Here is a 43,511-nt window from a genome sequence, read left to right on the forward strand (position 1 = left end):
TCGCTGACCAGCAACGACTCAGAACCGATCACACTCGCGTGCCTACGAACTGCGGAACTCGGGGGCCGGCGCGGCCCGCTTTGCGAGCCGCCTTGATACAGCAAGAGAAGAATTTGGCAATAAGCCGCACTGGCCGCACTGGCCGCTGAAGCTTGACCGACAGTCAAGGCGCGCTATCCGCCGCGAACTTGACCGATCTTGGTCCCCAGGACACAAAGGGCCGATCCGAGATCGGATCAACCCTCTGGCCTGCGTCGGGACGGCCAGATTCGAACCGACGACCCCTTGACCCCCAGGGTAGTCCAGTGCGCCAGCGACATGCTCAGGCACGTTTGCCCAGGTCGCCTGAAGTATAAACCGGTCGAGTAAAGGAGTCGGAGCGCTCGCCCAACCGCGAGGGGACTTACGCAGGACGCGGGGCAATCAGATCATCAATGGCAAGGTCCGTAGCGGTGTACGGGACGGGAATGCGCTCCCCGTGAAGGTATTCGACGCGCGTCCGGTACCCGGTGGCGATGGGACCGGTGTGCTCGTAGATCGCCTCTTGGGTGATTACCCAGTACACCCGGTAACCCGCCTGTCCATACAGCCTGGCCTTCACATTGAGATCCTGGATCAGGGCCTCGTCGGCAACTTCGACCACGAGCAGCACATCGGAAGCGTCCCAGATCGACAGCCTTGACCCCACGGTGCCGATTGGATCCGCATCCGCCCGACGCACCCAACAGTCGGGGTCAGGAAGCGACTCCCCCGTCGGCAGGGTCGCGGTCGTCACCCGCACCCCGGACCGCGGCAGCAGCGCCAGAAGCTGACCGACCGTATCACCGTGCCAGGAACCGATCACCACTGGCCAGATCTCTCCTTCAACGAGCTCCACCCGGTGGTCAAAGGCTCCGGCTTCCGATGCGCGCACGAACTCGCTCTGGCTCCATCGGTAGGCGAGCACGGGCTGAGTCATGGTTCCGAGCCTACCAACCAGCCCCACTACGAACGGTGTTAGACGGCGTACCGTCGAACAACAGGGCCCGGGGCTGCTGCCCGCCGCGCCGCACCACCGCGACGGTGTGCGTGGGTGCCCAGGTCGACGGCCAGCCGTACGGGTTCGTCCACCGGCGCATGGTACTGACCGCCGCCCACCCCGATGTGCGAAGGTTGGCCGTGCTCTTCAAAGGCCTGGTCTACGCGATGCTGCTCTTCATCCTCATCGGCGCCGTCGGTATCTGGCTCCGCCGCCACCGCGGCCGCTAACCCGCCCCGTGCGCCGCGCTCCTCCCTGATCACGGGCGGCTTCGGCGGGCATCGTCGGGAGTCAGTGGCGAAGGCGAGAGCGTAAGCGGTCGGCGTCCACGTGGCCCAGGTCGTCGAGGATGGCGAGCGCACGGCCGTGGGCATGCCACGCCGCACCCGCGTCCGCCGCCAACTCGTGCGCGTCCGCCAACCGCACCAGCGTCTGCGCGCTGTAGTACCGGCTGCCTAACTCCTCGTAGATGTCCAACGCCCGCCGGTAACAGTCGATCGCCCGCTCATACCGCCCCAGGCTGTGGTGCGCGTACCCCAGGCTGTCCAGGGCAATCGCCGCGTTGTGCCGGTTGCCGTGCCGCTCATGCAACCCCAGCGCCCGCTCACAGTGCCGCAACGCGCGCTCGTACTCCCCCACTTGCGCCAGGCTCCACCCGACCGAGTTCAACGCCAACGCCTCACCCACAACGTGCCCCGCACCGCGAAACAACGCCAGCGCACGCTCCGCGCGCCCTAACGCCTCGGCATGCCACTCCCGCTCCCCCAGCAGGATCGCCACATTCAGGTGCGTATACGCGGCACCCGCCGCGTGGCCGGCCCTCTCATACCGCTCCAGCGCCGCCGAAAAGTGCGGCTCCGCCTCCTCGTACCGGTGCAGCAGCGTATACACCCGGCCCAGCGCCCGGTGCGCGAAAGCCTGCCACACCACATCACCGGACCGCCGCGCCGACGCCAACGCCATGCCCTGCGTGGCAATCCAGTCCTGCCAGCGTCCACCACGATCCAGGAAGCTCACCATCAACCACGCCAGCGGCGCCACATGGCCGTCGAACCCGGCCTCGGCGGCCGCCCCCACCGCCGCCACCAGCACTGCCCGCTCCGCCGCGAACCAGGCCATCGCGTCCGCGTACCCATCGAACGCCACCACCACGGCGCCTGGCGCCGCCGCAGCCACCGTAACCGAGTCACGCAGCGGCGACACCAGCCGATCCCCGGCCCCTGCCGCGTACACGTAGTAATCCAGCATCCGGCGAGCCGCCCCCCGCCGCGCCGGCGCCTCCTCCACCTCCCGCACCAACTCCGCCGCGTATGCGCGCAGCAGATCATGGAACGCGAACCGCCCCGCCCGCGCCGTCAACAGGCTCGCCGCCACCAGCTCCGCCAGCAGCGGCCCCGCCTCAGCAACCGGCGCGCCCGCCAAGCTCGCCGCCGCCCGCACATCCAGATCCGGCCCTGGATGCAGGCCCAGCAGCCGGAACAGCCGAGCCGCCGCCGGCGACAGGATCCGGTACGACCACGAGAACACCGCCCGCACGTCCGTCGCCGGGTCATCACCGGCGAACGCACCCAGCCCGGCCCGTGCCTCCCGCAGGTCCGCCGCCAACTCCGCCAGCGGTACCAACGGCCGGGTGATCGCCCGCGCCGCCACCACCGCCAGAGCCAGCGGCAGCCGCCCACACGCCGCCACTACCTGTGCCGCCGCCTCCGGCTCCGCCGCCACCCGCTCCACGCCCACCCGACGGCCCAGCAGCCGCCCCGCCTCGTCCGCGCGGGGCAGGTCCAGCACCACCGGATACGCCCCGTCCGCCGCCACCAAACCGGTCAGCTCGCAGCGGCTCGTCACCAGCGCCATACACCCCGGTGCCCCCGGCAGCAACGGCCGCACCTGCTCCGCGTCCCGGGCGTTGTCCAGCACCACCAGCACCCGCTTGCCCGCCAACACGCTGCGATACAGGTTCACCTGCGCCGCAACGCTCGCCGGGATCCGCTGCGCAGGCACCTCGAACGCGTCCAGCAACACCCGGACCGCCTCCGCCGTCGACACCGCCTCACCGCTCGGATCGAACCCGCGCAGGTTCACGTACACCTGGCCGTCCGGGAATCGGTCCGCCATCCGGTGCGCCCAGTGCACGGCGAGGGCCGTCTTGCCCACACCCGCCGGCCCTGCCACCACCACCGTCACCATCGCGCCCGGCGCCCACCGGGAGTCCACAGTGGCCAACTCCGCCGCCCGGCCCGTGAAGTACGGCAGGTCTGCCGGCAGCTGCGCCGGCCGCGGACCCGCCGCGGGCTCCCCGATCAGGACCATCCGCTCCAGGCGCCGCAGCTCCGCGCCCGGTTCCAACCCCAACTGGTCACGCAGCAACGCCCGCGTCCGCCGGTACGCCGCCAGGGCCTCACCCTGCCGACCTTGCCCGTACAGGGCTCGCATCAACTGGCCAGTCAGCCGCTCCCGGTACGGGTGCCGCTCCACCAACTCCACCAGCTCACCGATCAGGCCACCCGGTGGCCCCAGCGACAGGTCCGCCTCCACGCGCTGCTCGATCGCCGCCAGCCGCAGCTCCTCCAGCCGCGCCACCTCGATCGCCACCGCCGGCTCGTCCGCCAGATCCTCGTACGGCCGGCCGCGCCACCCCTCCAACGCTGCCCGTAGCCGGCCGGTCGCCGACGCCGGGTCACCCGCTGCCAGGGCGGCCTCACCGGCCTGCAGGGCGTCGGCGAACCGGGCCGCATCCAGCTCACCCCGGTCCAACAGCAGGCTGTACCCGGTGCGGCGCCGCCCTGGCAGCCGCTCGCCGCCGAGCACGGCGCGCAGCCGGTGCACGTACAGGTAGACGTTGTCGACCGCCGACCGGGGCGGCCGCGGCCACAGCGCGTCAACGAGCGCCTCGACGGTGACGGCTTCGCCGGCGCGGCCGAGCAGCACGGCCAGCAGCAGCCGTTGCCGTGGCGGGCCTAGCGGCAGCGACCGACCATCGTCGATCACCGCAACCGGGCCGAGCACCCGAAAGTCCACAGACACCACCCCCGTTGATGGCGTGCAAGAAACCATATAGGCGCCGCGTCCAAGCTGGGTAGCGCTCACGCAACTCCCAGATAGGAGGCGACAGTGAAGGTCCTGACAACCCCGAGACGGCTGCTGACGGCCATCGTGATGGCGGCCCTGATGTCCGGGCTGGTGGTCGTGGCACAGCCCGCACCGCAGACCGCGTTAGCGGCGGCGTGCCCGACGCCGGGCTGCGGCGGCAAGCTCAACAACCAGGTCAGCCGTGACATCTTCGTCACCAACTGCTGGCACGACGTGTCCGACTCGTGGGCGGGTGCCACGCCGCCATGTGTGCAGAGCTACTCGCAGAACCGGTATAACGCCGCCTGGTACGTCAGCCCAGGGGGCCTGTCGACGAACCTCGGCCGGTACTACTACGACGTGGACGCCTTCCAGGCACCGGCCGGCTGCGTTACGGCCGGCTACTTCAGCGGGCCGAGCCAGTTCACGATCGACCGCCGTGGCCGCAGCGCGTTGTGGAAGCGCGTCTACGGCACGGGCACCGCTTTCATCACCGGCATCCAGTGCTGACCTGAGGCGCTGGGCTCTTCGGTGCCAGGGCTCACCTTTGTGTGGGCCCTGGCACGTGGCGGCCAACGGTGTGATGGCTTGGGCGGCCGCCGATACGACGGTGGCAGTGAGATGGCGATCGGCGCGATCGCTGTCGTGGCCGTTGTCCGTGCCGTTCGATCGAGCGCGCGTGGGACGATCTCCTCCCGAATGATCTGGCTGGTGAAAAGGGCGGCGGTGGAGTCGCATCTCCGTCGACCATACCGTCCCAAAGCCAGGCGCCAATCAGTCAGTCGCCTACACCGACGCCGAGCAGGACATCCCCGAAAAGGCCACCGCTGACCACCGCCGGCCCTTCGGGTGGATCGTCGTACCAGGTCCACTGGAACGGTCCGTTCCTGCTCCATCGGGCGGCAGGCGTCGAGCTCGACTCGTCGCCGCCAAGCCAGGTGTCCGGACCGGCAGGAAATATCGGCACTGCGGATATCCTGCTGGACAACAGCAGATACGGGACTGAGTACCGCTTGACCGCTCAGGGTTCGGCATTCGCTGATCTGACCGGCAGCGGCACACCCACGGCTGACAAATGCGAGCAAAGCCTACAGACGATTCCGGTTAACGACGCACCGGCCGAGCATGGCACAACCCTCTGTGTCTGGACGAACGGCAGCAATCTAACGATGATCAAGGTCACGGACAAGCGGAACGACGGCCTCATGCTCACCGTCACTCAATGGACCTAATCGCTACGCCAATGTCCGCGCTTGGGGCGCTGCGCATGAGGTCTTGACCCATTCGCCGGCCACACCTGCCGCCGGTTAGCGGCGGTTGGCCGCGCGGCCCCTGCGTCTCTTTGGAGCCAGAGCATCGCCAGCTCGCGCCATCAGGTTCCAGGCCGGGTCCAGGTCGCGGAAGAGCACGCGGACGGCGGCGGCCGGGTGGTGGGGTGCGTTGTCGACCACGCCGCTGAGGCGGCCCATCCGATGTCCGGGCAGCGGCGAAGCCGAGTCCGCCGCATCGGGCACAGCGGACCTGGTGTGCGGGATCGTGTCGGTAGCAGCGCAGGCACAGCGGTCCCTCGCTGGTGCGTTTGTTCACCGGCCGTACCCGCAGACATCGGGCGCACGCCTCAGCCCGCAGGTTGGCGTAACAGGCGTTGCAGACACCGGCCGCCGAGCCGGGCCGTAGCCGTTTACCGTCACGGCCGCAGTCCTCGCAGCGGCCGACTGGGCGGACCACAGTGGACGTCAGCTGTTGTCGGGACGGCGGATCTTGGCCCGGACCGGTCGAAGATCACCCACGCCGGACTTGGCGGTCTCGCCGCCCGCGACCGTCTTGCGGACCTGCTGTGGTGCCGCGACGACTTCAACAAGATCCTGCGGCCCGCAGCCAAGGACGTCGCACAGCGCGGCGAAGACGTCCATGTTGAGCCGCTGCGGGGCCTGGGTGACCAGGCGGTAGACCTGCTCACGGGACAGGTGCACACCACGTTCGGCCAGCAGCGGCTCAACTCGCTGGTCTGGAACATCCCGCGGGTGGCCATGACCTGTCGCAGATGCCATTGGAAGGTCATCTTCTTCATCGCGGATCGCCTTCCTGCGGTGCGTACACCCGGGCGAGGGCTCGTCCCAGGACCCGGTTCTTGAAGTCGTTGCTAACGGATGTGTATATCGCTGTCGTTGACGCGTACCGGTGCCCGCCCTGCTCCTCCAGTTGTGGAGTCGGGCGTGGACGCTCGACGCGTTTGTGGGAACCTCCCGCCTGTCGGTTATCCGCCCCCGCGATGCTTTCCGTGCGGGTGGGCTGAAGTGTCGTCCGGAGGGGCATTGGGCATGAATATCGACCTTGGAGCGCTGTGGGCTGCCGCTGGAGTCCTCGCTGGCCTCCAAATCACCGCGTTCGCCCTTCGGATCAACAGGGAGATCGCGGTGGGCCGTGAACGCGGAATCACCTGGCTTCCCCTCGCTGACATGCTCAACCTCCTTTCGCTCCTGACGCTGGTTCCAGACCAGTGTCCAATCCAGACACTCGGCTCGTGCCGTGCGCACCCAGCGTTCCACGAACGCGTTCGCACGCGGCGCCCACGGTGGAATCCTCACCACCTCAACACCCGCAGCACCGAAGACCGCGTCGAACGCGCCGGTAAACCTCGCATCCCGATCCCGGATCAAATACCGGAACCGTCGCCCATGCTCTTCCAAGTCCATCAGCAGGTTGCGTGCCTACTCGTCCTGTGCCGCCATGGTCTTGGGCAGGCACCGCGCATCCTACCGAGATTGCCGACACCCGCACCCCAAGGTTGCGGCACTCCCCCACGATCCGCAGGTATCCCCAGCGGAGGTTCTCCCATGCCAACCAAAGGACCAACACCACAACCCGTTCCTCCAGGCCGCACGAGTCACGCCCCTTCCCACGATAGATCCACCGCCGGGCGATCAACTCCCGACGCCACCGCAGCAGCGTCGCGGGCGTGACCAGGAAGACCGCCCACCGCTCGCGAGGCAACACCTTCGCCAACCCGGCCAGCAGCACCCGATCCATCCGCGTATACCGCAGACGCGGAACCTAACCGCGCAGCACCGCCAACTGGTGCCGCAACACCGCGATCTCCACCACGTCCGCCTCCGGTGCCGGACCGCACCCCAGAACTCCCAGAAACCGGCGAACGATCATCAAGGCGACCGTTTGAACTACCACACCATCGACCCTGCCCGGCCGCATCCAACCAGGCCAGAGGCGTCACCCTGACGTGGCAGCCCACAGGGCACCCGCTCAACCTTGGCTGCGACGCTCGATCCTGGCGCGGCGTGGGTTACCTGGCCCAGACGCGAACACGCAGCTCGGGGCCGGGATCAGGACGTGCTGATGTCCAGCACCGCGGTGTTTCCGCGTAGCCCAAGGACCTTGAGCTTGACCGTCTTGTCGCGGTTGCCGAAGGACCCCTCACCCCCCGATCCCAGCGTCAGTAGGCCGGAGTCGTGTGACACGTTCACGCGCGACGGGGTCACCGAGATCTTGAACTTGAAGCCGCTCACGGCCACGTCAGCCGAACCGTTCACCTGGATCTGGCATTTGCCGGACCGGCACGCCGCCACGTTCGTGCCGTCGGCTGCCTTCGGCAGCTCGGTCGAGGCGGGCGTGGGCGGTTCGCAGGCCGGGGCAAGGTTGTATGCGGCGAGCAGGCCCGGGTCGGTCGCCACGGCGGATGGCAGATCCGACTCCTTGGGTTTGATCGACTTGAGCGTCTTGGCCACCTCGGCGGCCTCCGCCTTCAGCTCCCCGATCGGCCGTGAGCCCCGCATGTGGAGGTCCCCTTCGTGCTTCGGCAGCTTCTGCGTGGCCGCCTGTACGGCGGTGAGGAGGCGCGACTGGTACTCGTCCGCACCTGCGACCCCGGTCGGAGGTAGCGAGCCCAGATGCTCGGCGATCTGGTTCACCGAACGGGCCGCCGACGAGATGTAGTTCGCCAGCGTGTGTCCAGCGAACTGGGCGAACCGCGGATCGGTAAACTCTGGGCTGGCCAACGGATCAGTGTCCAGCGCGAGCAGTGATTCCGTGGTGTCACACATCGCGGTCGACCACGCCACCAGCGTCCGCACCCGTTCATCGTGCTGCTTCAGCGGCGTGCAACTGGGCGCCAGGTTGTAGGAGGAGATAAGCGCCGGCGTGCCTTCGACCAGTGCCACGAGCTTTGGTCTCTGCGGCTCGATCTTGGCGATGACCGCGCCTATCCGCTTCGCTTCGGCGATCTGCTCCTCGTCAGGCACTGACGTCCGCGGGGCCTCTTCCTTGGGCGGCAGCTGCGCGCGGACCTTGCCCACCTGCTCCACCAGTCCGGCGACATGTGCCTCCGCCGCCGGGACTCCGCTGGGCGTCAACTCGTTCAATGTCTTGTTCACCGAGTCGACCGACCTGACCACGGTGTCTACATAGATCTCGGCTCGAGAGCCGAGTACTGGGTCCACGCCCGGGCTCGCGCCGGGCGATGGGGCCAGCTCCTTCTCCAGCTCGGCGAACTCTCCGCGCAGTTGGTCGATCTGCTGCACCTGCGTGCAGATCGTTTCGGACCATATGACCAGCGCGCGGGTGGCGGGTGGCGGCGGTGTGGGCGGCGTGGGCCGTTCCTCGGCTGACGAACACCCTGCGAGCAGCAGCACGAGTACCAGCAAGGGCGTCAGCCATGAGGCCTTGGCGAGCGAATGTTCCATCGTGGACTCTCCTCTTCCTTCGACCTTCGGTGCTATCGAGGACCTGGCTCGGTTGGGGTGAGGATCAGGCTGGCCGTACGGTTGCGGGCGGCCTGTTCGAACGGACCCTCCCGCTGGTCGGCGGTGCGAATGGTGAACGCGGTCAGCGGCAGGTGCGCGGCGTCGGCGAGCCGTCGGGCGGCGATATGTGCCCGGTCCAGCGCCGTTCCGCTGCCGCCGCTGGTCCGGCCGCCCGGCACGGCCACGCTGTGCCCCACGACCGTGATGGACGCGTCCAGCTTCGCCAGTTGGCGACCCACGTCGGTGAGCAGGTCGGCGCCGGTGCTGGTCAACCGGAGCTCGCTGCTGAACAGCCCATCGCGGAAGTAGATCTCGACCGCCTCCGGCCGGCGTTTGACGATGACTCCCGGCATGGCCAGCGCCTTGCTGATGGCGTCCAGCTGGGCGGTCCGGCGTCGCGTGGCGGCGGTCTGGTCCGCTTCGATCCGGTCGAGTTGGCGGCGCAGGTCTTCGGCGCGGCGTCGCTCGGCGAGCACCGGGTCGGCCGACGGGGCGGAGGCTGGCGGGGCAGAGGCTGGCGGGGCAGAGGCTGGCGGGGCAGAGGCTGGATGCGCTCTGGGCGTGGGCTCGCCGGGTAGGACGACCACGCCGGCGGCGAGCAGGACGGCGAGCGTGCTGCCGGCCGTGGCGAGCACCACGGCCTGCCCGATGGGCCGCTGCCGGCGCTTCCCGGCCAGGATCGCGGCGATCACGGCCCGGCCCCGGGCCGCCGTCGCGTTTGCGGGGTCGAGTTCGAGCACCCGGGCCCAGTGCTGGTCGGCCTCGGGCCATCGGCCCTGCTGGCCGCGGATACGGGCGAGCAGGTCCAGCACCGCAGGGTCGTCGTCGGGCAGGTCGGTGAGGAGCACGGCGGCGGCGTCCAGGTCGCCACGGCGCGCGATCGCGGCGGCACGGCTGACCGCCAGTCCCGTCCGCAAGGCGGTCGTGCTCACAGCTCGTCCACCCAGACGACCTGCGACCGCTCCTGCTGCGGCAGCAGCCGGGCCAGGCGAGCGTTCACCGACGCCACTGCCCGCTCGTCGCCCGCGGCCACCGCGCGCCGGCCCTCCTGGACCAGGGCGGCGGCCTGCCCGGTGGGCCGCATCTGTCCCTCCATCTCGCACAGCGCGTGGAAGAGCCCGATCGCCCAGCCGGGCTGCCGCCGTTCCACCGACATGACCAGGCCGGTGACCGCCTCGGTCGCCGTCGTGACGCGGGCCAGGTAGCCGCTGGCAATCGCGTCCTCGGCCCGCCGTTCCAGCTCGGCCAACTGCTGACGGTCCTGGTGTTGGCCGGCACTGGACACGACCTGCCGGGCCTCCGCCAGGCAGTCGCGGAGGTCGGCGACAGCGGCCGGCAGCTGCGCCGCCTCCTCGATCTGGTCCAGCCGCGCGTGTGCCTCCCGCAGCCGGTCTTCCGCAGCGGCAGCGGACCCGGGGTCGGTTTCCGCGGTACGGATCTCACCCTCCGCGATCTGCACCAGGGACTCCCGGTCCAGCTGGTCGAGAAGGTCCCGGGCCTTCGACGACTGCGGTTCGTCCGCGCGTACCTCCCGCAGGCGGCGCTTCGCCTCGTCGAGCTCCGCCTTCAGGGCCTCGATCGGCGGCGTCCGCACGTCGTCGAGGTTGATCTCCGCCTCGACCTGGACGTCGGCGATCTCCACCTCGGCCATCACGGTGACCATGTTGGAGACGTCCGCCTCGAAGGTCACCTCCACCGGGGTACCGGCTGGCAGGTCGAACCGGACGTCGGTCGAGCGGATCTCCAGCATCCCGACCTGGCGGTTCCGGTCGGCCCGAGCGTGTTCGCCCTGCACGACGGGGATCCGCACCACGGCATCGGCGTCTGACCGGTCCAGCCTGCCGGTGGTCGCATACCGCCCGTGACCCTTCGTCGGCAGGGCAACACCCTTCCTCAGTACCGGTGAGAACACCCGGTCCGCGAGCTGGATACCGAGGGAGTGGCCCAGGCCGGCGCCGCCGAACTCGACGCTGCGGTGCGTGATCGCCAATGTGTACGGCGCCAACCGCTGCGGTACGCCGGTCGAGTCGGTCACCTCGACCGTGAACCGGGATGTCCTGTGTGGATCGATCGAGACTTCGGTGGCGAAGGCGCCTTCGGCGTTCAGCGCGATGCGGCTCGACCGGAACGGCGGCTGGCCCTCCGGGTTGGCCAGCACCACCCCGTACCCGGTCCAGTTCACCGGTTCGGCGGCGTGCAGCTTTCCGGCGACCGTCGGGCCGGTGGTGGAGACGCTCGGCTCGTACTCCAGCTGCAGTGCGAACTCGCCGACAGCCGGCTGGAATGACCGCTGGGGACGGCGCACGGTGCTGGCGAAGATCGCCGCTCCGCGTGCCACCACGGTGGTCGGGTCGAGGCTCGTGTCCAGCGGGATGCCGATACCGTCGGTGCGGTCGGCAAGCCGTTCCCGAAGGCCGGGAGCGAGGGTGGTGCCGCCGACCAGTACGAGCCGGTCGATGTCGTCCGGTCCCAGACCGCTTTCGGCCAGCGCCTTGCGGCACAGGTTCATCGCCCGCACGTAGAACGGCTCCGCGACCCGGTCGAAGTCGCCGCGGCGAAGCGTGTAGCTGAAGTCCGCCCGGCTGCGGTCCGGGAGAAGTAGCTCGATCTCCACCGTCTCCAGATCCCGGCCGGTGAGCTGTATCTTCGCCTGCTCGGCCGCCTCCTTCAGGTTCGCGAAGTTGCCCAGCCAGACCGGATTCTCCCGGTGGAACTCCGGCAGGCCCAGCTCCTGCGCGGCCGCGGGAGCGAGGATCTGCTCCACCACGGCCCAGTCGATGTCCTTTCCGCCGAGCCGGCGGTCACCGGCGTGGTTCAGCACCCGCAGGTCGCCGTCGCGTTTGGACACCACCGCCGCGTCGAAGGTGCCACCGCCGAAGTCGAATACCATCCAGTACCCGCGGTCCTGGGCCTCGTTGAACCCGTACGCGAAGGCCGCGGCGGTCGGCTCCTGGACGAGCGGACATCCCTCGCCGAAGCCCGCGAGGGCGGCCGCGTCCAGCGTGGCCTTGTTCTGGTTCAACGAGAACGCGGCCGGCACCGTGACCACCGCCAGGTCCGGTGCGGTGCCGGTGGCACGCGTCGCATCCGCCCGCAGAGACTTGAGCACTTCCGCGGACAGCTGCGGTGGGGTCATGCTCACGCGACCCTTCACGAACTCCTTGCGGATGTCGGCAAGCCCCATGTCCAGCTTGAACTCGGCCGTGGCGTTGTCCGGATCGCTCGCCGCCTTCGCCCGCGCCCGCCGGCCCACCCGGACCTCGCCCGGCCCCGGGATCCACACCGCCGATGGTGTGATGTCCCAGCCCTCGACGTCTTTGATCACGACCGCGGTGCCGTCCTGCCCTACGACCGCGATCGCGCTGTTGGTGGTACCGAGGTCGATACCGAAGTCGATGGTGTCACGCATGGTCACTCCTCGCCTCATGGTCCTTGCCGGGGGTGCCGACGACTACCTGCTCCACCTGGATCAGGCGTCGGTGCAGATAGACCGCCGGGCGTACGGTCTGGATGACGGTCTCGACCCGCAGCGCCATCTCCTCCTGGTACGCCAGCACTTCGACCGTCCAACCTGGATTGAACTCGGCACCTTCGTGGTCCTGGATCCGCAGGCCGGCGTCGTCGAGAGCTTCGGCACACTTGTCCAACAGCCGTCCGGTCTGCTTGTCCCGGGCGGTGGACGGCTCGCCGTTCCGGTTGAACCGCCGCCGCGCCCGCCACAGTTCGCTGGCGGCCTTCACCAACGCCGCTTCATCCGTCGCGGCCGGCGGATGGCTGGGTTCGGGCTGCCCGGCGGCCGTAGGCGTCTCGGGCTCGATGTCGCCTCGCGCGTGGGCCAGGGCCTCGCTCAGCAGCGTCTCCAGCTGGCTCAGCTGAGGTCCGGTCCATGCCGGCGGCTCGATCCGGAACGCCCGGTGGTGCCGGCGCTGCCGCATGCCCTCCAGCAGCCTGGTCACAGACCTCATGCCGTCACCCCGCGTCGCCAGAGCAGCACTGTGGACAGGTACCGGACCCGCAGGTCCGGGGACTGGTTGACCGCCTCTTCGAGCAGGTCGGCCGCCCGGTCCAGCTGGCCGGCCTGCCGGGACAGACCCAACGCCTGCTCGGCCAGTCGCAGCGCCCGTGGGCTCGGTGGCGGTAGGGGACCAGCGGCATCGGCGGCATCAGACCCCGGAGCATTGCTCGCCAGAGCGGGGTTGGCCGTACCCGCGAGCAGCCGCCGCCGGGTCCGCAGCTGGTCGGCGAGGACGCCCGCCGACCCGGTCCGCCTGGCCGGATCGACCTCGAGCATGGCCAGCACGATCCGGTCCAGGTGCTCGTCCACCTCCGGGCTGTACCGGCTGGGCGGCAGCGGCGGCCGTGCGAACCGGGCCGGCGAGTACGACGACAGCCGCGACCCGTCGTCGTACGGCAGGCAGTCGGTCAGCAGCAGGTACACGATCGTGCCAACCGACCACATGTCACCGGCCCGGGAGTAGGCGTGCCCACGTAGCACCTCCGGCGCCATGAACGCGAAGGTGCCCTGTGCGCCGGCCAGCTTGGTGACCGGGTCGGCACGCCGGGCCAGACCGAAGTCACTGATCCGCAGCCGCATACCGGTGCCGTCGTACCCGATCAGGATGTTCGCCAGGGTGAGGTCGCGGTGCAGCACCGGCGGGTCCTGCCGGTGCGCGGCGTCCAACCCGCTGGCGAGCTGCTCAGCCACCTCCACGGCCAGCTCCACGCGCAGCGTCGGCGGGTACGCGTGTACCAGACGCTCCAGGCTGCCGCCGGCGACGTACTCCATGGTGAAGTAGCCGCGGGAGCCCTCCGGCGTGTGCACCGCACCGGCATCGAACACCCGCACGATGTTCGGATGCCCGAGGGTGGACAGCAGCCGCGCCTCCCCCAGCAGCGTCCTTGTCTGGTCCAATGTAGACCGCTGTTTGAAGACTTTCATCGCCTGCCAGCCCAGGAACTCGTGGCGCACCCGGTACACCTCGGCGAAGGCACCCTCGCCGAGCAGCCGGTCGACGACGAGCGTGTCGGTGACCTGGTGACCGGTCTCCAGCAGGCTCACCGGTCCCCCTGCAGGAGGAAACAGAAGACCAGCATCGCGACAACCACCACCGCCACGGCGATCACCGCGCATCCCACCCGGACGGTCGTGTCGTCGCCCGTACGGGTATCCCCGGTCGCGCCGCCGCCCAGGTCGGCAAGCATCCGCTGGACCGCACCGCGCGGATCGTCGTCGGACATGTCGTCGAGGATCCGCCGCAGAAACTGCTCGGCAGCCCACCTGCCCCTGAGCCGTTGCAGCTTGAGCGCCAACGCCCAGACGTCGTTGAGCTCTCGCTCCGCCCTCCGCATCCCTTGGCGGTTGGTGTCGATCGTCTCCTCGGTCATCGGGTCGGTGGCCAGCGCGTCGGCCTGCCACAACCACGCCTGGACCGTGTTGTCGTACTTGCCGTCGTCGAGGAAGCGGCGAAAGGCGCAGTTGTTCAGCACGACCGCCGTGCGGTTGCACAGCACCGCCGTGCGCCGGCTCCCGTCGCGGGGGATGAGCCCTTCCAGCCTGGCCAGGGCCGGATTGACCGCCTCTCGCACCATCGCCACGACCTCGTCGGGATCATCGGAGTCCGCGCGAGCGTGCAAGTCACCGACCAGGGACTCGAGCTCCTCGTACAGCGGTTCGGCGGCCTCCTCGAGCAGCCAGTCCGCATCCGCTCGCGACACCGGCCAGTCGTCGATGCCCTTGCGGAGCGGAGCCGGGTACCGCGCCGAGGCCGCCAGTGCCAGAAGCGGCTTCACCAGCAGCTTCGGCAGCTCGCCTTTCAACACGTCCACAGCGGACACGTCCAGTTGCCGGTCGTCCAGTCGCTCGACGCGGTGGCGTAGATGCCGCCAGAACGACGCCGACCGCACCGTCCTGGACCACGATCCGGCCGCCAGGTCCCACGCAGCCGGCAGCTCGCCGGCCATCGTCGCGGCCAGCAGCTCGTCGGGGTCGATGTCGATCGCCTCCGCGTGCGCGGTCACCGCGGTGTCGTGCTGCTGGTGTACGAGCGCCGGGCACTCGCAGCCGTCGGGTTCCCCCCACGCGGCGAACACCTCGTGCACGAGCCGGCGACGCGGGTCCCCGAGCAGCACGTCGAAGGCGGCCCGGACCGCGTCCGGATCCCGCGAGGAGCCCAGCTCGTCGACGTCCGCGCCCAGCTTCAACGCGGCCACCAACTGCTGCTGCCGTCGCCGCGCGCCGGTACGGTCCACAGTGGCTGGCAGGCCGGTCAGCCGGAACGCGTTCTGCCGGTACAGGTGCGGCCCGGCCAGCTCGCGCATACCCGCCCGCACGACCTCACCCGGGTCACGCCCCCGGGCGAACGCCGTCCCATCGCGCTGGCTCATGCGTCGGACGGTAGGTGCGCGGGATCGGGACCTCTCCCGGGTGGCGCGCGCGGGTACGATGTCGCAAGGTGTATTCGGGACATTGACCTCGTGTGGGCACGTCCGAGGACCAATGTCAAAGTAGGGCAGGAAACGCTTCCCAGGTCAGGGGGTCACGGGTGGCGCCGGACGAGGGCGACGAGACTCCGCAGGGGCCATCCCGCACGGCCGGCGGGGAGCTCCTCGCCGGCCGTTTCCGGGCGGCCGGCGGCCGACCCGTCCGCGAGGGCCGCGGCGAGGTCCTCTACGCCCACGACGAAAAGCTGGGCCGGGAGGTCGTCCTCAAGCGGACCAGCCCGGGTGAGGCGCGGGCCTTCGCGCGGGTACGGCACCGGCACATCGTCACGGTCTACGACGTTCTGGAGATCGACGACGAAACCTACCGCGGCACGTGGCTGGTCATGGAACGGCTATCCGGCGGCAGCCTGGCCGGCCAGCGGTTCGACCACCAGCAGGCGGCCAGGATCGGCGAGCAGATCGCCGATGCGCTGACCGCCCTGCACAGCGCCGGTCTGGTCCACTGTGACGTGAAGCCGGCAAACGTGGTTCGCGACCGGGACGGCACGGTGAAGCTGGCGGACTTCGACGCCGCGCAGAGGATCGGCGGGGCGGACACGATCTCGCCCGAGACCCCGATCGCGTATACCACCAACTACGCCGCGCCGGAGCTGATCAATGGATTGCCGGTGGCCGCATGCGACGTGTTCTCGCTCGGCGCCACCGTGCACGCCCTGGTCACCGGCCTGCCGCCGCGCCCATGGGCGGAGGAGAACCCAGACAGCGCCGGGATGGCCGGCCTGGCCGCCCGCCCCGAGGGTATCGAGATCCACGACGCGGCTGGCCCGCTGCGCCCGGTACTGGAAAAGCTGCTCAACGCCGCGCGGCAGCACCGCCCGACCGCCGAACAGGCCCGACGGATGCTGGCCGAGTTCGCACAGGCTTCCGCCTCATCGGCTCTGCCGGTGGGCGGGGCGGTCACGCCGCTGCCGCCGGCCGCGGCCGGCGAGACGCCGGCCGTACGCCCATGGCGCGGTCGGCGGGCGCTCGGCGCGATCGCGGCCGCGATGGCCGTCGCGCTGACCGTCGGCATCTTCGTCTGGCGCGACAATGGCGGGGAATCCGGCGCTGACCCGCCGGCCGCATTGCCAAGCCCCAGTGCCAGCGCCAAGCCGGACACGAGCCGGACTCCGCCGCCGAAGCCTGCCGCGACAACGGCTACGGCGACGACGCCGACACCCCGCGCGGCCGGTGCGCCTGGCCACAACAATCGAGCGATCACCACCCGATCAGACCCGCCCCGGAGCTCGGACGCCCCACGCGGGCCACGAATCGAGGTGTCCATCGGGCCGCGAACCTCCGCCGAGGGCTGCTCGGGAAACTGCTTCTTCATCGAGTTCCTCGCCACCGGGCTGGAGCCCGGCACGGACTACCACTTCCAACCGTGGTCCGACGTCTGGGGCCGGGCGAACCCCGGCGTGACGTTGAACGCTGGCGACGACGGCACGGTCCACTCCGACGAACGCTTCCCGTTCGACGGCGACAACCACCGGGTGTGGGTAATCGGAAAGTCCGAGGACGGCGGCGGCCAGTTCACATCCAACACAATCATCTGGCCGAGCGACTAGCGACCCGTCATTCGCCGCCATCGATCAGCCTGAGGTCGCCGGGGGTCAGGGTGGCGGTCTTGACGGTCAGCTCGACCAGGAGGTTGTGGCTGAGCTTGTTGCCGACCGGCGGGTCGACTTCGGCCTCCACCACGCCGCGAACCCCTTTCGCGTGCAGGTGCAGCCGGACCGGCTCGACGACGTGGTCGACCTTCCGCAAGGTCCACCTCTCGCCCGGCCAGAGCTCGTTGAGGTGGTCTACCGTGCCTTGCCTGGTCAGCGGCTGTGGGTCCAGGTCGCCGCTGCGCAGATAGCGCTGGCCGAGGACGACCAGCACCCGCCGCTGCCGCGGGGTGAGTGGCCAGACGATCTGTTCCACTGTGCGCCCGTCCGGGACCGGGTACGGCTGCCGCCCTCCGTCCGGGCCGTTGATGTACAGGTGCAGGATGTGTTTGCGGTCGTTCGACCCGGTGATGACCAGCGTGGTGTGTCCCGGGTCCAGCGGATACTCCTCGTCGGCCTTGTGGACCCGGCGGCCGCCTGAGATCTCGATGGGCAACGATCCGGTGTTCCGCAGCCACCACCACTGCTGCCGGTGGACCAGCACGCCGTGGGTACGGCTGACTCGCAGGTCGTCCTCGCCGAGTCGCATACCCTCCGCGGCCGGATCCGGGGCGCGTCCGAAACACAGCCGGCCCCCGGGACGAGCCTCCACCGCGACCGCGCCGTTGAACCCCCGTACGACGAGTGCGTCCGGGCTTGTCCAGGGCTTGCCCTGGCGCGGCACACTGCCACCGTCGATTCGCGCGATCGCCATGATCTCCTCCCATGCTGTCACCACGTGTGGTGGGACATCCTGACCCGACCCGACCGGGAGATGTCCCGCCCGCAACCTGACCTGGAAGCCGACCTCGCTGCCCGCGTCAACGGCCGGTACCTCGTCGGCCACAATATCGGCGTGGACATGGCCTGGATGTGGGCGATCCGCAGTCGCTCAACCAGCAGGTGGCCGAGGTGGTGAGGGTGTACGCCTTGTCGGCCAGAATCCGTTCAGGAAGGGATGAACTGCGGGCTGTCGCCGCGTTGCCCGGCGGTCAGCACGATCGATAACGGCTTCTGGCCTTGCCCGCAGACCAGGTGCAACTTGGTGGTCAGCCCGCCCCGCGAACGGCCCAGCGCGTGATCGGCCGGCTCGAGACGAACTCCGCCGGGCGGCTCGGCCTGCCGATCCCGACCGCACGGGCTGAGGCAGTAACGGCTCCAGCACCACCCACTGCGCGTCGGTCAGGTCGAACCGCCTCGTCACCGCTAGGGTGTCCACGAGGTCTCCTGGTTCCGCGTTCGTCTTCGTCGATGAACCATCTACCGGAGACCTCACCCATTTTCGATCATTGACACGCCGACCAACACGAACAGTGACAGTGGCCACCCAAGAACTTCCCACTCACGGCCAGCTAGGGAGTGACCGTGAATGACGGCCTTCACGGTGGCGACGGCCCGGGCTCTACGCTGTACTCTGCCGACTGCGCAGCCGCCGAACGTACGAGGAGCCGTCATGGCCGAGGGGATTGTCCTCTGGTTCAACTTGGAGAAGGGCGAAGGCGCGGTCCGACCTGACGGCTGGGCCTCTTCCCCGATGCCGAGTCAGCACCGCAGATGGTGGCGCAGGCGCCGGCAGTCGTACTCGGCGTCCTATGAACCGGCGGAAGTCGTTGAACCGGCGGGAATCCCCTTTCGCCGCTCCGAGATCCAGATGAAGGGCTACCAGGACGTCGAGGAGGGGCAGCGCGTGTCGTTCGCTATCCAGCGCCTCCCGAGCGGCAGCCTCGAGGCGACCCATGTAGTCCCGCTCGAATAACCCCGCTCCGACCGCAGCTTCAGCTCCCCGTAACTAGTACACCCAGGCACCAATCCGACGTCCACCACTCGGTGCCAGGCCGCGACCGTGGGAACCTGTCAACGCTCCGCGAATTTTGGTTCTGGCCCACTTTTCGGATGCTCGTTCAGCGGCGAACGCTGCGTGAGGCTCTGGTGCGGACGGTGTTCGTTGAAATGCCGCACATAATCGGTCAGCACCCGGTGGGCGTGTCGTTCGTTGTAGAGCAACACGTGGTCGGTGCACTCCTGCCGGACACTGCGCACGAACCGCTCCGCGAAGCAGTTCGCCCGCGGCGTACGCGGCGGCGTCTTGACCCCTGCATACCTTCACCAGCAACCACCGCATCGAACGCGGGCGTGAACTTCGCATCCCGATCCCGGACCAGAAACCGGAACGACGCGGTCCGCTCCCCAGGTCGAAGACCAAGTTTCGGGCCTGCTGCGCGGTCCACTCCCCCGTCGGATGCGCGGTGACGCCGATCAAGTACACCCGGCGCGTCACAGTCCCTTCGCCTGGGTACGCAAGAACTGCCGCCTACTCGTGTCGGTTCCGTGGCGCCGGGCCCATACCCTGGGCGGCCAGAATCCGGCGGATCGTGCCGGCACCCATCCGGTACCCCAAGCCACCAGTTCACCCTGGATCCTCCGGTGCCCCCATCCAGGGTTGTCCCGCGCCAGCCGTAGCACCAGATTCCGAATCTCCTGGCTGACCGGCGGACGGCCAGGCCGGTTCGGATACGTCCACCTCCACGCGACCAGCCGCCGGTGCCAGCCCAGCAAAGTGCCCGGGGTGACCAGGCGATGGGCACCCAACCACGTCGGCAACACCAGCGTCAGCGCGGAGATCACCGCCCGATCCGACCACTCCAACCGCGGCTTGCCGGCCGGGCGGCGCATCACCACGCGTCAGCAAGACCAGCCAACCCAAAACCTGAACCAGCGCCAGGTATACCAGCCGGAACACCACCCTGGCATCGTCCACCCGGACGGCGAAACCGCAGCTCACCTACGGTGTGACGAGTTCCGGCACGGTACACGGTGGTGCCGGTCGTGTTGGCCCTCTCTCCGGGGTCGGCGGGTAGGTCCGGCTCCGGAGTGTCGTTTGTGGACCCGTCGTCGAACCAGGTGTCCCAACAGAACGAGAACTCCTAGACGAGGTCATCGTCAAGTTGATCGCCTTGGGATCCGGGCCACAAGGCGGACCGAGACGTCGATCACCTCATGTCAAAGCGATCCGATCCGCCGGTGTCGAGGCGCCAGGCGTTGTCCCATTCGAGGGTGATGCGATTGTGGCATCGCACGGCCGGACCCTGGAGCAGCTCGGTTGCCAGGCCGGCATCGTTGTCGTGCAACTGGTCCAGCACCTCGGGCCGCGTGGAGCCGCGCATTCATCCACTCCAGGACCGTGAGCTTCGCAGGGTCCCCGCAGGCGGTGCAGAGCGCGAGGAGCCAGGCGTCGAGCAGCTTGTGGCTTGCGTTGACGTGAAATTTGCTGCTTGCCCGGAAGTGCTCGGACGCGCACGAGTGGCAACGGCGCAGGACGAGCGGCAGGCAGGTGGGCACGACGGCCCAGTCTTTGGGCATAGGAGTACACCGGTTTCAGTGAGAAGTCCGCAGCAGGAAGGAACGCGGCGCATGCGCGCTGCGCGACGAATCAGCGCTCGGGAGGTCTCACAGGGTGTACAACGGAGTGTCCTTGGCTAGACGAAGTTGCTCGGCAGCACGGTATCGGCCCGCAGCACCGCTGGTCCACTGGTTTCCCGAGCCTCAACGCCATGGCTGGCCCACGCACGGTCCCGTGGAGACCGGCCACCGGTATTGGCGGCGCTAAAGAAAGATCGCAGCTGTGGTGCCGATCGACGGGTTGGCGGCGAGGAGCTTGCACAGGTCTTCGGAGCCGAGAAGGTTGGCGCGTAGCCGGTCTGGCACGTGAGCGTTGACGAGAGACTGGTGCAGTGCCTCCTTGCGGGCGGTCCAATCGGCGTCCTCTGGTAGCTCCGCCACGGGTGCCTCCAGCAGCGAGAGCACCGTATCCCGTTCGGTGGTGCCGATCTGGCGGCCGAGGGCGGCTCGCAGGTGCGGCCAGCGGATCGCCAGGACGGCCAGCTTCGTCACCTCGGCGAGTGTGTCGGGCGCTGGGAGGCCGGCCGTAATGCGTTCCTGCCGGATGACCGCGTAGAAACGGAAGACGTTGACGAATCGCTTGATCTCTCGTGGGTTCTTGCCCAGAGTGCCGGCGACCGCCGTGACGACCTCCTCCACCTCGGGGTCGTCGGGGCGTAGGCGCCGCCGCAGCTCCCGGCGCATCGCCGCACGTGTCTCCGGGCTGAACCCACTGCCCGCTACTACGCCCTGGCGCTCTTCCTGGGCCGCGGCCGCAGCTTCCGAGATGTCCTCGATCGACGGTTGTCGCCGCCGGATGCCCGCCGCGATGCGACCGACCTCGCGCTCGTCGACGGCGCCGTCGCGCGCGCCCCGGCAGCGGTGGGCCGGAAACGGTCCACGAGGGTGGCACCGAGGAACTCGTTCGCTTGATCCGACCGGAGTGCGAGCAGGCTGATCGGCAGCTGGATAATCTTGTCCAGGAAGCGCCAGCCCAGCGTGCGAACCTCGCCCCAGTAGTCGTCATCGGTCAGCGCCTCCACGAGTGGCTGGTACGCCACCTCGATGTGCGCGGCGATCATCTCGGGCTCCATCGCGACGACGAAGACGCAGTTGGGAAACTGCCCCGCCAGGAACAGGTTGATCGCCTCGATGGCCTGGGCGACCGTCGAGGGCGAGCAGCGGTCGAGGTCGTCGACGAAAATGACGACCGGATGCTCGTCCGTCGCGACGAGATCGAGTACCCGGCGCATGTCGCCACCGCCGGCCGCACCGCACAGACGATCGTCCGGCTCGGCTACGGCCCACCGACCTCACCATCACCGCGCCGGCCGGTGGAGGACGTCCTGGTCCATCAGTCACAGGATGCCGAGTAGCAGCTGCGCGATGAGGATTTTGGCAAGCATGGCGGCCGGGAACGCGGTGGTGTAGCCAAGCTCCGGTAGCTCATTGTCGGCCTGCTCGTCGGCGAAGACCAGCGTCGCCGGTTGGGTGCACATGCCGGCCAATACCCCGGTCGCCACCCCCATGGGCAGCCGCAGCAGCTTGTGGCCGATCGTGAGGACACCGAACGCCAGCGTCAGGCAGACCGCGAACGCGGCGACGAGCAGGATCCAGCCACCCGCGGTCGCGATCGTCGAGGCGAACGACTGCCCGGCGCGGGTGCCGATGCCGATGCCGGCGAGGTTTGCTTGGGTCTAGGCAGTTGTCGCCCGGTGCGTCGCGCGGGCTTTCGTAGGCGTACGGTCAGGACGTGATCATGGCCAGGTCGACCTCTTCGGCCATCCTTTGCATGCCAGCGTCATTGGGATGCAGCCAGTCGGTATGGGCGTACGCGGGCAGCATGGCTGACGGGTTGCTCGGATCTCGCAGGGCGGCGTCATAGTCGACAACCCCGTCAAACGCCCCGCTGGTGCGGATCCAGTTGTTGAGCGCCTGCCTGGTGGCCTCCCGGGCGGTGGTGTACGGGGTGGATCCGCCGAACGGCAGAATCGTGCCGCCGTAGATCTGGACCCCGCTGGCGTGCGCCATGTCGATCAGCGTCTGGTACGCGGCGCGGAGGTCCCAGGAGGTGACCGGTGGATTGCTCGGGGTGGTGATGTCGTTTATGCCCTCCAGCAGGATCACGCGCGTAACACCCGAATGGCTCAACGCGTCGTGCGCGAACCGGTTGAGGGCGCTGAGGCCACTGGTAGGTCCACCGTCCCGGAGCACCGAGTTTCTGGAGAGGCCGGCGTTGACGACGCCGAGCAGCGGTGCGCCACCGGACTCCGTCCACATGCGGCGCGCGAGGTAATCCGGGTACCGCCGGTTCGTCAGCGGGGTCGACGAGTACCCGTCGGTGATCGAGTCACCGAACGCCACGACGGTGCCGGTGGCACTCGCACTGACCACGTCGAGTCCACTGAGGAAGTACCACCCGCTGAGCCGCCCTGGATAGTTGGTGCTCGCGTCATCGGCCGCGAAGTTGCCGGCGTTGGACAGGTAAGTGGTCATCAAGGAGTCCGGGTGGTGCGTGGACGGGCCGGTGGTACCAGGCACGTAGACGCTGATCAGCAGGTTCTGCCCTGCGATCACGGTCATGTCGGCTGGATCGCTGAACCGCTCCTGCCCGGCCGGGATGGTCACCGTGCCGGCGCCGCCGAACGTCAGCCGATGGTGGGTGCCGGGCTTCGTGATGCCACCGAGACTCTGCTCGGCCAGATCGACGTGGCCGATGACAAGCGGGGAGGTGCCGCGCAGGTTGGAGAGCCGCACCCGCGGCGCCGTGCCACCGCTCGAGGCGTACACCACGTGCCGGATGGTCTGATTGGTGAAACTCGTCCCACCGCTGTTGACCGACGGGCCCCAGATGCCGACCCGGGCACCCGCAGCAAGCGCGTCGCCGCCCGGCTCGATCACCAGCCCGACGGCCGCGAGCAGGCCGAGGACGGTGGCGATGACCAACCGAGGCACGTGAGGCGGGGCGGTCCTGCGGTGGGGCGAGCCAGGTATGGTGCCCGCTGTCCGCGTACGGGGTGATGTCTCGAGCACGGCTAACCAATCGAGTTGTAGATAGGGACCCAGCCGAGGCTGGCGCCGGTTGACGAGAAGACTTCCATCTTCCGGACGACCGACCCGGGCGTGCTGGCGACCACGCTGTTGCCCACGCCGAGACCGCCGATGGCGATCACCTTGCCGGTGGTCTTGAGGCTGCCCGAGGCAGTGATGAGCCCCTCCGCGCTGCGCCGCATGACGACGGTGCCGGCAGGCGCCGCGTGGTGGACGGCACCATGCACCTCGTTCCAGGCGAGCGACACCTCCGTCGCGTTGTCGTGCACCCAGACCGCCGGCGACGTGGGGTGCGCCTGCCGGGCATGGTTGGCCGCGACCACGGTGCGGTTGGTGCCGCGGTTGACGGCGATGCAGGTGACCTTGTGGTTGGCGTCGGAGTTTTCGATCCGGTTGCCCACCACTGTGGCGTCACTGACGAAGATCAGGTTGATGTTTCCGTCGTTGTTGCGGAGCACGTTGCCGGTGATGGTCACCCCGAACGCTCGGGTGGTTACGACGCTATCCGGCTGGTCGTCCCTCAATTTCACGCCTCGCGCACCGTCCACCTCGATGCCCCGCCCGATGCACCCGTACACCGTGTTGTCGGCTACGACGAGGTTGGTGACGTCCTGGCAGTAGACGCCGGCCTGCCCACACTCGGTGATGGTGTTACCAGAGATAACCGTGCGGTCGCCGCCGGCCCAGACGCAGATGCCGTCGAAGTAGTTCGACGTCGTGCCGTTCCACGGCAGGCCGCTCTGTCCCTCGTCGGTCGACGGCCAGTCCATCGCCACGTGATTGTTGACGATCCGCACGTCCTTGCCGTTGGTCGTGATGCCGGTGCGCGTCCCCTCGGTGGTGCAGTTCGTAATGGTGATGTCGTCGGACCTCGGCGCTGGACTGTCGTAGACGACGATGCCGTTGAACCGCGTGTTGTAGACGTGTACACCGTCCACGACGATCGCCCGCGATGACGAGACGCGAACACCGTCGTACTGGTGGAGCCGGTCGGCGTCACGCACGGTCAGGCCGAGCACTTTCACCCGCAGGCAGTCCCGCAGCTGCAGCACGGCCTTCCCGCCCAAGACCGAGGCCGCCGACCCGGCCAGGGAGAGCGTGGCGCCATGGCCGGAGATGACGCTGTCGGACAGTCCGGTCGCGTTGACCTGGTCGCTGACCTTGAAGATCCGGCCAGCCGGGAAGTAAACACTCTTGTTCGGGTTGGCCGACCTGGCGGCGTTCAGCGCGGCCTGGATCGCGGCGGTGTCATCCGTCGTGCCATCACCGGCCGCGCCGTGATCGAGGACCGATATCCAACCCTCACCTGTCGCCGCCGCAGCCGCCACGGCCGGCGCGGCGTGCATCATCGTGCCTGCGCCCGTGACGCCACCGATGACCGCCGTGGACACCACACCCGCGCGCAGCGCATCCCGCCTACTCAACGACCCCATTGAATGTATCCCTCCCCGCGATCCAGGCTGTTCGCAGCCTAAGAACTACGCAGACTACACACCGCCGCACGGTCCATGTGGCCCCTCGAAGGTCGGCGGGCCCGGCGATGACCATCTGCGCCGTTCGATCACTTTGCAGCCCCAGCAGCACTCCATAGTGGTGCAGTCCAAAGCTGGGGAATCAAGCGCGGGGCTAGAGGTAAAGGACGAGGTCGGCGACTTCTTCGATTAGGATCAACGTCTTGATTGCGTTGTGTACCCGACATTGAAACTCGCCGGGGCTGGACTGGGTTGATGCGCTTGATCCAAGCGGCGGCCGTGTCGGCCCGGCTGGATGCGGTACAGATGTACCTCGGCGACGATCAGCGGGTAGGCCAGCTACCTACTCCGGACCGCCCGGCGGCGGGCGTGCTCGAAGGCCATGTCGGCGGCGGACCTAGCGTCGGGTGGACCGTCGAAGCCGAGCACGACCGGCGCGTCGACGGACCCGATGTCGCCGCGCACGACCACCACCGGTCGGTGGGCGTACATCGACAACTTCTCTCCACTTAGGACTGTTGACTCTGATGGAGCTTCGCCTGGGGCGCTGGTGCGGCACCCGCACAGGCAGTGCCCGCCAGCACGCCACGAACAGCGGCGGCTCCACAGCCTGCACGGTCCCGCGCCGCGCCGGTCGAGGTCGGTACCAGGTTGGCGGCGCCGGCCCGGCCGCGCCGTGATTCACGCCGTGCACCACGGTGGGCACGCCATGCGATGCCGTCGGCGCAGACAGGATCACGTACGACTCGCCGGCCTGAAGGTGCCGTTTTGAGGCCCTCCTCGGCTTTGAACACACCGGTGCACTCCAGCACCAGGTCGACGCCGAGCGCGGCCCGCGGCGGGTTCGTCGGGTCATGTTCGGAGAACGCCGGAATCGGTTTGCCGTCGACCAGCAGCGCCCCGTCCGCGGCGCTGACGTCGCGGTGATAGCGCTCGTACACGGTGTCGTAGCGAAGCAGGTACGCCAGGTTGTCTACGTCGGCGACGTCGTTGATCGCGACGAGTTCGAGGCCGTCGTCGTCCAACAGCCAAACTGGTGAGATCGCCGCAGCGCCAGGTAGATCACGACAACCGCTTGGCCGTCGTCGAGCAGGCGCTCGGAGATCGCCCGTCCGATGCCTCGGCCGCCACCGGTGACACGTACGAGTGCCTCATGATCCGACCCTCACCTGAGTCAAGCCCGGCTGTGGCCGGTTTGGCCGAAATGAAAACGCGGACCGGATACCGCCCTAACCTCACGGATGGGGACGGTGACATGCGATGCCGGCCCCGGCGGGAACCGGCCGACATCCGCCCATCAGTAGGACAACGACAGGAGGCCCGTCATGACCAGTGTTCAGGCTCGTCAGAAGGACAAGAACGCCATCGTACTGTCCGCCAAGGACGCCCAGGCGCAGTCCTTCGACAATGTCACCGTCTACTCCTGGGATACCTCCATCCCCGGCAGCGACCAGGGAATGACCTGGACGATGGGGGTTCCCGGCACGGTCGTCGGTGGCGGCATCCACGTCCACGGCTGGTACCCGATCTACACCACCGACAGCTACCCAGCCGACAGCTCAAGCTGGAAGGTCGGGGTCTGGAGCGACACCTCGCAGAATGTCGACGTGACGGTGTACGCGATCAGCATGGCGTGACCTGGCGTGGCCTCCCCGCCGCCGAGACGCACCGGGGCGGGGAGGCCACTGGCCAGGGGGACGCCCCGCCTCTGGGGCGGGTGGGTTGCGGTTCGCGTTCTACGGCCGCATCTCGACCGCCGACTTTCAGGATCGGGCGTCGTCGCGAGCGTGGCTGTACGAGGCTACGGTGGATCTGGTCGCTGGTCGTGGGGTGATCATGGCCGAGTACCTCGACGTCGGCTGTTCCCGCCGGCTGCCTTGGGCTCAACGACCTCAAGCCGCGAACCTGCTGGACGCGATCACCGACCCCGGCCGTAGGTTCGACGCGATCGTGGCGGGTGAGTACGAGCGTGCCTTCGCCGGCGATCAACTGGTCCAGCTCCTACTGCTGCTCGGCCGGTACGGGGTGCAGGTTTGGCTGCCCGAAGCCGGCGGTCCGATCAATATGGACGATCCGGCACATCAGCGCTGATCCTGCTGCTGGGTCACCAGTCACGGCGAGAGATTCTTCGCTCCAGGTTCCCGCGATGCGGGCGCAGGCTCAGGATCAGGGCCGGCATCTTGGTGGGCGGCCGCCGTACGGTTACCGGCTCGTCGACGCCGGCCTGCACCCGAACGCCGCGCACGCCGCCTGGGGTCGCCGGCTGCACCGCCTGGAGGTGGATCCGGTGACCGCGCCGCACGTACGGTGGATCTTCGCGCAGCGGCTGGGCGGGCACAGCACGGCCGGGATCGCACGCACCCTCAACGCCCTCGGTATCCCCTCCCCGCCGCATACGACCGGGCCCGGAACCGGCATCGAGGTAGTGAGGGGTGGACGTTGCGGAGTGTGGCGGCGATCCTGGCCCGCGCTACACCGGCCGGCAGGTCTGGAATCGGCAGTACGTCGACCACAACGAGACGGTCGCCGGGACAAGGCGACCAGCCGCGGCCCTGCGGCGGCGGTCATCCTCGCGGCGATCAGTAGGTACGGCTTCGTCCACGTCGGCGTAGCGGTAGTTCTTCGACCGGGCCGCCAACCTGTGGTCGCGGAAGGTTACGAAGGCGACAAACTACCGCTAGGCCGAGATCTCCGCCCGGGGAAGGCAACGGGTTGTTCCAGCATGCGGAATCTGGGGGCCCTTCGACCTGAGGGCCCCCAGATTGGCTACTGGCCCAGGTAATAGTTCGCCGGCAACCAGCTCGGTCGATCGAGGTGGAAGAACTCTTCCAGGACGACCTCGGCGGTGGTGAGGGCACCTTCGACCCATCCCTGTACGCCCGAATACGCCTCGCCCACTAGATAGACGGGCTTGTCCTTGCCCAGCGGCGTCTTGATTTCCCGCATCACATCTACCACCGGGTACTGCGGCTCCCAGAAATGCCAGCCGCCTCCGAACGGATCGACCGTCCAATCGGCGTACGCGGCGAACAGCAGCTTGGCCAGCGCGGCGTCCTTCGGCAGGGCATGCAGCTCCCGAAGCTGCCGTTCGGCCTGCTCCACCATGGCGGGCGTTGCCTTGTGCATGTGCGGTGGTGGCTCCCAGGTGATGTCCTCGGCGGCCTTCATGCCCGCCGGAAGGAAGAAGGACAGGATCTGGCTGAGCTCGCTTCGCAGTTCGTCGCGTTGCGCGGCCTTCTCCGCCGAGGTCGGCTCCATGCCCCGCCAGAAGTCGACCACGACAGAGTCGTCATAGGACGCCATGACCAGCCCGTGGTGCGGGCCGTTAGCCCACTTCCAGCCATGCTTTTCGCAGCTGTCCGGGCGCAGGTAGTAGGTCTGCCGGATGGGCAGGTCACAGACCGACCGGCCGTGTTGGATCGGGCCGTACTTCGACTGCGGCACAAAGTCCGGATCCTCCCACCAACGGTTCTCATACATCAGGAACAGCTTGAAGGCGGGGTACGGCCGGGCCGAGTCGAGCAGCCAGCGCAGCCTCGGCGAGTGTTGCCAGTCGAAACTTGGGGTGGGTGCGAGCAGTTCCAGCGAGCGGCGCGGCAGGGCCAGCACCAACTGGTCCGCCGAGATGTTCTGCGCCGCCACGCCAGCCGGGCGTACGGTGACCGCGGCCGGACCGCCTTTCTGCTTCGAGGTTAGGTCGAACTTCAGTACGGGTGTCTCCAGGTGGATTTCACCGCCCAACTCGCGAACCTTGGCGGCAAGGGCGATCGGTAGCGACTCGTACCCCTCGGCGAGCGTGTGATAGTCCGGGTTGTCGGCGAACTCCAGCGAGATGTTCTGGATCGCCTCAGCGGCGTTCCAGTTCAGTGCGAGCGAGTAGTAACCGAAGGAGTCGGTGATGAACTTGTACGCCTCGGACGACAGCTCGCGGGAAAGCAGGTTCCAGAATCCGACATCGGTCAGCATCCGGCCGTCGTACTTGAGCTTTCCCTTGGCCTCATCCCAGGCCTTGCGGGTCTTCAAGTCATCGGGTCGGTAGTTGTTGCGCTTCAGCACGTCGGAGATGACCCGCTTGAGATAGTCGACCGACTTCTGGTACCTCTCCCGCTGCTCGGCCGAGTTGAGCCAGTAGCGCTTCTCTTTGATCGCGACCGAATCATCGGCCGCCGGCATGTGCAGCGCGCGCAGGTAACGGATCAGACCGGTAGAGCCGTCCGTGAAGAACGGCACCACCTGCCGGTCCAACCCGATGCCACCCTTGTGGATGAGGTTCCAGACCAGTTGCTGGTCCTCGAAGAAACGCATGCCGCCCAACTCGGCGCGCAGGCCACCCGCGGGACCGGCCGGGTTCCAGGTGAGCAACCGCCCACCGACCCGATCGCTGGCCTCGAAGATCGCCACGGACGGCTTGGGCTTTTTCGCGGGTTGGCCGGACAGCAGGCGCCACGCGGTGTAGAGGCCAGATACGCCAGCCCCGACAATGACAACGTCGTAGTGCTTCTCAAACTGGGCCGAGGGCTGGGAACTCATTGGAGCCTCCTTTGCTGGCGAAGTAGACGTCAAGGCGGGGGAACGCGGGAACCCCGGCGGCGGCCTTGCCCCTGCGCCCCCCGTTGCCGAGCGGCGCGGGAGGGTAGACCGTGCGATCGGTGCGCACTTCCAGGACGTATGGCTTGCGGTCCTCGACCTTCTTGACCGCGGTGGCGAGCTTTTCGGCGAGTTCACCCGGCTGCGACACGCGGGCCGCCTCGATCCCGAACGCCGTGGCCAGCGCCACGAAGTCCACGGGGTTCTGGTCCAACCGCAGGTAGTCCGGGTCGCCCGTGGGCATCCACTGGTAGCTGCTCTCGATGACGCTGAGGCCTTTGAGCAAGGTGCGGTATTCAAGGTTGTTGGTAATCAGGTACAGGATCGGCAGCCGCTGACCGAACGTCGTCCACCAGGTGTGCGGGTAGAACAACGTCGAGCCGTCCCCCACGGCGTTGATGACGGTCCGGCTGTCCCCAACCGCGATCTTGACACCCAGGCTGGCCGGCATGGAGTATCCCAGCGAACCGCCCTCGGCCGCCATATAGCTGCGTGGCGAGTCGTATTTGACGTACGTCTGGAAGGAGGGGGTGTCCGAGATCGCCTCGTTGATGAGAGTCAGCGGCTTGGTGATGACCCCGGTGTCCTGGAGCTTGCGCAACTCAATGGCGATTTGGACACCGGACACCACCGCCTTGTTCGTGCTGGCTTTGCCCTGATGGATGGCCGGCAGCTGCTCAGCGAACTTCTTCAGCTGGCCGTCCCGGTTGCTGGCCAGCGTCTGCAAGTGACGGTCGCGTTCGGTTGCCTTGGCCCGGTCGTACCCGGACACCTTAGTAATCTGTTTGGTAATCAGCGGGAGCGTCGCCTTGATGTCCCCCAGGATCGCGGTCTCGCCGTAGTAGTTCTTGCCGATCTCCCACGGGTCGTTGTGCAGATAAACCTGCGCGACCTTCTCCGGGATGAGTGGCCCGTCCGACCATTTGAACACCACGACCTGGGCTTGGCCGTTGAACCCGCACAGGAACGCCACATCATGCAGGCCGAGCTTGTGGCTCATCTCAGCCTGGCTGCCGGGCAACTCACCCTGCCAGTGGTAATCAGAGTTCGGGAAGCTCAGGTAGCTACTCAGCTGCTCCAGGTAGACCGGGGCACCAATTACCTCGGCCAGCGCGGCCAGCTCTTTCCAGGCGTCCGCCGCTCCCGCACCGTCGCCGACCACGATTACCGGATTCTTCGCGCGGGCAAGCCTTTCCGCGGCCTGCTTCACCGCGCCCGGCTCGCCGGCCGCGCCTGTGGCCACCTTGGTAATCTTCGGCGTCGCGGGGAAGTTCACGGGGGCGATGGTGAACTCCCATGGAATAGACAGGAAAACCGGCCCCTGCGGGGGCGTCAGCGCCGTCTTCAACGCGCGCTGCATCGCCATTGGCAGTTCATCGGCGGTACGGATCTCGTACGCCCATTTCGTGTACTGCCGCGCCACCTGTACCAGATCGGAGGCCAGTAGCGGCTCTTGCAGTAACAGTTCACTGTGCTGCTGTCCACATAGCACCACTATCGGGATGCGTGATTTGGCCGCGTTGAACAAGTTGCCGAGGCCGTGTCCGATGCCGGGAGTGACATGCAGTTCCACCACCCCGGGCTTTCCGGACGTCCGCGCGTACCCCATGGCCGCGCCCATCGCGATGTTCTCGTGCAGGCACGGCACGTAGGTGATCTGGTAGTTAGGGTCTTTCGTGCCGTCGATGATGGGGATCTCGTTGGTCCCCGGCACCCCGAACAGATGAGTCACCCCGGCGTCCCGGAGGTACTCGAAAACAACATCCCGACCAAGTATGTCGGGCTTCCTCACCCGCCGGGCCTTCTCCCGGACCCCCTGCCGCTCGGCGACCACCATTGCATCCCCCGTTTGGTTGGCGAGCAGGATGCGACCGACCGCGCGCGATGGTCAGCGCCCGATCCGCCACATCCAGTTACGGAATGTAGTCTAGCCATCACCTTGCGCTGTAGTCGTGGAAACAACACTCCGGGTGGTTTGGGCACGCCGTTTCTCGTTCAACCTGCCACGAGCGCAAACGCAGCACGCCGGGCAGGTGGCGTGTCGAGCCCATCGACGGTGGCGAGGACGCCGTCAGGCACTGTCGCTCGGGCATCTCCGCGAGGGGCTGCTCTTTGCGTTGGAGGCGAAGGTGACGTGAACGCCCGACGCGTCGTTGGCGCAGTCAGAGATCGGCACTCGGAGCGCCGCACTCGGAGCGCCCTGCGGACGGCGACCCACGCTGGTCGGCTCCTGCGAGGGGGGATGGACGATTCCGCGATCGTGCCTGGTGCCGCTTTGGCTAGGCAGGCTCGGCACGTCTTTGGCGTAGCGGCACGATCGCTGCCGTTGCTTCGGCAGCGTCGCGAGCCAGCTCGGGCAGGACGTCGCCGTATGCCTTTGCGGTGAAGCAGGGGGTGGAGTGGCGCAGCCGGCGGGAGATGACCTTCAGCACCGCCACCACCGGTATTATCGATAGCCTCAGGAACCGACTCATGAGAACTGCTTCGGTCAACACACTCCGGGCCGCCCGCGACTTTCCGTGACGGCTTCAGCTGGTTCAACTGATTGAGTGAATGACCACCGCGTCCCGAGGCCGTCCGCCAGGCGCAGGAACAAGGCATGCACGCCGTCTCGCTCACCGTCGGCGACATCGGCTGCCCGGTCATCACCGCCGACAACCAGGCCGCCGAGTACGACATCACCGACCACTTGATCTCACTCGGGCACCGCCGCATCGCGCAGACCGCGTCGGCCTCGGCCGACATCTGTGCGTCGCGAACGTCTTCACCATCGCCTGCAACAGATCCGGCGACGCGGACTGCAGTTGCTCGCGTAGAAGGCCGGCAGGGTCCACTGGCTCGCCGCCCACGAGGCTCACCGGCCCCGGGCCACCAGGCGATCCTCCGCGCTTGGCGCAACGGTTGGCCCGAGGTGAAAGCCGGGGAATGTTAAGAAGCCATCAAGTAGGGCTGACGCGCTTCCGGGGCGCTTGCGACAGTGCGTAGATGACCCTCAGTCGTAGAGCGGGGGTCGCCGCGGTGCTGGCGGCGGTGACAGTGGTCGCCGCCGGCTGCGACGGCCGCTCCACAGCGCCCACCGACATCACCTCCACCGGTGCCACCCTGCACGCTCAGGCCCGTTGCCTGGCCGAGAGCACCACGAACCCGTGCACCTTCTGGTTCCAGTACTGGCGGAACGGGGACAGCACGGTGCAACGCACCGATCCGGTGGTGGCCAATGTCAACACCAACGGCTACGTCGACGTCCGGCAGGCGGTAACCGGGCTGGCCCCAAACACCGTGTACCACTCGCAGCTGTGCGGCTACGGCGACAGCAACGTCGCCGCACCCGGTATCTGCGTCGGCCTGCCCGGCAGCGCGGTGTCGACGCCGGGCAGCCAGCCCGACGCCCGCGACTACAACGCCACCCAGCGGTTCCGTACCGCCGGCCCGGGAACCATCGGCACCGCCGAGCTCGGCCGTCCACTGTCAACGGCGGACACGGCCGCCAACCCGATCTCCCGGGACGCGGGCCTGAGCGCAGCCTACTCGGACACCCAGAGCCTGTGGCTGTTCGGTGACACCGGACAGCGCAACGGGCCCGCGTTCCTGGCCGGCACGACCGCGGCCGCAGGCCCGTACACCCGGGGTCAGCCACCGAACGCGCTGGAGGAACTGCCCACACCGCCGGCACCGCCTGCCCCTGGCCGCACCTCGCCCGCCCCGTTCCTGCCCCGGCCCGAGGGCCTGCTGACACCGGACGACCCGCCAGTGGCGTGCGGCACCGACCGCAGCTACCCGGCCTCCTGGCCTGGCGGCCTGGCGCGCATCCCGGGCACCTCACGGATGGTCATCGTGTACGCGCAAATGTGCGTCGCGGTCGACCGCGACTGGCCCACCGAGCGGCTCACCCTGGTCGAGTACGACCCGGCGACGAACAGGTTCCTCTCCAGCGCGACGCCGTTCGTGGCCACGCCACTGCAGGCCGGCGTCCCGGTGACGCAGCGGCTCGGATCTCCGGTGTTCGGCGGCGACGGCTTCCTCTACCTGTTCGGCCACGACACGGCCACCGACCGGGTCTTCGTCGCCAGAGTTGCCGCGGACCCAAGTGCCTGGGCAAGCCCTGCCAACTACCGCTGGTGGGGACGGCCCGGTGGCGGACCAGCCCAGTGGACCACGGACCAGTCGTCGGTCATCTCGATCGCCCCGGTCACCGACCCGTGGTCAGTCCATGTAGCCGACTACACCGGCGTGGGCGGCCACCGCCTGGCGATGATCGTCCAGACGGAGTTCGGGACCGGCGGCTTCCAGCTCTTCGAGGCTGCCGCACCGAACGGTGCGTGGTCCGCCGGACCCTCGGCGCGGGCACCCGACACGTGTCAGGGCACGTTCGGCTGCTACGCGCTCGCCGGGCACGCCGAGTTGAGCACCGCCGAGGAGTTCGTCTACTCCTGGTACTCGGCCGGCGATCGCAGCGGGTTCGGGCACATCCGGCTGGCGACCGTCCCCTGGTGACCCGAGTCGTCCCTGCCCGCCGAGCGCCGCCTGGGCATGGCGCGTTGTACGAGGCGGTCACGTTCCGCGCGCCGAAAGCCGGGCACGGTATGGAGCCGACCAACGTGTGGTCGAGAATCGCGCCGGGCTCGCGGATGTCCGCCAGGATGACGGGGCGGCGTCGAGACCGCGCAGCAGCAGGGCTCTGCCCAACTCGCACCGCCACCGGCGGCAAACCCACACGGATACCCAGACGAGATCAAAACGCTCGTCGCCGCCCTCGGCCCAATCCTCGATGTTCTGCGCGACGCCGACCCCACCGACAAAGCCAAGATCTACAGCGAGGTAGGGCTCCGGCTGACCTACCAGCCCGGCCAAACAAAGTGCTTCGCCACGGCGAAGCCACCGGCGATCATGTACGAAGGTTTGGTGTCCGAGGCCCGAGTTGAACCATACGCACACCCGCTGGCGGTGGAGTCATGGACGACGTGGATTGACGTCACCGCAGCCTTCCATTGATCTGGATCAGCTCGCCTGTCGGACCAGTTCGCTTAGTCGGTTTCGTCTCCCACGCCACCACGGACCCGGCCGCCGGGTGCCTCGCCCTGAGCATCGCCGCCATCATCCAGCTGTACCGAAGCGAGCCGTCCGTGATGACTTCTACGATCTTTGGGCCTTCAGAGGGCCGGCCAGCTGGCTAGTCGTCGAGCCGGGGCTCGTGAAGGCCGAGCTTGAGCGAGTCGGTGCCGATAGCGTCGGTCCACCGTTCGGGTCGAAAGTCGGCGGACTTATTGGCACGGTAGACCGCCGCGGTGGGCCATTCACCGAGGTACATCTCGTCGGTGAAGCTGACGTCGAGGGAGTGGGTGTCAAGATCGTCCTCGCCGGTCCAGGCCTGCAGCTTGGGATGGTGTCGTCTGGCGTGACGATCGCGTCGACGGCGACCTGGCCAGCACGGGCCCGACCCGCCGGTCGCCGGACTGGGTCGCGGACAGGTGGTCCATCGCCTGGGTCAGTGCCGGGCCGTGGTAGCGCTGCTCGCGGTTCGCGATCACCTCGCAGAGGCCGGCGTCCGCCAACGCGGTGAACAGTTCGGCGTACCCCGTCGGTGGAGGCGTTGTCGACGACCACGAGCCGTGCCGGGGCGGTGCGCGATACCGCGTAGACGGCCTGCGCGGTGACGGCCAGCGTGTTGTAGCTGACCATCACGACCCCGACCCGATCGGCGGGCGATTGGTCAGTCGGCCATGGGTGACGGCGCATCCTTCTGTTGTACCGGCCACCGCCTCGTGGCGATCGCCACGAGGAAGACAGCGGTGAGGACGAACCAGATGCCTCCGTTGATGCCGTCTTCCAGGTTGCCGCGCGGTCCGCCGCGGTCGGCCACCGTCGCACCGATCATCGCGACGATGAAACTGCCGACGAACATCGCGACGGCGCCACCGATCGCGACGATGAGTCGGGCGACGAAGGGCGCGCGGAACGCGCCGACGACGAAGATCGCGAAGGCCGCCAGGGCACCGAAGAGCAGGTTCATGTAGTCGGTCAGCTCGGCCGCGTAGCGGTCGGCGCTGAAATAGATGACGGCCTTGACCACCTGCGTGGCTCCACCGATGAGGCCGATGACCGAACAGATCCCGAGCAACACCCTGCCGACGATCACTGAGACATTCACGGGCCACAGTGTAGGCGTCATAATCCGGGAGGGGTCCCGGCCGTGCGCCTGCGGGTCTTCGCTGGAGAGGCCGCAGCAGGCGACCAGGTGTAGCAAGGTGTCCTTCGCGAGACCACATTGGACAGATATGGAAGGACCTTCTTCAGAAATCCCGAGAGCGCGGCGCAGATCTTGGCGGGCGTCCGGAGCGCCGTCACAAGATCGGCGACAGACCAGATAAACGTGCAAGGATTGCGTACGGGGTGACGCCAAGGAACGGATCCCGGTCGCGCGCGGCGGACGCCTTCGCCTCAGCCGAGAAGACACTGCACGCCAACCTCGGCAAGCACGCTGGCAGCGGTCGGCGTTATAGCGCCTACAGCACCTGTGGCACCGCCACGGCCCGGCCCGCTGCCAAGTCCTGGGCAAACCACCCGCGAACGACGCACCAGCCGCGACCATCATCGCCCCGGCCCACCCCGACCAACGCCGATGTGCCGCAGGCCCGCGCGCGGCAACCACATTTGTCGTGGGTCAGCTGCGCCGCACAATTGCGAGCCTGCCGCGTATCCCGTCAAACGACAGCCACGCTGAGGAACCTCCCTCGATGTCGCCGGCAACGCCTACGATCACCGTTGTCACCGACGAGGGAGGCCCGCATGGGCAAGCGCAAGCAACCGGTGTCCTTCCACGCCTAGGTGACGCAGCACTTCCTAGTTCCTCATCGAGGAGCTTCACTTCGACGGACCCGAGTGCAGCCAGGTGCTGCTACCAGCCGTCCGGTATACCAGTGCTGGGCTGGGGATCGGAATCTTCTTCGACAACGACACACACGACGGAGCCGGTCGAAGAATCTCTGTTTCGATCACTCTCGACATCGAGCAGGGCAGAGTCAAGGCAGACCTGGACCAGCTTGTCGAGGCGGCCGTCTTCGCACCGCGCCACCACGTGGCATGGAAGGCCCACACCGCAGATGCCATGCGCAACACGCTCGACGACAACGCGACGTGGCTCCGCAGACTCATGCCCATCCTCCGCGGGCCCCACGCTCCTCAAGCTCCGCGTCCGCGACCGCGCCGCCGCCTTCATCCACGCGTACGACGCGGGGTTGGCCCCGCGCCGCGACACCTAACCGCCAAGCCCGGACCCTCCCAGACGTAGCCGCCGCGCGGCAGCAGCCGCCGAGCCGGCGGCTACCCGCGCAGGTGTCAGTCGCCTTCGGCGGGGCGGCCTTTCGGCTCCTCGGCATCGGCTGCCTTGCCAGCCTCCGGGCCGTACGGCGAGACCTGATCCGGCGGTACCGGCCGGTGCTCCTTGCCGGCGCGGCTGCCCCTGTCCGGGGGAGGACCGTCGGTCTGCTGGACCAGCCGAGTTTCGCCGCTGCGGCGCATCTCGGGCTGCTGAACGTTTGGCATTGAGCCCACCTTCTTCTCTCTTCTTGTTGCTGAGGGTTTGCGGTCAGCGACCGTCCACCAGCTCTCGGGCGGCGTCGGCGATCGCGTCGGCGTCGATGCCGGCCGCGTGAAGCTGCTCCCGCGGTTTCGCAGAGCCGGGCATTTGGCGGACGGCGAGTTTGCGGACCCGCGGCAGGTCGCCGCTGCCGGCGAGGGCGTCGAGTACGGCGTCGCCGAGGCCACCTTCAGGCCAGTGGTCCTCGACGGTGAGCAACCGGCCCGTCTCGCGCGCGGCCAGGCGCACGGCGGCGGCGTCGACCGGCTTGACCGAGTACGCGTCGATCACCCGAACCGGCAGGCCCTCGGCGGTGAGCCGGTCCGCGGCCGCCAGTGCCTCGTGCACGGTGACGCCAGCGCCGATGATGGTTACCTGGTCGTCGGCCGAGGCTCGCAGCACCCGGCTGCCGCCAATCGGGAACGCCTCTCCCGGCTGGTAGATCACCGGTGTGCCACCGCGGGTCGTGCGTAGATAACTGATGCCGTTCCAGCCGGCCATGCCGGCCACCAGCGCCGCGGTCTGGTTGCCGTCGCAGGGGTAGAGCACCGTGCTGCCGTGCACAGCCCGGAACATCGCCAGGTCTTCCAGACCCATCTGCGACGGCCCGTCCTGGCCGATCGCCACACCGGCGTGGGAACCGCACAGCCTGAGGCTGGCTCGGCTCACCGCCGCCATCCGCACGAAGTCGTACGCGCGCGTCCAGAACGCCGCGAATGTCGCCGCGTACGGCACCCAGCCGCGGACCTGCATCCCGACCGCCGCGGCCAGCATCTGCTGCTCGGCGATGTAGCACTGGAAGAAACGCTCGGGGAACGCCTCCGCGAAGTACTCGGTGCGGGTGGAGTCGGCCACCTCGCCGTCCAGCACGACCACGTCGCCGCGCGCCGCGCCCAACGACGCCAGCGCCTGACCGAACGCGGTGCGCGTAGCTACCTCCTCGCCCACACGGTATGTCGGCAGTTCCAACGCACCAGCGGGGAAGGTGTGCGGCGGAGTCGACCGGTCCGGCTGGGCCACCCGTACCGTGGCGTCGCGTACGCCGCCAAGGTGCTGGATCGCGTCGTCCGCATCCGGCAGTGGCTTGCCATGCCGACCCGGCTGGTCCTCGACCTGCGGCACGCCCCGCCCCTTCATGGTGCGGGCCAGGATCACGGCCGGTCGGCCACGCGTCGCTACCGCCTCGGCGAATCCCCGGTCGATGTCGGTAATGTCGTGCCCATCCACCTCGATCACTCGCCACCCGAAAGCGGTCATGCGCTGTGCGTAGGCGGAAAGGTCCCACTCGTGGCGGGTCGGGCCGCGCTGGCCGAGCCGGTTCACATCCACGATCGCGGTCAGGTTCTCCAGCCCAGCGGTACCGGCATGCTCGAACGCTTCCCAGACCGAGCCCTCGGCGAGTTCACCGTCACCGCACAGCACCCAGATCCGGTACGGCAGCCGGTCCAGCCGCGCCCCCGTCAGGGCCAGCCCCACGCCGATCGGCAGGCCCTGCCCGAGCGACCCGGTGGCCACGTCGACCCACGGCAGCCGGGGCGTGGGATGCCCTTCCAGGCGGCTGCTCAGGTCCCGGTACGTCAACAGCTCGTCGACCGTAATCGCCCCTGCGGCGCGCAGCATCGCGTACAGCAGGGGAGAGGCGTGGCCCTTGGAGAAGACGAGGTGGTCGTTGTGCGGGTTCCGCGGCTCGTGCACGTCGTACCGCAGGTACCGGGCCAGCAGCACGGCCATCAGGTCCGCCGCCGACATCGCCGACGTCGGGTGTCCCGAACCCGCCGCGGCGGAGCACCTCACCGAGTCGACCCGTAGCTGCTGTGCCAGCTCCACCAGCAGGTCGACGCTTACCCTTTCCTCGACACGCGTATCGGCCATGTCCGCCCGCCTACCCGCCGCCCCCGGCGGCAAACCACCTGACGTCGGCCGGCGGTGGATATGGGCATGTCAGTCTCTACCGCGAAGTATTAACTGAATGCGGTTACCATCGCCCCAATGCCGGGCAATCGAGCTGTAGCGGTCTGGTCTGTCGTGGCGGGCGTCCTACTCGGTTCGGCGGACTTCATGTGGATCAAGTACCTGCCGTCGCCATGGGGTGATCTCGGCAATTCCCCGGCGATCTGGGCGGTCGCCGCGTTCTGGCTCGGCTACTGGGTGCGAGCGGGTTGGGTACGGGCTGCGACCGCCGGCGCCGCCATGCTGGTGTTGGCGGTGCCCACCTACTACCTGACGGCCACCGTGGTCCAGCAGGACGACGTGCGGATGATCTGGCAGGCCGCCGCGCAGATCTGGATGCTCTTCGGCGTACTGGCCGGGGTGATCTTCGGGATGGCTGGAACCTGGCCGATGTTGTCGGGCTACCGGGCGCTCGTTGGCACCGCCCTGCCGGGGGCGGTGCTGTGGGGCGAGGCGGCGGTGCTGCTGTACCGCGGCCAATCAGGAGATCTGTGGACGGCAGCCCTCGAGGCGGCGCTCGGCACGGCAGTGATCATGATCGTCGGGCGTTCAGCCCGGCAGCGGATGACCGCACTGGCAATGGCGGTGCCGCTGGCAATCGTCGGGTTTCTGGCCTACTACGTGGTGGGCATCGGCGGTGTGCGGTAGCACGTGCGCGGCACGGCGGCGTCGATCCGTCGGCTGATACGGGAGCTGTTTGTCAGGGCAGGGCGGCTTGCACCCGTCCGTCCGCCACCCGGCTGCGCAGCAGTGGCTGGCTGGACGCGGCAGAGCCGGCCATCGGCGCGCCATCGGCCAGCCGGAACGCACTACCGTGCCAGGGACAGACGACGCAGTCCTCGCTGGCGACGCGGGTCAGCTGGCCTTCGCCCAGCGGCCCGGTGTGGTGCCCGCAGCGCTCGACCATCACGGTCACGTCCCGCTCTGCCGGAGCTGCCTCCTTCACCCACGTCCACGACTGGACCATGGCCAACTCCCCAACCGGCACGCCGGGCTGGTTCGGCTGGGCCAACGCCGTCATCTCCGAACTGGTCCCCATCGCCGCACTGCTCACCATCCGCCGCCGCAAACGCTCCGGCGGACCGATCCTCTACCCGATGGCGCTACTGATCGCCGCTGCCGGTCTGTCCCTGGCCGCACAACTCGGCGTCGCCGTCGGACACGTCGGCCCCTCCGGCTGGCTCCTATCCGCCGTCCCCGCCATCGCCTTCATGGCCCTGGTCAAGTTGGTCCTCGCACCGGTCAAGGCCTCCACACCGGACACCAACACCACCGAGGTCGCCTCAACCAAACCCACCTCCATCACGATCCCGGCTGACGACATTCCGGTCGCTGCGCCGGCCGTCACCGAACCGGCCACTCCCGTAGACGGGTTCGCGCCGGAGGTGCCCATGCACTTGATCCCGACCGCCCGGTTCGCGGTCGTCAACCACGAGCAGACCACCGGCCAGGCCATCACCGCCGACGAGCTCGCCGCCCGCCTGAGCATCACCCCGGCCACCGCCGGACAGCTCCTGGCCACCATCAACCCACCCGCCACGCTGCCGGCACGCATCAACGGCGCCCCAATCGGGGGTGAACCGCGGTGACCCTCTACCTCGTCGACATCGAACAACACACCCACACCTGCCCCGCCGACGCCGACCCCCACCCGGTCGACATCCGCCGCACCATCGTCCACATCACCGACAGCGGCCCCTGCCGGGCACCGGTCACCATCCGCCTCGCCGACACCAGCACGGTCATCCCGTGCGGCCGACACGAACCCGCCGAACGGCAATGCGGCGCCTGCCGCCCCATCGTCACCGAACGAACCATCACCACGACCCTCGACGGGATCACCGCTTGATGGCCTCGACGCTGACCCTCGCACCCCGACCCACCACGGGCCGGGGTGCGGGAGCCTGCGCCGAAACCATCCTCCCGCCACCCGCCTACACCGCCACCGGCTCCGCCCTACTACGCGCCGGCCGCGACGACTACTTCGGCTGGCTCGACCACGTCCGCGCCGCCGCCGGCTGTACTCGACCCATCCGCCTGGTCGGCAGCATCGACAGCGTCGACCCGGCCACCGGTACCCGACTCTCCCGCCGGCACACCATCGACATGCCCGACGCCGCCATCTACAAAGCGTGCGGCAACCGGCGCTCCCGCGTCTGCCCGGCCTGCTCCCGCACCTACCAGGCCGACGCCTACCAGCTGCTACGCGCCGGCCTGGTCGGTGGCAAAGGCGTACCTGAGACCGTCTCCAAGCACCCAGCCGTGTTCGCCACCCTCACCGCCCCGAGCTTCGGCACCGTCCACACCCGACACGTCAAGCAACACACCTGCACCAACCGGCAGCGCTGCGACTGCCGGCCCGAACCCTGCCACGCCCGCCGCGACACCGGCCTATGCCAGCACGGGCGACCGGCCGTCTGCTGGGCACGCCACGAAGCCGGCGACGCGATCCTTGGTCAGCCCCTGTGCCTGGACTGCTACGACCACGACCACCAGGTCGTGTGGAACCTGTTCGCCGGGGAGCTGTGGCGGCGCACCAAGCAAGCCGCCGAACGGCACCTCGCCCAGCTCGCCCGCCGACGACCAGGAAGTCACGCCGCACCCTCGCCCTGCCACTGCGCTGCATCGTCGCATTAAGCGATCACCACAAGCGTCACGGCGAACCGGTTGACGACTCGCTCGTGTTCGCCACCTCGAAAGGCACCGAGCTTGACCGGCACAACGTGCTACGTGCGTTCCGACGCGTCGCCAGAGCGGCTGGCCTCAACGCCCGGCAGTGGACGCCGCGCGATTCCGCACACGTCCGCGCACGTAACGCACGCTATCCCCAAGATCAGGCCGTGCGGTCGACGTCGTGCCGCGCACCATCGCGCAGGCCGTGTGGTCCCCACTTGGTCCCCGGGACGCCGACACGCCCGATGACCGCAGCACACGGTTCAGGAAGTGTGAACACAGCCGGAAGTCGCACGGCAGCGACCTGGCTTGACCTGCTTCGTCACGCTGACCGCCATGTCCAGGAGCTGACCGCTGCTGACCGCCGTCACCCATCCGAACGGGCACGCAAGGGGCACGCGACTGCCAGCTTGGGAATTGGACAGAATCGGGTTGCAGCACGGCTGCTTACCTGTTCGCGTAGGCCTAATGCGGCCTGGGCTTACCTCGGTTGACACCACCGGTGGCCCATGGATGGCCCGACGGTCCCACGCGCCTCAGCGAGACCCTAGGCTGTTTCCATGTCGGCGGAGCATGGGTACATCGACCTTGATGAGCACGATCATGAGCCGGCTGGATCGAGCAGCATCACCCACAACCGCCTTGCGGCCAGACCGAAAATGGTCCCGCGTCTCGTGGCTGCCTTCGTAGCCGGCGTCGTGCTTGGCGGTATCGGCGTGAGCGAGCTGCGGAACTCACGTGAACAGCGGGACCGGACGGCTTCGGTCTTACTCGTAGCCGTCCCTGAATCAGCCGGCGGCGGGGGTTCGGATTCCAAAGGCATCGTCGAACTGGAGGGGCAACTGGCACTGATCAACGCGGGCCCCGCGCCGATCACGGTTCGTGGGGCTACCGCGCAGAGACCGGGCGTCCTGATTAGTGCCACTGGCCAGTCCCGCCTGTTACGCCCCGGTGGTACCGGACGGATCGACGTCAAGCTGCGACTTGAGTGCGCGACCGCGTTCGGGCTTGAGCCGTTGTCGATGCGGTTTTCGGTCGAGACAGATGACAAGCAGGTAAGTGAGGTCAACTACCCCGTCGCCTTGGCGGGAAGCATCTGGCACCACGTGGCCATGCAGCCATGCGAGCGCCGGCGCTGAGACGAAATAGCGTTGGGGCCGAGAGCTGGAGCGGCAATCAACCGCACTGGTCGCTGAAGCTTGACCGACGGTCAAGCAGCGCCAAGCCAACTCCAACTTGACTGATCTTGGTCCCCAGAACGGCGAAAGGGCCGACCCGATTTCCGGATCAGCCCTCTGACCTGCGTCGGGACGGCCGGATTCGAACCGACGACCCCTTGTTACCAATCGCGACGATCACGGGCTTGTCATTGGTTGTTAAGACTCGGCACTGAGCTGCGCAAACGCCGCAGCCCGATGATCACCGTTCATCACTGGTTGTCGACCGTTGACGGGAATTTTCGGGGGGTAAACGGGGGGCGTGGATGGATAGCCACCGCCCCGACGGGTTCGTTCACCGCCCAGCCAGTCATCAGCACAGACCCTCGATGGGAAACCCTGCACCAGGACCACGTTCTGAATAGCGCTCTCGGTGTGTAGGGCTGCGATCACAGTGGCGGCGGCTCGTCGAGCGGCAGGCGGTACGCCGACACATGCCACCGAAATCCGCAGCAGCCACCACGGCGAGGCCGCGAGCACTGCCGCCGGTCATCGCCACCATCGCCTGGCAGCGCCGCCTTCCCGCTCGGCGTACCGATGGCCACCAAGCACTCCCGCAGCTCGCCGCTACCTAGTGCCGCGTCACGCAACCTTGATCGTGTAATCGGGGTGGCGGATCTTGGAGTCGGGGGCG

General features: G+C 68.3%; 40 protein-coding genes and 6 pseudogenes. 15 read left to right on the plus strand and 31 right to left on the minus strand.

What is annotated here, in order from left to right:
- Positions 1-403 precede the first annotated feature (403 nt).
- Positions 404-958 carry a Uma2 family endonuclease gene (locus V6V89_RS32195; protein ID WP_334623309.1) on the minus strand — a complete coding sequence of 185 codons (555 nt, stop codon included), beginning with the start codon at positions 956-958 and terminating at the stop codon, positions 404-406.
- A gap of 35 nt (positions 959-993) precedes the next feature.
- Here V6V89_RS32195 and V6V89_RS32200 point away from each other — a divergent pair, with 35 nt between their 5' ends.
- Entirely contained in the window at positions 994-1,248 is a 255-nt protein-coding gene (locus V6V89_RS32200) for a hypothetical protein (RefSeq protein ID WP_334623310.1), read from the plus strand.
- A 61-nt stretch (positions 1,249-1,309) separates the two neighbouring features.
- Here the strand turns inward: V6V89_RS32200 and V6V89_RS32205 are convergent, their stop codons facing one another.
- On the minus strand, positions 1,310-4,036 hold the full coding sequence (locus tag V6V89_RS32205; RefSeq protein WP_334623311.1) for an AfsR/SARP family transcriptional regulator: 2,727 nt from the start codon (positions 4,034-4,036) through the stop codon (positions 1,310-1,312).
- 93 nt (positions 4,037-4,129) lie between these two features.
- On the opposite strand from V6V89_RS32205, the gene V6V89_RS32210 reads away from it, so the two are divergent.
- Positions 4,130-4,597 (plus strand): hypothetical protein, encoded by a 468-nt coding sequence (locus V6V89_RS32210; protein WP_334623312.1) that lies wholly within the window; start codon positions 4,130-4,132, stop codon positions 4,595-4,597.
- 268 nt (positions 4,598-4,865) lie between these two features.
- Here the strand turns inward: V6V89_RS32210 and V6V89_RS32215 are convergent, their stop codons facing one another.
- The 9 genes from V6V89_RS32215 to V6V89_RS32255 form a co-directional block, all read right to left on the minus strand.
- On the minus strand, positions 4,866-5,054 hold the full coding sequence (locus V6V89_RS32215; protein ID WP_334623313.1) for a hypothetical protein: 189 nt from the start codon (positions 5,052-5,054) through the stop codon (positions 4,866-4,868).
- A 340-nt stretch (positions 5,055-5,394) separates the two neighbouring features.
- The gene (locus V6V89_RS32220; RefSeq protein WP_334623314.1) at positions 5,395-5,601 is read right to left on the minus strand and encodes a hypothetical protein; all 207 of its coding nucleotides are present in this window, start codon (positions 5,599-5,601) and stop codon (positions 5,395-5,397) included.
- Between the two features lie 222 nt (positions 5,602-5,823).
- Complete coding sequence (locus V6V89_RS32225; RefSeq protein ID WP_334623315.1) at positions 5,824-6,138, minus strand: helix-turn-helix domain-containing protein; 315 nt, start codon at positions 6,136-6,138, stop codon at positions 5,824-5,826.
- 1,290 nt (positions 6,139-7,428) lie between these two features.
- Entirely contained in the window at positions 7,429-8,784 is a 1,356-nt protein-coding gene (locus V6V89_RS32230; RefSeq protein WP_334623316.1) for a hypothetical protein, read from the minus strand.
- A gap of 32 nt (positions 8,785-8,816) precedes the next feature.
- Positions 8,817-9,776 (minus strand): hypothetical protein, encoded by a 960-nt coding sequence (locus V6V89_RS32235; RefSeq protein WP_334623317.1) that lies wholly within the window; start codon positions 9,774-9,776, stop codon positions 8,817-8,819.
- Positions 9,773-12,253: an Hsp70 family protein gene (locus V6V89_RS32240; RefSeq protein WP_334623318.1), complete on the minus strand. Its 2,481-nt coding sequence runs from the start codon at positions 12,251-12,253 to the stop codon at positions 9,773-9,775. The genes V6V89_RS32235 and V6V89_RS32240 overlap by 4 nt, the downstream gene beginning before the upstream one ends.
- Positions 12,246-12,809, minus strand: a complete 564-nt coding sequence (locus tag V6V89_RS32245) for a hypothetical protein (RefSeq protein WP_334623319.1) — start codon at positions 12,807-12,809, stop codon at positions 12,246-12,248. The genes V6V89_RS32240 and V6V89_RS32245 overlap by 8 nt, the downstream gene beginning before the upstream one ends.
- Positions 12,806-13,903, minus strand: a complete 1,098-nt coding sequence (locus tag V6V89_RS32250; protein ID WP_334623320.1) for a serine/threonine-protein kinase — start codon at positions 13,901-13,903, stop codon at positions 12,806-12,808. The genes V6V89_RS32245 and V6V89_RS32250 overlap by 4 nt, the downstream gene beginning before the upstream one ends.
- The gene (locus V6V89_RS32255) at positions 13,900-15,228 is read right to left on the minus strand and encodes a hypothetical protein (protein ID WP_334623321.1); all 1,329 of its coding nucleotides are present in this window, start codon (positions 15,226-15,228) and stop codon (positions 13,900-13,902) included. The genes V6V89_RS32250 and V6V89_RS32255 overlap by 4 nt, the downstream gene beginning before the upstream one ends.
- A 158-nt stretch (positions 15,229-15,386) precedes the next feature.
- On the opposite strand from V6V89_RS32255, the gene V6V89_RS32260 reads away from it, so the two are divergent.
- The gene (locus V6V89_RS32260) at positions 15,387-16,892 is read left to right on the plus strand and encodes a serine/threonine-protein kinase (protein ID WP_334623322.1); all 1,506 of its coding nucleotides are present in this window, start codon (positions 15,387-15,389) and stop codon (positions 16,890-16,892) included.
- 7 nt (positions 16,893-16,899) lie between these two features.
- Here V6V89_RS32260 and V6V89_RS32265 read toward each other — a convergent pair whose 3' ends face one another.
- Positions 16,900-17,688 carry a hypothetical protein gene (locus V6V89_RS32265; RefSeq protein ID WP_334623323.1) on the minus strand — a complete coding sequence of 263 codons (789 nt, stop codon included), beginning with the start codon at positions 17,686-17,688 and terminating at the stop codon, positions 16,900-16,902.
- Positions 17,689-17,712: 24 nt separating this feature from the next.
- On the opposite strand from V6V89_RS32265, the gene V6V89_RS32270 reads away from it, so the two are divergent.
- Positions 17,713-17,892, plus strand: coding sequence for a hypothetical protein (locus tag V6V89_RS32270; protein ID WP_334623324.1), 180 nt, complete (start codon positions 17,713-17,715; stop codon positions 17,890-17,892).
- Positions 17,893-17,933: 41 nt separating this feature from the next.
- Here the strand turns inward: V6V89_RS32270 and V6V89_RS32275 are convergent.
- A pseudogene (locus tag V6V89_RS32275) lies at positions 17,934-18,065 on the minus strand (IS5 family transposase); the annotation flags it as partial.
- A gap of 361 nt (positions 18,066-18,426) precedes the next feature.
- Here V6V89_RS32275 and V6V89_RS32280 point away from each other — a divergent pair.
- Positions 18,427-18,729, plus strand: a complete 303-nt coding sequence (locus V6V89_RS32280; protein WP_334623325.1) for a cold-shock protein — start codon at positions 18,427-18,429, stop codon at positions 18,727-18,729.
- Between the two features lie 98 nt (positions 18,730-18,827).
- On the opposite strand, the pseudogene V6V89_RS32285 reads toward V6V89_RS32280, so the two are convergent.
- From V6V89_RS32285 to V6V89_RS32315, 8 genes and pseudogenes are all read right to left on the minus strand, one after another.
- Positions 18,828-19,046 (minus strand): annotated as a pseudogene (locus V6V89_RS32285) (integrase core domain-containing protein); the annotation flags it as partial.
- Between the two features lie 917 nt (positions 19,047-19,963).
- Positions 19,964-20,137: a DUF1062 domain-containing protein gene (locus V6V89_RS32290; protein WP_334623326.1), complete on the minus strand. Its 174-nt coding sequence runs from the start codon at positions 20,135-20,137 to the stop codon at positions 19,964-19,966.
- 40 nt (positions 20,138-20,177) lie between these two features.
- A pseudogene (locus V6V89_RS41910) lies at positions 20,178-20,333 on the minus strand (DUF1062 domain-containing protein); the annotation flags it as partial.
- 243 nt (positions 20,334-20,576) lie between these two features.
- The gene (locus V6V89_RS32295; RefSeq protein WP_334623327.1) at positions 20,577-21,056 is read right to left on the minus strand and encodes a hypothetical protein; all 480 of its coding nucleotides are present in this window, start codon (positions 21,054-21,056) and stop codon (positions 20,577-20,579) included.
- Positions 21,057-21,094: 38 nt separating this feature from the next.
- The gene (locus V6V89_RS32300) at positions 21,095-21,604 is read right to left on the minus strand and encodes a P-loop NTPase fold protein (RefSeq protein WP_334623328.1); all 510 of its coding nucleotides are present in this window, start codon (positions 21,602-21,604) and stop codon (positions 21,095-21,097) included.
- Between the two features lie 105 nt (positions 21,605-21,709).
- Positions 21,710-22,027, minus strand: a complete 318-nt coding sequence (locus V6V89_RS32305; RefSeq protein ID WP_334623348.1) for a hypothetical protein — start codon at positions 22,025-22,027, stop codon at positions 21,710-21,712.
- A 70-nt stretch (positions 22,028-22,097) separates the two neighbouring features.
- Complete coding sequence (locus V6V89_RS32310; protein WP_334623329.1) at positions 22,098-23,306, minus strand: SGNH/GDSL hydrolase family protein; 1,209 nt, start codon at positions 23,304-23,306, stop codon at positions 22,098-22,100.
- 80 nt (positions 23,307-23,386) lie between these two features.
- A complete protein-coding gene (locus tag V6V89_RS32315; RefSeq protein ID WP_334623330.1) occupies positions 23,387-24,826 on the minus strand; it encodes a right-handed parallel beta-helix repeat-containing protein in 1,440 nt (479 codons plus the stop codon).
- A 303-nt stretch (positions 24,827-25,129) separates the two neighbouring features.
- Between V6V89_RS32315 and V6V89_RS32320 the strand changes: the two genes are divergently transcribed.
- Positions 25,130-25,387: a hypothetical protein gene (locus V6V89_RS32320; protein WP_334623331.1), complete on the plus strand. Its 258-nt coding sequence runs from the start codon at positions 25,130-25,132 to the stop codon at positions 25,385-25,387.
- Here the strand turns inward: V6V89_RS32320 and V6V89_RS32325 are convergent.
- Positions 25,384-25,899: a glyceraldehyde 3-phosphate dehydrogenase NAD-binding domain-containing protein gene (locus V6V89_RS32325; protein ID WP_334623332.1), complete on the minus strand. Its 516-nt coding sequence runs from the start codon at positions 25,897-25,899 to the stop codon at positions 25,384-25,386. The two genes, V6V89_RS32320 and V6V89_RS32325, sit on opposite strands and share 4 nt — an antisense overlap.
- 300 nt (positions 25,900-26,199) lie before the next feature.
- On the opposite strand from V6V89_RS32325, the gene V6V89_RS32330 reads away from it, so the two are divergent.
- On the plus strand, positions 26,200-26,511 hold the full coding sequence (locus tag V6V89_RS32330; protein WP_334623333.1) for a hypothetical protein: 312 nt from the start codon (positions 26,200-26,202) through the stop codon (positions 26,509-26,511).
- Between the two features lie 85 nt (positions 26,512-26,596).
- Positions 26,597-26,965 (plus strand): hypothetical protein, encoded by a 369-nt coding sequence (locus V6V89_RS32335; RefSeq protein WP_334623334.1) that lies wholly within the window; start codon positions 26,597-26,599, stop codon positions 26,963-26,965.
- 13 nt (positions 26,966-26,978) lie between these two features.
- On the opposite strand, the gene V6V89_RS32340 is transcribed toward V6V89_RS32335, so the two are convergent.
- The 4 genes and pseudogenes from V6V89_RS32340 to V6V89_RS32355 all read right to left on the minus strand — a co-directional run.
- The gene (locus V6V89_RS32340; protein WP_334623335.1) at positions 26,979-27,212 is read right to left on the minus strand and encodes a hypothetical protein; all 234 of its coding nucleotides are present in this window, start codon (positions 27,210-27,212) and stop codon (positions 26,979-26,981) included.
- 428 nt (positions 27,213-27,640) lie between these two features.
- Positions 27,641-29,404: a flavin monoamine oxidase family protein gene (locus V6V89_RS32345; RefSeq protein ID WP_334623336.1), complete on the minus strand. Its 1,764-nt coding sequence runs from the start codon at positions 29,402-29,404 to the stop codon at positions 27,641-27,643.
- Positions 29,376-31,298 (minus strand): thiamine pyrophosphate-binding protein, encoded by a 1,923-nt coding sequence (locus V6V89_RS32350; protein WP_334623337.1) that lies wholly within the window; start codon positions 31,296-31,298, stop codon positions 29,376-29,378. Before V6V89_RS32350 ends, V6V89_RS32345 begins: the two co-directional genes overlap by 29 nt.
- Before the next feature lie 442 nt (positions 31,299-31,740).
- Positions 31,741-31,890, minus strand: a pseudogene (locus V6V89_RS32355) (site-specific integrase); the annotation flags it as partial.
- Between the two features lie 556 nt (positions 31,891-32,446).
- Between V6V89_RS32355 and V6V89_RS32360 the strand changes: the two are divergent.
- Entirely contained in the window at positions 32,447-33,955 is a 1,509-nt protein-coding gene (locus V6V89_RS32360) for a hypothetical protein (protein WP_334623338.1), read from the plus strand.
- 1,216 nt (positions 33,956-35,171) lie between these two features.
- Here V6V89_RS32360 and V6V89_RS32365 read toward each other — a convergent pair.
- From V6V89_RS32365 to V6V89_RS32375, 3 genes are all read right to left on the minus strand, one after another.
- On the minus strand, positions 35,172-35,609 hold the full coding sequence (locus tag V6V89_RS32365; protein WP_334623339.1) for a hypothetical protein: 438 nt from the start codon (positions 35,607-35,609) through the stop codon (positions 35,172-35,174).
- A 1,187-nt stretch (positions 35,610-36,796) separates the two neighbouring features.
- Positions 36,797-37,003 carry a hypothetical protein gene (locus V6V89_RS32370; protein WP_334623340.1) on the minus strand — a complete coding sequence of 69 codons (207 nt, stop codon included), beginning with the start codon at positions 37,001-37,003 and terminating at the stop codon, positions 36,797-36,799.
- 43 nt (positions 37,004-37,046) lie between these two features.
- The gene (locus V6V89_RS32375; RefSeq protein ID WP_334623341.1) at positions 37,047-38,909 is read right to left on the minus strand and encodes a transketolase; all 1,863 of its coding nucleotides are present in this window, start codon (positions 38,907-38,909) and stop codon (positions 37,047-37,049) included.
- A 117-nt stretch (positions 38,910-39,026) separates the two neighbouring features.
- Between V6V89_RS32375 and V6V89_RS32380 the strand changes: the two genes are divergently transcribed.
- Positions 39,027-39,635, plus strand: a complete 609-nt coding sequence (locus V6V89_RS32380) for a DUF6518 family protein (RefSeq protein ID WP_334623342.1) — start codon at positions 39,027-39,029, stop codon at positions 39,633-39,635.
- A gap of 52 nt (positions 39,636-39,687) precedes the next feature.
- Here V6V89_RS32380 and V6V89_RS32385 read toward each other — a convergent pair whose 3' ends face one another.
- Complete coding sequence (locus V6V89_RS32385) at positions 39,688-39,954, minus strand: Rieske (2Fe-2S) protein (RefSeq protein ID WP_334623343.1); 267 nt, start codon at positions 39,952-39,954, stop codon at positions 39,688-39,690.
- Between V6V89_RS32385 and V6V89_RS32390 the strand changes: the two genes are divergently transcribed.
- The 5 genes and pseudogenes from V6V89_RS32390 (at position 39,953) to V6V89_RS32410 (ending at position 42,799) form a co-directional block, all read left to right on the plus strand.
- Positions 39,953-40,576: a hypothetical protein gene (locus V6V89_RS32390; protein ID WP_442935261.1), complete on the plus strand. Its 624-nt coding sequence runs from the start codon at positions 39,953-39,955 to the stop codon at positions 40,574-40,576. The two genes, V6V89_RS32385 and V6V89_RS32390, sit on opposite strands and share 2 nt — an antisense overlap.
- Positions 40,573-40,836 (plus strand): hypothetical protein, encoded by a 264-nt coding sequence (locus V6V89_RS32395; protein WP_334623345.1) that lies wholly within the window; start codon positions 40,573-40,575, stop codon positions 40,834-40,836. The genes V6V89_RS32390 and V6V89_RS32395 overlap by 4 nt, the downstream gene beginning before the upstream one ends.
- Positions 40,836-41,582: pseudogene (locus tag V6V89_RS32400) on the plus strand (replication initiator); the annotation flags it as partial. The gene V6V89_RS32395 and the pseudogene V6V89_RS32400, both read left to right, overlap by 1 nt.
- A pseudogene (locus V6V89_RS32405) lies at positions 41,570-41,788 on the plus strand (site-specific integrase); the annotation flags it as partial. The pseudogenes V6V89_RS32400 and V6V89_RS32405, both read left to right, overlap by 13 nt.
- Positions 41,789-42,220: 432 nt before the next feature.
- The gene (locus V6V89_RS32410; protein WP_334623346.1) at positions 42,221-42,799 is read left to right on the plus strand and encodes a hypothetical protein; all 579 of its coding nucleotides are present in this window, start codon (positions 42,221-42,223) and stop codon (positions 42,797-42,799) included.
- A gap of 467 nt (positions 42,800-43,266) precedes the next feature.
- Here the strand turns inward: V6V89_RS32410 and V6V89_RS32415 are convergent.
- A partial coding sequence (locus tag V6V89_RS32415) for a hypothetical protein (RefSeq protein WP_334623347.1) occupies positions 43,267-43,511 on the minus strand: 245 nt, incomplete at its 5' end.

The sequence above is a fragment of the Micromonospora sp. CPCC 206061 genome (genome assembly GCF_036906915.1).
Classification (GTDB): domain Bacteria; phylum Actinomycetota; class Actinomycetes; order Mycobacteriales; family Micromonosporaceae; genus Phytohabitans.

Bases quoted from the DNA above. Each gene is read 5' to 3' on its own strand.
- V6V89_RS32265 (WP_334623323.1), bottom strand. From the start codon at position 17,688: ATGGCGATCGCGCGAATCGACGGTGGCAGTGTGCCGCGCCAGGGCAAG.
- V6V89_RS32240 (WP_334623318.1), bottom strand. From the start codon at position 12,253: ATGCGTGACACCATCGACTTCGGTATCGACCTCGGTACCACCAACAGC.
- V6V89_RS32295 (WP_334623327.1), bottom strand. From the start codon at position 21,056: ATGCGCCGGGAGCTGCGGCGGCGCCTACGCCCCGACGACCCCGAGGTG.
- V6V89_RS32245 (WP_334623319.1), bottom strand. From the start codon at position 12,809: ATGAGGTCTGTGACCAGGCTGCTGGAGGGCATGCGGCAGCGCCGGCAC.
- V6V89_RS32410 (WP_334623346.1), top strand. From the start codon at position 42,221: ATGTCGGCGGAGCATGGGTACATCGACCTTGATGAGCACGATCATGAG.
- V6V89_RS32370 (WP_334623340.1), bottom strand. From the start codon at position 37,003: ATGCCAAACGTTCAGCAGCCCGAGATGCGCCGCAGCGGCGAAACTCGG.
- V6V89_RS32345 (WP_334623336.1), bottom strand. From the start codon at position 29,404: ATGAGTTCCCAGCCCTCGGCCCAGTTTGAGAAGCACTACGACGTTGTC.
- V6V89_RS32350 (WP_334623337.1), bottom strand. From the start codon at position 31,298: ATGGTGGTCGCCGAGCGGCAGGGGGTCCGGGAGAAGGCCCGGCGGGTG.
- V6V89_RS32330 (WP_334623333.1), top strand. From the start codon at position 26,200: ATGACCAGTGTTCAGGCTCGTCAGAAGGACAAGAACGCCATCGTACTG.
- V6V89_RS32195 (WP_334623309.1), bottom strand. From the start codon at position 958: ATGACTCAGCCCGTGCTCGCCTACCGATGGAGCCAGAGCGAGTTCGTG.
- V6V89_RS32380 (WP_334623342.1), top strand. From the start codon at position 39,027: ATGCCGGGCAATCGAGCTGTAGCGGTCTGGTCTGTCGTGGCGGGCGTC.
- V6V89_RS32390 (WP_442935261.1), top strand. From the start codon at position 39,953: ATGGCCAACTCCCCAACCGGCACGCCGGGCTGGTTCGGCTGGGCCAAC.
- V6V89_RS32230 (WP_334623316.1), bottom strand. From the start codon at position 8,784: ATGGAACATTCGCTCGCCAAGGCCTCATGGCTGACGCCCTTGCTGGTA.
- V6V89_RS32320 (WP_334623331.1), top strand. From the start codon at position 25,130: ATGCGCTTGATCCAAGCGGCGGCCGTGTCGGCCCGGCTGGATGCGGTA.
- V6V89_RS32385 (WP_334623343.1), bottom strand. From the start codon at position 39,954: ATGGTCCAGTCGTGGACGTGGGTGAAGGAGGCAGCTCCGGCAGAGCGG.
- V6V89_RS32255 (WP_334623321.1), bottom strand. From the start codon at position 15,228: ATGAGCCAGCGCGATGGGACGGCGTTCGCCCGGGGGCGTGACCCGGGT.
- V6V89_RS32225 (WP_334623315.1), bottom strand. From the start codon at position 6,138: ATGGCATCTGCGACAGGTCATGGCCACCCGCGGGATGTTCCAGACCAG.
- V6V89_RS32300 (WP_334623328.1), bottom strand. From the start codon at position 21,604: ATGCGCCGGGTACTCGATCTCGTCGCGACGGACGAGCATCCGGTCGTC.
- V6V89_RS32360 (WP_334623338.1), top strand. From the start codon at position 32,447: ATGACCCTCAGTCGTAGAGCGGGGGTCGCCGCGGTGCTGGCGGCGGTG.
- V6V89_RS32290 (WP_334623326.1), bottom strand. From the start codon at position 20,137: ATGCGCGGCTCCACGCGGCCCGAGGTGCTGGACCAGTTGCACGACAAC.
- V6V89_RS32375 (WP_334623341.1), bottom strand. From the start codon at position 38,909: ATGGCCGATACGCGTGTCGAGGAAAGGGTAAGCGTCGACCTGCTGGTG.
- V6V89_RS32280 (WP_334623325.1), top strand. From the start codon at position 18,427: ATGGCCGAGGGGATTGTCCTCTGGTTCAACTTGGAGAAGGGCGAAGGC.